Genomic DNA, 48,373 nt, shown 5'->3' on the forward strand with positions numbered 1-48,373 from the left:
TGCGAGGCGCGGCCGATGCCGCCGCCGGTGCGCCAGGGAGGCGGGGGCGGCGGCGGTTACGCGCGGCCTCAAGGCGGCGGAAACGGTGGCGGTAACCACGGCGGCGGAGGCGGCGGGGGCGGTGGCGGCCCCGAGGAATTCCGTCATTGACGTCGCCGGCGCCGCGGATCTCCCCGTGCGCCGGACGAAAAAAAGCCGCTCCGGAGAGCGGCTTTCGATTCGGGCTTGCGGTCGGTTGCGTGGCCGGCAACCGATCGCCGGCATGCGCCCTTTGCGTCAGTCGTCGAGCAGCGACAGGTCGCGCACGGCGCCCTTGTCGGCCGACATGACCAGTTTCGCGTACGCCTTCAGTGCGGCGGACACCTTGCGCGGACGCGGCTGCGCCGGCTTCCAGCCCTTCGCGTTCTGCTCCTCGCGGCGGCGCGCCAGTTCCTCGTCCGACACCAGCACGTTGATCGTGCGGTTCGGGATGTCGATGCGGATCTTGTCGCCGTCGCGCACGAGGCCGATCGCGCCGCCTGCTGCCGCTTCCGGCGAGCAGTGACCGATCGACAGGCCCGACGTACCGCCCGAGAAGCGGCCGTCCGTCAGCAGCGCGCAGGCCTTGCCGAGGCCCTTCGACTTGATGTAGCTGGTCGGGTAGAGCATTTCCTGCATGCCGGGGCCGCCCTTCGGGCCTTCGTAGCGCACGATCACCACGTCGCCGGCCTTGACCTTGTCGTTCAGGATGTTTTCGACTGCCTCATCCTGCGATTCGGTCACATGCGCCGTGCCTTCGAACACGAGGATGCTCTCGTCGACGCCGGCCGTCTTCACCACGCAGCCGTCGAGTGCGATGTTGCCCGTCAATACGGCGAGGCCGCCTTCCTTCGAGAACGCATGCTCGTACGAGCGGATGCAGCCTTCGGCCCGATCGAGGTCGAGGCTCGGCCAGCGCGTGTTCTGGCTGAACGCGACCTGCGTCGGGATGCCGGCCGGGCCGGCCTGGTAGAACGTGCGGACCGCTTCGTCCTGCGTGCGGACGATGTCCCACTGGTCGAGCGCGTCCTTCAGCGTCGGCGCGTGGATGGTCGGCACGTCGGTGTGCAGCTTGCCGGCGCGGTCGAGCTCGCCGAGGATCGCCATGATGCCGCCGGCGCGATGCACGTCCTCGATGTGGTACTTGTTCGTGTTCGGCGCGACCTTGCACAGCTGCGGCACGACGCGCGACAGGCGGTCGATGTCCTTCATCGTGAAGTCGATGCCGGCTTCCTGCGCGATCGCCAGCAGGTGCAGGATCGTGTTGGTCGAGCCGCCCATCGCGATGTCGAGCGTCATCGCGTTTTCGAACGCCTTGAAGCCGACCGAGCGCGGCAGCACGCGTTCGTCGTCCTGCTCGTAGTGCTGGCGCGTCAGTTCGACGATGCGGCGGCCGGCACGCTTGAACAGCTGTTCGCGATCGGCGTGCGTGGCCACCACGGTGCCGTTGCCGGGCAGCGACAGGCCGAGCGCTTCGGTCAGGCAGTTCATCGAGTTCGCGGTGAACATGCCCGAGCACGAACCGCAGGTCGGGCAGGCCGAGCGTTCGACTTCGGCGACTTCGGCGTCGGAATACGACGGATCGACCGCGATCACCATCGCGTCGACGAGGTCGAGCTTCTTCACTTCGATGGCCTTGGTGACCGGGTTCGCGAGACGCGTCTTGCCGGCTTCCATCGGGCCGCCCGACACGAAGATCACCGGAATGTTCAGGCGCATCGCGGCCATCAGCATCCCCGGGGTGATCTTGTCGCAGTTCGAGATGCACACCATCGCGTCCGCGCAGTGCGCGTTCACCATGTACTCGACCGAGTCGGCGATGATGTCGCGGCTCGGCAGCGAATACAGCATGCCGTCGTGGCCCATCGCGATGCCGTCGTCGACCGCGATCGTGTTGAATTCCTTCGCGACGCCGCCGGCGGCTTCGATCTCGCGCGCGACGAGCTGGCCGAGATCCTTCAGGTGCACGTGCCCGGGCACGAACTGCGTGAACGAGTTGACGACCGCGATGATCGGCTTCGAGAAATCGTCGTCTTTCATGCCGGTGGCGCGCCACAGCGAGCGCGCACCTGCCATGTTGCGGCCGGCGGTGGAGGTTTTGGAACGGTAAGTGGGCATTGTGGTTGCTGAAGAAAGATCGCGGGAAAAGGGTGGAGGCACGGGAATAAAGGCCTCTCTCGCGCCCGTGCGAACAACCTCTTGAGCTGCGCCCTGGGCAAACCCGTCAATTATCCCACAGCCGCCGCGGGCGTGGCGGCCATGGGCCGGCGACGGGCCGGTGCCGCGCGACGGGCGGGGCGGCGGCGTGCTGCCCGCCTGGCCGGTTCGGGAAGCGGCGCAGACGCCTGCGCGTCGACGACGAATGCGCGCCGCCCCCGCGCCCGGGCGTCAGTCGAGCAGCGTCAGGATCTCGTCGTACAGTGCCTTCGGAACCCGCACGCCGTTCGCGATGCTGCGCGCGCGGGCGTCGAAGCGCCGCTGCGACGGCAGCCGCGCACCCTGCGCGACGATCGACTCGAACATCCGTTCGCCGCGTGCGAGCCCCGCGTCGAGATCGTCGCCGAGGAACACCTTCGGGTCGAACGCGATCACGAGCTCGCCGTGGCACGGCGTCGCGCCGACGCCTTCGTCGAAATCCATCGATTCGCGGCTCGTCATGTCGCCGATCAGCGCGCCGCCGAGCAATTCGACCATCGCCGCGAGCGCCGAGCCCTTGTGGCCGCCGAAGGTGCGCATCGCGCCCTGCAGCGCGGCCTTCGGGTCGGTGGTCGGCCGGCCGTCGGCGTCGATCGCCCAGTGCGACGGAATCGCCTTGCCCTGCTTGGCGTGCAGCTCGATGTCGCCGCGCGCGATCGCGCTCGTCGCGAAATCGAACACGAACGGCTCGCCGCCCGGGCGCGGCCACGCGAACGCGATCGGATTGGTGCCGAACACGGGTTCGCGGCCGCCTTCCGGTGCGACCCAGCTATGGCTCGGGTTCATCGCGATGCCGACCAGCCCTTCGGCCGCGATCGCCTCGACTTCGGGCCACAGCGCCGAGAAGTGGTAGCAGTGGTTGATCGTCATCGCGGCGATCCCGTGCTGCTTCGCCATCTCGACGAGCACCGGCAGCCCGGTTTCGAAGCTCAGCAGCGAGAAGCCGCGATGCGCGTCGACGGAGACGATCGACGACGACAGCTTGCGCAGCGTCGGCACGGCTTGCGGATCGACCTTGCCCTTTTTCAGCGAGCGCACGCAGACGAGCAGCCGGTACACGCCGTGCGAATGGCACTCGTCGCGCTGGCCTTGCGTGATCACGCTGGCGATGGCCCGCGCATGCGCGTCGGACATCCCGTGATGCGTCAGCACGCGCAGCGCGAGCGCATGGACTTCAGCGAGCGACAGGACGACTTCGGCGGTTTGCTCAGTCATGATTCACCTCGCGCGGCGCGGGCACGCCGTCGATGCGCTGCGGCACGTGCAGCGGATTGCCGTCGCGCAGCGCGTCCGGCAGCAGCGCATCCGGCACGTCCTGGTACGACACCGGGCGCAGGAAGCGCTCGATCGCGCGTGCGCCGACGGACGTCGTGCGCGTGTCGGACGTCGCCGGGAACGGGCCGCCGTGCACCATCGCGTGGCCGACTTCGACGCCCGTGCCGAAGCCGTTGACGAGAATGCGGCCGGCCTTGCGTTCGAGCGTCGGGCGCAGCGCGGCGAACAGCGCCGCGTCGCCGTCGGCCAGGTGCGCGGCGATCGTCAATTGGCCTTCGAGCGACTTCAGTACGCGATGCAGCGTATCGGCATCCGCGCAGCGGACGATCAGCGATGCGGGACCGAACACTTCGTCGCGCAGTTCAGGGTGCGCGATGAACGCGTCGGCCGAGGTCGCGAACAGCGCCGCACGGGCCTGATGGCGGCCGCCTTCCACGCCTTCGGCCAGCAGCTCGACCGCATCGTGATGGCGTAGCGCCGCGACGCCTTGCGCATAGCTCGCATGAATGGGCGGCGTCAGCATCGTCTGTGCGGCCGCCGTGCGCACGGCATCGGCCGCCGCGGCTTCGAACGCGCGCAGCGCGGGGCCGTCGACGGCGAGCACCAGGCCGGGATTCGTGCAGAACTGGCCGGCGCCGAGCGTGAGCGATGCGACGAATTGCGGCGCGATCGTTTCGTGGCGCGCCTCGAGCGCGGCGGGGCACAGCAGCACGGGATTGATCGAGCTCATTTCCGCATAGACCGGAATCGGCTCGGGGCGCGCGGCCGCGATATGCATCAGCGCGACGCCGCCGCGGCGCGAGCCGGTGAAGCCGACGGCCTTGATGCGCGGATCGGCGACGAGCGCCTGGCCGATCTCGCGCGATGCGTCGAACAGCAGCGAGAACACGCCGGCCGGCATCCCGCATTCGCGGGCGGCCTGCTGGATCGCGCGGCCAACGCGTTCCGACGTGCCCGGATGCGCGGAATGGGCCTTCACGATCACCGGGCAGCCGGCCGCGAGCGCCGACGCCGTATCCCCGCCGGCGACCGAGAACGCGAGCGGGAAGTTCGACGCGCCGAACACGGCAACGGGCCCCACCGCGACGTTGCGCAGCCTCAGGTCGACACGCGGCAGCGGCTTGCGCTCGGGGCGCGCCGGATCGATCCGCGCGTCGAGAAACCCGCCGTCGCGCACGAGCGACGCGAACAGCGCGAGCTGGCCGACCGTGCGGCCGCGTTCGCCTTCGACGCGTGCGCGCGGCAGCCCCGTCTCGATGACGCAACGCTCGATCAGGTCGTCGCCGAGCGCCATGATGTGGCGGCCGATCGCGTCGAGAAACGCGGCGCGGGCGTCGAGCGACGTTTCGCGATAGATGTCGAACGCGTCGTCGGCGAGTGCGCAGGCCGTCTCCAGGTCGTGCAGGCTCGCGCCGCCGAAAGCCGGTTCGAGCGGTTCGCCGGTGGCGGCGGCGATCGCGTGGAGGGTGCCGTTCTGTCCGGTGACGGCGGACTGGCCGATCAGCAGTTGACCTGTGAGTTGCATGGTTTTCCTCGGAAAAAAGCAGGGGCCGGGCGTGGTGCGCCCGGCCGCGGGGAGCATGGAAAAGGGCGCGGGCGCGTCAGTCCTCGTCGTCGTCGAGCCGCAGCTTGTCGGCACGCACGCCGGTGCGGGCGCCCCAGTAGTAGATGACGAGCGCGACGGCCGCGACGACGGCCGTGTCGTACGGATGCGCGAGGCGGCCCGTGCCGCCGAAGCCGCCGAGATACGACAGCACGATCATCGCGGCATAGAACGCGATCAGCCACGCCGACGAGCGCACTTGCTCGGCGAGGCTCAGGTGCGCGGTCGGCACCCAGCGGCGGCACGCGAGATAGATGACGAACATCGCGATCTGCAGGCCCAGCAGCCAGGACACGGTGCTCCAGCCCGACCAGTAGACGATCAGCGCGGCGATCACGAACGAAGCGGGGCCGGTGAGGCCGAATGCGCTCGCACGGAACGGCGGCGGCAGGTCGGGCGCGGTGCGGCGCAGCGCGGCGACCGAGACCGGCGCGACCGCATAGCTCAGCACGAGCGCGGCCGATACGATGTTGATCAGCGCTTCCCACGACGGAAACGGCAGCGTCCAGAAGATCGCGAGGCCGAAGGTGAGCCAGAGGCCCGCACGCGGGATGCCCGACGCTTCGTCGACGCGCGTGAACACCTTGAAGAACGTGCCCGTCTTCGCCCAGCCGTAGACGACACGCGGCGTCGCGTTCATGTAGATGTTGCCGCAGCCGCTCGGCGAGATCATCGCGTCGGCGACGACCATCACCGCGAGCCAGCCGACGCCGAGCGCGAGCGCGATGTCGCGGTACGGCAGCGAGAACGCCTTGCTTACGTCGTGCCAGCCGGCGGCGAGCATCGCCGTGGGAATGCTGCCGATGAACGCGAGCTGCAGCAGCACGTAGATCAGTGTCGACAGCAGGATCGACAGGATCAGCGCGATCGGGATCGTGCGCTGCGGATTGCGCACCTCGCTCGCGACCGACACGATCGGCGTGAGCCCGAGGTACGCGAAGATGATGCCGCCGGCGGACACGGCCATCTCGATGCCCGGCATGCCGAACGGCGCGAAGCCTTGCACGGTCAGGTTCGCGGGCTTGAAGAACGTGAACAGCACGCCGATCACCGCGAGCGGCACGATGAACTTGAAGATGCTGATGATGTTGTTCGCCTTCGCGAACGTCTTCACGCTCGAATAGTTCAGGTAAAAGAAGAAGCAGAGCAGCGCGGCCTGCACGAGCCAGCCGAGCGTCGTCGGGTCGCTCGAGCCTTCGGCCGTCAGGCCCGGAAACCACGCGGCCGCGTACTGGCGCGCGGCGACGACTTCGATCGCGATCAGGCTCGAAAAGGCGATCAGCGTGATGAAGCCCATCAGGTAGCCGAGCAGCGGGCCGTGCGAGAACACCGGATAACGCACGACGCCGCCGGCGCGCGGCAGCGCGGCGCCGAGTTCGCAGTAGACGATGCCGAGCAGCAGCACCGCGAAGCCGCCGAGCAGCCACGAGAAGATGCCGGCCGGGCCCGCGATCGTCGACACGTGACTCGCGGCGAACAGCCACCCCGAACCGAAAATGGCGCCGAGACCGATGAACGTGAGATCGGTCAGCGACAGCTGTTTCTTGAATTTGCCGTGACCCGCGTCGGGGGCCGCGGAACGGGAAAGCGGGACGGACGGGTGAGCGTTGCCTTGGCCTGGCATGGGCTTGTCTCCTGGGGGGAAGGGCGGTGCCGGCGCGAGCTGCGCGCGCTCCGACGGAGCAGCGCGCACGCCGGCCGGCCGGCGTCGCCCGGTTCGAACGACCGGGGCGGGCCGCGGGCCGTTCATGTGCGGCGCGGGCGGGCGCCGGCGCAAACGGGCCCGCGGGCCAATGCCGGACCGGAGGCGGCGGCGTGCGGCCTGGGAAGCCTGCGTGCCGCCGCGGGGGCGTCGATCAGAGACCGACGTCGGGCAGTGCCGGGCGCGTGTCGAGCGCCTTCGCGACGATCGCCTTCACTTCGGCGAGCGTGTCGCCCTGCAGCGCGAGGCGCGGCGGACGCGTGATCGCGCTGCCGCGGCCGACCAGTTCTTCGCACAGCTTGATGCACTGCACGAGGTCGGGGCGGGCATCGAGGTGCAGCAGCGGCATGAACCAGCGGTACAGCGCGAGCGCTTCGTCGAAACGCTTTTGCTTCGCGAGGCGGAACAGCGTCTCGCCTTCCTTCGGGAACGCGTTCGACATGCCCGACACCCAGCCTTCGGCGCCGACCGCGATGCTCTCGACCACGACGTCGTCGAGGCCCGCGAACAGCACGAAGCGATCGCCGACCGCGTTGCGCAGGTCGATGAAGCGGCGCGTATCGCCCGACGAATCCTTGAAGCAGACGATGTTCTCGCAATCCTGCAGCGCGATCAGCACGTCGGGCGTCACGTCGTTCTTGTAGATCGGCGGGTTGTTGTAGACCATCACCGGCAGGTCGGTGCTCGTCGCGACCGCGCGGAAGTGCGCGGCGGTTTCGTGCGGCTTCGCCGAGTACACGAGCGCGGGCATCACCATCACGCCGTCGACGCCGACGCGCTGCGCTTCGCGCACCGTGTTGCGCGCGAATTCGGTGGTGAATTCGGCGATGCCGGCGATCACCGGGATCTTGCCGCCGGCCGCGTCGCGCGCGGCCTCGATCACCTGGAGCTTCTCGCTCGTCGACAGCGACGTGTTTTCGCCGACCGTGCCGCAGACCACGAGGCCCGACACGCCGTCGTTCACCAGGTTCTTGACCACGCGGTGCGTGGCGTCGATGTCGAGGGAAAAGTCCGGCTTGAACTGGGTGCTGACGGCCGGGAAAACCCCGGTCCACTGAATGGCTTTGCGGCTCACTGAAATCTCCTACGTTCGTATCGGTCGGCCGACAGGGGTGTCGGTGTGGCAACCAGTATCGCCGCGCAAACGCCCATCACGCTTGAGTCGTATCGCGGAGCAAAATGACGAAATCGGCACAGCGGCCGGCAGGGGCGCGAGGGGCGCGCCGCACTATGCCGATTTCGTCGTCGTCCTCATCGAAAAGCCACAAGCGGACGGACGCGCGACGGAGGAAGCTATGCTCCTTTCCCCACTTCGGACGGCTCATGATGAAGCGCATCCAGATCATCGATTCGCACACGGGCGGCGAACCCACTCGGCTCGTCGTGTCCGGTTTCCCGTCGCTCGGCAGCGGCACGATGGCCGAGCGCCGCGACGTGCTCGCGCGCGAGCACGACCGTTACCGCACCGCGTGCATCCTCGAGCCGCGCGGCAGCGACGTGCTGGTCGGCGCGCTGCTGTGCGAACCCGTGTCGCCGGATGCGGCGGCCGGCGTGATCTTCTTCAACAATAGCGGCTATCTCGGGATGTGCGGGCACGGCACGATCGGCGTCGTGCGCACGCTGCATCACATGGGCCGCATCGCACCCGGCGTGCACCGGATCGAGACGCCCGTCGGCACCGTCGAGGCGACGCTGCACGACGACCTGTCGGTCAGCGTGCGCAACGTACCCGCGTATCGCCATGCGCAGGGCGTCGCGCTCGACGTGCCGGGATATGGCCCCGTGAAGGGCGACATCGCGTGGGGCGGCAACTGGTTCTTCCTGATCAGCGACCACGGGCAGCGCGTCGCCGGCGACAACGTCGCGGCGCTCACCGCGTACGCGTCGGCCGTGCGCGAAGGGCTCGAACGCGCGGGCATCACCGGCGCGAACGGCGGCGAGATCGACCACATCGAGCTGTTCGCCGACGATCCCGAGCACGACAGCCGCAGCTTCGTGCTGTGCCCGGGCCTCGCGTACGACCGTTCGCCGTGCGGCACCGGCACCAGCGCGAAGCTCGCGTGCCTCGCGGCCGACGGCAAGCTCGCGCCGGGCGTCGTGTGGCGGCAGGCGAGCGTGATCGGCAGCGTGTTCCACGCCAGCTACGAGCAGGCCGACGGCGGCGTCGTGCCGACGATTCGCGGCAGCGCGCACCTGAGCGCCGAAGCGACGCTGCTGATCGAGGAAGACGATCCGTTCGGCTGGGGCATCGGGTCGTGAGCGACACGAAGACCGACGTCGTCGTGATCGGCGCCGGCATCGTCGGCGCGGCGTGCGCGCACGAACTCGCGCAGCGCGGGCTGCGCGTGCTGGTCGTCGACGATGCGAGCGGCGGCGCGACCGGCGCGGGCATGGGCCACCTCGTCGCGATGGACGACAACGCGGCCGAGCTTGCGCTGAGCCATTACTCGATCGAACTGTGGCGGGCGTTGAGCGGCGAGATGCCCGAAGGCTGCGCGTACCGTGATTGCGGCACGCTGTGGCTCGCGGCCGATGCGCACGAGATGGATCTGGCACGCGCGAAGCAGGCGACGCTTGCCGCGCACGGCGTGGCCGGCGAGCTGATCGACGCGGCGACGCTCGCGCGACTGGAGCCGATGCTGCGCACGGGGCTCGGCGGTGCGCTGAAGGTTCCGGGCGACGCGATTCTCTACGCGCCGGTGACCGCGACCTGGCTGTTGCAGCGCGCACCGCGCATCACGTTGCGCCGCGACCGGGCCGTCGCCGTCGACGGGCCGAGCGTGACGCTCGCGAGCGGCGACACGCTGCGCGCGGAGCGAGTGGTGGTCGCGAACGGCGTTGCGGCGCGCACGCTGCTGCCCGAGTTGCCGCTGCGCCCGAAAAAGGGCCATCTGCTGATTACCGATCGCTATCCGGGCCACGTGTCGCACCAGCTCGTCGAGCTCGGTTATGCGGCAAGCGCGCATGCGAGCGACGGCACGTCGGTCGCGTTCAACGTGCAGCCGCGGCCGACCGGCCAGTTGCTGATCGGCTCGTCGCGCCAGTTCGACACCGAGGATGCGCGTGTCGAGCCGCCCGTGCTGGCGCGGATGCTGCGCCGCGCGGTGGGCTACCTGCCCGGTCTGGCCGACCTGAACGGCATCCGATCGTGGACGGGCTTCCGTTCCGCGAGCCCCGACGGCCTGCCGTTGCTCGGCGAGCACCCGGCGCGCCCGGGTGTGTGGCTCGCGGTCGGGCACGAAGGGCTCGGCGTGACGACCGCGCCGGGCAGCGCGCGGCTCGTCGCCGCGCTGATGGCCGGCGAGCGGCCGCCGATCGATGTCGAACCGTATTTGCCGGGACGTTTCCTGACGACGTCCCCCGTAGCCGGAGCGCTTTCATGATCATTCACCTGGACGGCCGCGCGCTGACGGTGGCCGACGGCGCGACCGTCGCGGCCGCCGTCGCGGCGAGCGGCGACGACACGACCCGCGTGTCGTGCACGGGCGCGGCGCGTGCGCCGTTTTGCGGGATGGGCATCTGCCAGGAATGCCGGATGACGATCGACGGCCGGCGCCGGCTGGCTTGCCAGACGCTGTGCCGCGACGGGATGCAGGTGGAGCGTACGCGATGAAACAGGAACGACTGAGCGTCGACGTCGCGATCGTCGGCGCGGGCCCGGCCGGGTTGTCGGCCGCACGGGCCGCCGCGCAAGGCGGCGCGACGGTCGCGATCGTCGACGACAATCCGCGGGCGGGCGGGCAGATCTGGCGGCAAGGGGCGGCGGCCGCGCCGGTGCCGGCCGCCGCCGAACGGCTCGCCGTGCTGCGGCAACCGAACGTCACGCATCTCGCGGCGACGCGCATCGTCGCCGAAACGCAGCCGGGCACGCTGCTGCTCGAGGACGACGAACGCGGGCTGCTGCTCGATTTCCGGACGCTGATTCTTTGCTGCGGCGCGCGTGAGCTGCTGCTGCCGTTTCCGGGCTGGACGCTGCCGGGCGTCACCGGTGCGGGCGGTTTGCAGGCGCTGATCAAGTACGGCCTCGACGTGCGCGGGCAGCGCACGGTCGTCGCAGGCAGCGGGCCGCTGCTGCTGGCGAGCGCGGCGACGGCCCGCCAGGCCGGCGCGCGCGTGTCGCACGTGCTCGAACAGGCCGCATGGGGCGACGTGGCCGGTTTCGGCGCGGGATTGTGGCGCTGGCCGTCGAAGCTCGCGCAGGCCGCGAAGCTCGTCACGGCCGTGTACCGGCCCGATGCGCACGTCGTCGAGGCGTTCGGCGACACGCGGCTCGAACGTGTACGGATCCGTCAGGGCGATCGCGCGTTCGACGTCGACTGCGACCGGCTCGCGTGCGGTTTCGGCCTCGTGCCGAATACGGTGCTGCCGAGCCATCTCGGCTGCCGGATCGAGAACGGCGCGGTGGCGGTCGATGCGCACCAGCGGACGAGCCGCGACGGCTGCTTCGCGGCCGGCGAGTGCACGGGCGTCGGCGGCAGCGAACTCGCGATGGTCGAAGGCGAGATCGCCGGGCTGGCGGCGACGGGGCAGACGGCGCAACTGGCCGCGCGCGTCGCACGGCGCGCGCACTGGCAGGCTTTTGCGGATGCCGTGCGCGAGCGCTTTGCGATCCGCGAGCCGGTTCGCCGGCTCGCGCGGCCCGAGACGCTGCTGTGCCGTTGCGAGGATGTGCGTTTCGGCGCCGTCGCGCAGGCGCCCGGCTGGACGGCTGCGAAGCTGCAGTCGCGTTGCGGGATGGGGGCGTGCCAGGGCCGCGTATGCGGCGCGGCCGCGCAAGCGCTGTTCGGCTGGACGCCGCCGGTGCCGCGCACGCCGCTCGTGCCCGCGCGGGTCGGCACGCTGATGCTCGACGGCACGGCGTCCTGCGACGGCGCGTGACGCTGCGCGTCGGGGTGGCCCGGTTCGCGCCGGGCCGCCCCGATTACTCGGCCTTCACTTTCTCCCATCCGCCGACTTGCGGCGCCGCACGGGCGCGCAGGCACTCGATCGTGGTTCCGTGCTTTCTGATCGTTGCGATCGACGGGTTCGATACCGGTAAAGGTGTATGGCGAGGGTGTTAGCAGGCACGCGGTAGGTGTCAATAGTATATAGATTGATATAATATTGACTCTTTAATTGATGTCCTGCCTCGATGAACGACGCGCTTCCCGCCGGGCTGCCCGAGCCCGATCAGATGCGCGCCGCCGCGGAATCGGCGTGCGCGCTCCTCAAGGTGCTGTCGAATCCCGACCGGCTGCTGCTGCTGTGCGAACTGTCGCAGGGCGAGCGCTGCGTCGGCGATCTCGAAACGCGGCTGGACATCCGCCAGCCGACGCTGTCCCAGCAACTCGGCGTGTTGCGGGACAACGCGCTGGTCCGGACGCGCCGCGACGGCAAGAACATTCACTATTCGCTCGACAGCGCGGCCGCGATCGCGGTGATGGGCGTGCTGTACGAGCAGTTCTGCGGTGCGGCCGCGAAGGAGAAGCGCGATGCAGCTTGATGCGCTTCATTTCACGCCATGGCTGTCGCTGGCCGGCGGCGCGCTGATCGGGCTCGCGGCCGCGTGGCTCGTCGCGTTCAACGGCCGGATCGCCGGCATCAGCGGCATCGTCGGCGGCCTGTTGACGGCGGGTTCGCGGGAGCGCGGCTGGCGTATCGCGTTCGTCGGTGGATTGATCGTCGCGCCAGTCGTGATGCACGTCGTCGGCGCCGGGCTGACGCCGCAGGTCGACGCCGGCTGGCCCGAACTGCTGGCGGCCGGCCTGCTGGTCGGAATCGGCACGCGGTATGCGGGCGGCTGCACGAGCGGCCACGGTGTGTGCGGGATGTCGCGCGGCGCGCTGCGGTCGGTGGTCGCGACGGCGACCTTCATGGCCGCGGGTTTCGCGACCGTCTTCGTGCGGCTGCACGTGCTGGGAGGCTGACATGCAGGCAGCATTCGCGTTTCTGGCCGGCCTGCTGTTCGGCGTCGGCCTCATCGTGTCGGGCATGGCCAATCCGCAGAAGGTGCTCGGTTTTCTCGACCTGGCGGGCCGCTGGGATCCGTCGCTCGCGTTCGTGATGGCCGGCGCGACGGGCGTGGCCGTGTTCGCGTTCGCGTGGGCGAAGCGCCGGACACGGTCGTGGCTCGGCCTGCCGATCCGGTTGCCGGCGCTGCGCGCGATCACCGTGCGCCTGGTCGCAGGCAGCGCGGTGTTCGGTATCGGCTGGGGGATGGCGGGGTTCTGTCCGGGGCCCGCGATCGTGTCGATCGGCTTCGGGTCGGTCAAGGGGATCGCGTTCGTCGTCGCGATGCTGGCCGGGATGGCGATGTTCGAATGGGTCGAGCGCCGCCGGAACGGCCATTGATGTGGCCGCCGCCGCATGCCGGGCAGGTTGCGGCGGTCGCAAGGCGGCATGGAGCCGAACGCGTCCTTCGGTCGGCTGCGATGATGGGGGATCTGCCAACCGCGTATCGAGGCGGGGCAGGTTCCGATATCAGGAATGCTCGCGCACGTGACGGCCACCACGCACTCGCCCGGACAGCCGGCGCAGGAGCCCGCGCCACGCCGCGCGCAAACCTCGCGGGCTCGAGGGCGCCACGACCGTCGTACTGACCGAGCCGGCCCCGCCGGCCGACAACGCCACGTGGCCGGCCGTGTCGAACGTCAGACACTCGCCTTCGTCGAGCACGCGACGGATGTATTGCGGCGCGTCGGGCAGCCACTCGAGCCCGTCGTGACGCAACGTGACCGCGAGCGCGCCGTCCAGCACGATCACCTGGCTGCCCTTGTCGAACCACGCAAAGTGGCTTTGTCCTGCGTCGAGCCGGATGTGTTGCGTCCGCATGGCGATTCCTTTTTCCCGGTTGCGCGGCCTCGCGATGGCGAAGCGATTGCGTGCAGTCAGGTTAGGGAAACGGGCGCGGGCGCGACAGATTCAGGGGACGGGAATCTGTTGCGGTGCAAGCGTCGATTTCGTACGGCTGTATCGGCGGTTTTTTCGCGGATCTGTATCTGGCGCGCGCTGGGCCGCGCGGGCACGATCGTTTGATGACGCCTTTCAGCGACACTTCCCGTACGCCATTACCGCTGGGCGGCGAGCCGCTTTACGAACGGCTCGCCGAGCATTACCGGCGCATCATCGCGGCCGGCACGCTGTCGCCCGGCGACCGGATGCCGTCGGTGCGTGCGTTCATGGCGCAGCACGGCGTGAGCCTGTCGACCGCCACGCAGACGTATCGGCGGCTCGAGGATACGGGCTGGTGCGAGGCGAGGCCGCGGTCGGGCTACTTTGTGCGGCGCCGCGCGGCGGCCACGCTCGCCATGCTGCCGGAAAGCGACGGGCCGCCGTTGCGCGTCGAGCCGCCGTTCGCGGGCCTGCACGAACGCGTGTCGCGCGTGATCGATCGCGCGAACACGGTGCCCGACGCGTTGAATTTCGGCGGCGCATCTGCGCTCGCCACGTTGTATCCGGCCGAGCGCCTGCAGGCTCTGGCCATCCGGCTGCTGCGGCGCAAACCCACGTTGCTCACCGACGCGGGGCCTGTCGGCGGTTCGCCCGAATTCCGGCAGACGATGGCCAAACGCGCGCTGTCGTATGGCGTGACGGTGACGCCGGACGACGTGATGTCGACGAGCGGTGGCGTCGATGCCGTGAATCTCGCGTTGCGCGCGGTGGCGCGCCCCGGCGACACGATCGCGATCGAATCGCCGGCCTTTTTCGGTCTGATCCAGCTGCTCGAAAGCCTTGGCCTGCGTGCGCTGGAAATCCCGGCGAGCCCGACGACCGGGTTATCGATCGAGGCGCTCGAAGTGGCGCTGACCGTCTATCCGGATATTCGGGCCGTGGTCGTCGTGCCGAACCTGCAGAACCCGCTCGGTTGCGTGATGCCCGACGACCGCAAGGCCGCGCTCGTCGCGCTGTGCTCGCGCCAAGGCGTGGCCGTGATCGAGGACGAGCCGTATCGCGAGCTCGTCGAAGCGCCCTGGCCGGTCAAGCCGGTCAAGGCATGGGACCGCGACGGCACGGTGATCTACTGCCCGTCGCTCAACAAGGTGCTGGCTCCCGGGATGCGGCTCGGCTGGATGAGTGCGGGACGCTGGCATGCGCGCGTGAGGATGCTGAAGTTCGCGCATAGTCGGCACAACGCCGCGCTGTTGCAGGCCGTGGCGGCCGAATTCGTCGGCTCGGGTGCGTTCGACCGCCATCTGCATCGCTTTCGTGAGCAATTGCGTGTGCAGCGCGACGTGACGATCGACGCGATCGCACGACATTTCCCGGCCGGCACACGGATGAACCAGCCGCTGGGCGGGATGCTGCTGTGGATCGCCTTGCCGGACGGCGTGCGCTCCGAGGCGCTGTTCGATGCCGCGCTGGCGCGCGGGATCAGGATCGCGCCCGGGTCGATCTTCTCGAATTCCGACCGCTTCGACGGCTATATCCGGCTGGCCTGCACGCGCGTGTTCGATGCGGCGCACGAAGCGGCGTTCGAAACGCTCGGCCGCCTCGTCCGGGAAGCCACGGCGGCAGCATAGGCGTGGCGGCAACCGGCCGGACTGGCGAATACGCGAGCCCTCCGGCTTGCCGAGACGCCGCAGTGGCAAGCCGCCGCCATTTCATCGGCTGGCCGAATGTGTGGCGAGGTGCTGGCGGATCAGCGACAGGTAGCGATCGCCGACCGAGAAATCGCGTGCGGCGCGCGGCCGGTCGGCCTGACGCAGCGTGGCCGGCGCGCTCATGCCCAGATACCGGCACACGGCGGACGGAAAGGGCTTGCGCGTATGCCCGAGCTGGCGAGCCGCGCGCTCGACGCGGGCATCGCCGACCTGGGCGCGAAGCCATGCCAGCACTTGGCGATCGGCTTCGTTGACGATACGGACCAGATGTTCCATCTCGCACCTCACTGTTCATAAATACAGTACTGTAAATATAACCAGTGTTTGCGGTGACCGCAAGCGGGTGCGCGTGCGATTGGCCGTCCGGCCAGGGTCAATGCGCTGGCGCGGCGGTACGCGTCATCCGGGCAGCGGGCGCCTGGGCGGCCGCGACCGCCGTGTAGCGCGCGTCGGTCAGCGCGCCGAGGAACGCGACGATGTCGTCGATTTCCGCATCGGTCAGCGCGGGCGGCGTGCCGGGCCGGCGGTTCATCGGCGTCGAGTTGACGTTGATGTTGCCGCGATAGGCGGCCGGCACGTCGTCGAACGTGTTGGCGCCGTGATACCAGAAGCCGGGATCGGTCGAGCGCGTGTTGTAGAACGCGACCGCGTCGCGCAGTGTCGTGAACACGCCGTTGTGCATGAACGTCTGCTTGACCGCGACGTTGCGCAGCCCCGGCGTGCGCAGGTAGCCGCACCACTGCGTCGGCTCGGGCCAGCGCAGCCGACGGGCGGTGTCGCACAGCCCGTTGTCGAAATGGCGCGGGTCGCGGTTCGCCGGCAGCGCGCGGTTACGCGGCACCGCGATTGCGTCGTAGCCGAAATCGGTGAACAGCGAGCGTTCCGGGCGGCTCGACGTATCCGACAGCGTATGGCAAGTCATGCAATTGCCCTTGTCCGGATTCCGGAACAGCGCGAGGCCGCGCATCTCGGCTGGCGCCAGCGGCGTGCGCGTGCGCAGGAACGCGTCGAAGCGCGACGTGAACGGCGCCATCTCGTCGCTCTGCAGATAGGCCTCGACGGCCGAACCCAGCGCGCGCACCAGTTGCCCGGGATCGCGCCGCACCGGCGCGCCGAAGCGCGCGGCGAGATCGGCCGCGAGTTCCGTCGCGTTGACCTTGCGCAGCAGCGCGGCCGGCGACCGGTTGTTCATCTCGTTCGGATCGAACAGCGGCCCGCGAATCTGCTCGGCGAGCGTATCCGCGCGGCCGTCACCGAACAGGCCGCCGAACGGCGACGGCGCGGGCGCATCGTCGTCCTGGTAGAAGTGGCGGCGCGGCACGTAGCGCACGTAGAGCAGGGACGGCGCGTTGCGCTGGCTGAAGCGCCCGGGCCGGCTGCCTTCCGGCACGCCGGGCCCGGCGTGCGACGCGGCCGACAGCGTCGGCGCGAATGCGCGGCCCGGATCGTGGCAGCCCGCGCACGACAGGCCGCGCGGCTCGGACAGCCGCGGGTCGAAGAAGATCCGCCGGCCGAGCGCGACGAGCGTCGGGTCGGGCGCGAAGCGCGCGGCGGCCGTATCGATCTTGCCGGTCACCTGCGGCGTGCCGGTGCCGATCGTGTCGACGACGCGCGACGGCGGCGCACCCGGGAGCAGTACCGTTTCGGCCGGCGCGGCATGGGCCGCGAGCGTCAGGCCGGCGAGCACGGCGACGGAAAGCGTGTGCAGCGCCTGCCGGCCGCGCACCACGCGGCCGTTACGTCGGACGGCTTCACTCACGGCGCAATGAACCCCGTTTTGTCGCAGGCGAGCGTCGTGCCGGACTGGTCGCACGACGCGAGCAGCTTGCCCGCCGCCGAATACGCATGGAACACCCAGCCCGTCGCGGGCGCCGCGCGGCGCTCCATGATCAGGAAGCCGAAGCTGTTGTTGTGCGACAGCCGCTCGATCACGGCGCCCGGTGCGGGCGTCAGGCCGGCCGGGAACGGATCGGGCAGTGCGACGTCGAGGTTGTCGCCGCCGTTGCCGGACACGATCGTCGCCGGGTGTCCGGACGAGAAGTTGATCGCCTGGAAGTCGTGCACGTGGCCGTGCAGCGCGACATGCACGCCCGGCGGATAGTACGCCTGCGCGTTGAGGCTCGACATGACCGACTGCAGGGCGAGGTTGCCCGGCGCGGGCGTGCTGCCGGCGATCGGCGCGAACGCGAGGATCGGATGATGGTTCGTGAAGATCGTCGTCGTCATGCCGGCCTTCGACGCGAGCGATGCGACCGTCTGGAACTGCTTCTGGTAAATGCCGAATTGCGCGTCGGTCGTCTTGAGCGGCGTGCGGCCGACCTTCGCGGTATCGAACACGATCACCTGCGAGCCGCCGCCGAGCGATACCGCGTAGGGTTCCGAATAGTTCGCGTTGTTGTCGTTGGCCGGATCGTCGCACGAGCGGGCCGCCGCATACGGACGCGGATCGAGGAAGCGGAACCAGCCCTGGCCCGCGCGCGCGCATTCCTCGTGGTTGCCCCGCACGACGACCCACGGCGCCTTCGCGAGCAGCGGCGCGGCCGGGCGGAACAGGTCGGCCTGCCACGTATCCCAGCCGTAGCCCCACGGGCTGTCCTTGCAGCCGGCGATGTCCGGCGGGCACGCGTTCTCGCGATAGTGGTAGTCGCCGATGTGCAGGACGAGATCGGGCGACAGCTTCGCGACGCTGGCCGCGATCGTGTTCAGCGGCCAGACCGTCGCGTCGTTGCACGCCTGCCATGCGTTGTCGGCCTTTTTCATCCGGCAGCCGGTGTCCGCGATGATCGCGATGCGCTGCGGCTGCGCTTTCGGCAGCGGCAGCGTGCGGCCTGCGACGCTCGCCGCCTGCGCGCCGGCCGGCAGCGTCGTTTCGCAGACGGAGACCGGGAAGCTCGACGGCTTCGAATCGGCCGGATCGCTGGCGGTCGGCCGCTGGGCCGGCGTTGCGGCGCCCGCGCGCAGCGCCATGCGCGACAGCTTGCCGTCGACGGTCAGTTGCGGGCACAGGGGCTCGCTGGCCGACGCGGGCGTGTAGTTCGTGATGACGCGCGCGATCGCCTGGTTCGCCTCGCCGATCTCGACCCAGGCGGCCTGGACGTTGGCCGAGGCGCTGGCCGGATCGTCCGGCGTATCGATGTGATTCGAGCACGCGGCAAGCGCGGCGAGGGCAACAACGGGAGCGCAGCGCACGAGCAGGGTGCGCGTGAGGAATCGTCGCATGAGAGGCACCGTAGGAAAGCCGTCAACGATACGCAGCGCGAATGTAAGAAATGTGAAAAGCAGGATGCGGCGGCGTGCGCATACCGGCGGGCCTTGACTTCAAGCCGGCTTGAAGCAGCACAGTCCGGTTCATCATTCACGAACCAGAAGGGAGTCGACGATGGAAACCAGCCGGCCCAACGAAGCGCAGTCCGCCCTGTGGAACGGCCCGTCGGGGCGCGCGTGGGTCGACGTGCAGGAAACGATCGACCGGATGTTCGCGCCGCTCGAGACGTTGCTTGCGGATGCGGAGGCCGTGTCATCCGGCAGCAATGTGCTCGACGTCGGCTGCGGCACCGGCGCCGTCACGCTCGCGATCGCGCGGCGGCTCGGCGCGAATGCGCACTGCACGGGCATCGATATCTCGGCGCGGATGATCGACGCCGCGCGGGCGCGTGCCGAACGCAGCGGCGTGCATGCGCGATTCGTGCGCGCGGACGTGCAGACGCATGCATTCGAGCCCGCGAGCGTCGACCTGATCGTGTCGCGCCTCGGCGTGATGTTCTTCGACGACCCGGTCCGGGCGTTCGCGAACCTGCGGCAGGCGGCGCGGCCGGACGCGCGGATGCGGTTCGTCGCGTGGCGCGGTGCGGCCGACAACCCGTTCATGACGACGGCCGAGCGGGCCGCCGCGCCGCTGCTGCCGAACTTGCCCGCACGGCAGCCCGGCGCGCCGGGCCAGTTCGCGTTCGGCGACCGGCAGCGGATCGTGTCGGTGCTGGCGGACAGCGGCTGGGCCGACGTGGAGATCGAGCCGGTCGACAGAGTATGCGTGCTGCCCGCGGCCGCGCTGGACGAGTACATCGCCCGGCTGGGTCCGGTCGGCCTTGCCCTGCTGGAGGCGGACGAAGCTACCCGGCGGCGCGTGGTCGACACGGTGCGTGCCGCGTTCGAGCATTATGTGCGCGGCGCCGAGGTGCGCTTCGATGCGGCGTGCTGGCTCGTGACGGCGCGCGCGCCGTCCGCGTAGCGTGATGGCGATAAAACGGAGCAACGCGCATCGGTGCCGGCATGGCCCGCTTGCGCGGCGCCGTTCACGCCTGAGGAAACCGCGCTGCGCGGTGCATGTCAGGGTTTCCTCGCGCGCAGCATCAGCCACGCGCAACCGCCGGCCACCAGCGCGAGGCCGAGCAGGACCGCCTCGACGCCAAGCGCGAAACCGGGCGGCATTTCACCGGTGTCGGGCACGGGCGACAGGTTGCCGCCCATTGCGACGGCGCCGCCGGTCAGCAGTGCCATGCAGACGATCCAGTAGATCTTGCCGCGTGCTGCGGCCGCGCGGATTCGCCACAGCGCGATGCAGGCGCCGCCGAGATACAGCAGCGCGAGCGTGCCGAGCGCGACGAGGTCGGCGGAGCGGCTTTGCAGGAGCGCATTCATCGCGACGCTCCGTCGGGCGTGGCCGACCGGTACGGCGAAACGATGCGAGCCGCGTGCGTGCTCATTCGGCCTCCGTCGCATGTCCCGGCGCGCGGCTCAGCAGATGCGTGCGCTTGTCGGCGGCGAGCGACACGTAGCGTTCGTACTGGCGCAGCACGTCGGCGATCACCTCGTCGCCGCGCAGGTATTCGACGTCGTAGCCGAGCCGGCCGTCCTCGAAGAACGTGACGATCCCGTACACGTGCTCGCGTGCCGCATCGGGCTCGGCCGCCTCGCGCACGAGAAACGCCGCCGCGGATTTCGCCGTCACGCGCACGCCGTACACGAAGTCGCGATGCTCGGCGGTCGGCACGGTAAGCCGCACCGCATCGTCGCTGTCGCGCTGCACGTGCGCATCGACGCCGCTCGCGCGCAATTCGGCGGCAACCTTGCGCAGCGCCGGCTCGACCGTTTCCGCGACGAACTGGCGCGCTTCGGCCTCGGTCGTCTGCCGCAGGATGTGCGTCAACCGATGGCGCCAGTGCTGGCCGGTCCAGAAGCTCGTTGCCGGCGCCACGTCCTGCGAATAGTGCGCACGATCGGCCGCGAGCCCGCGCCACAGCCCGTAGCACAGCGCGAGCATGATGATCGCGACCGGAAGCGCGGCGATCAGCGTCATCGCCTGCAGCGCGCCGAGCCCGCCCGCGACGAGCAGCACCGCCGCCGTCACGCCGAGCAGCACGGCCCAGAACAGCCGCTGCCACACGGGCGAGTGTGCGTTGCCGCGGGTCGCGATCTGGTCGATCACGAAGGCGCCCGAATCGGCGGACGTGACGAAGAACACGGCGATCAGCACGATCGCGGCGATCGACAGCAGTTGCGTCAACGGCAGGAAATCGAAGAAGCGGAACAGCAGCGCGTCGACGTTGGTGGCCGTTTGCGCAAGCGCGCCGGCCGCGCCGTGCGTATCGAGCCAGATCGCGCTGTTGCCGAACACGGTCATCCACACGAGGTTGAACGCGGTCGGCACGAGCAGCACGCCGATCACGAACTGGCGGATCGTGCGGCCGCGCGAAATGCGCGCGATGAACATCCCGACGAACGGCGACCACGACACCCACCACGCCCAGTAGAGGATCGTCCAGCCGCCGAACCAGCCTTCCTCGCGCGGCGACGCATACGCGTAAGTGCGGAACGACAGGTCGACGAGGCTCGACAGGTACTGGCCGACGTTGTCGACGAGCGCGCGGAACAGGAACAGCGTCGGGCCGGCGACGGCCACGAAGGCGAGCAGCAGGAACGCGAGCAGCAGGTTCAGTTCGGACAGCCGCCGCACACCCTTGTCGAGACCGGTCGCGGCCGACACGCCCGCGAGGATCACGACGACCGCGACGAGCCCGATGCGGAATACGTTGCTGCCGGTGTCCCAGCCGCCGACCGTATGCAGGCCCGCGCTCAGCTGCATCACGCCGTAGCCGAGCGTCGTCGCGATGCCGGCGACCGTGCCGACCAGCGCGAATGCGTCGACGGTGTGACCGATCCAGCCGTCGATGCGCTCGCGCAGCACCGGATACAGCCCCGAGCGCAGCGTCAGCGGCAAGTTGTAGCGAAAGCCGAAGTACGCGAGCACGAGCCCCATCAGCCCGTAGATCGCCCACGCATGGAAGCCCCAGTGGAAGAACGTCATCAGCATCGCTTCGCGCGCGGCGGCGGGCGTGCCGGGATCGACGGTCGGCGGTTTCAGGAAATGCTGCATCGGCTCGCCGACGCCGAAATACATCAGGCCGATGCCCATGCCGGCCGCGAACAGCATGGCCGTCCACGATACGAAGCTGAATTCGGGTTCGGCATCGTCGGGACCGAGGCGGATGTTGCCGAAGCCGCTGGCGGCGATCAGCACGAGAAACACGAGGAAGCCGGTGACGGCGAGCACGTAGAACCAGTCGAAGCGTGCGATGACCCACTGCTGGCCGGCGGAGAACAATGCGCCGGCTTCGCTCGGGTGCAGCGCGCACACGACGAGCAGCGCGCCGATCACGGCGAGCGCGGGCAGGACGACTTGCGGCTTGAACGTCGTGCGGGGCGAGGGACGGGAATCCGGCATGGCGGGCATCCAGTTGTGGGTGCAACGAGGCGCAACGCCGCCCGGCGCGCGTGTCGCGCGTCGGACCCTGATACGGCGTGCGTCGAGTGTACCGCGGTGTCAGGACTGCAAGAAGGGGCATGCAGAAGGGATTAATCTGACGAATTGTAAGGTATCGGCGCGATCCGGCAAACCTGCGCGGTGGCGCGGCAGGCGGACGGGACGGGGAACACGGCGCGGCGGCCGGACATCGGGCGCCCGGACGGCGCATGCGGAATGCGCATCGTCCGGGGCGTCGGCAGCGCGCTGGAGGCGCTGCCGGCAGGTTCAGAACGTGACGGCGATGCCGGCCATGCCGACGAACTGGCCGTGCGTGGTCGACGGCGTGAGCTGCTGCGAATCGCCCACGATCGGCGCCGCGTCGACGATGTGGCCGGCGCCTTGCGCGCCGAGCGTCTGTCCGCTCGAATGCGTGTACGCCTGCAGCGCATAGAGCGTCGTGCGTTTCGACAGGCTGTACGACTCCTTCAGCGAGTACTGCTGGTAGCGGGCCGCGCTCGCGACGCCGTTCGCTTTCGACGCGAGCGTGTAAGCGAACGCGCCGGCCACCGAGAACGCCGGCGTGAAGCGGTACGCGGCAAGCGCGCCGTAGGTATTGAACACGGCCGTGTCGGTGAATGCCGAGCCGTTGCCGGGCAGGTATTTCACGTTCGAATAGTTGAGGCCCATCGTCAGGTCGCCGAGCGTGTAGTTGCCGGCCGCCGCGACCTGCTCGACGGCCTTCGCGGTCAGGTAGCCCTGGTTCAGCACGGACACCGCGAAGCTGCCCGACGCCGCGGTGGCCGGGTTCAGGAAGCCGGCCGACGAGCCCGAGCTGTTGATCCGGAGGTAGCCGGCCGCGATCCCGACCGGCCCGTTCGCGTAGCGCAGCGCGGCGCTGAACGTGTTGCCCTTGCCGGTCGCGCCGGCGATGCCGCCGAATGCGTACATCGCGCTCGCGGACAGCCCCGAGAAAGTCGGCGACGTATAGGTGACCGAGTTGTTCACGCGGATCGTCGTGTCGAGGCCGTCGATGTCGCCCGGATGCGCGCCCGTCGCGCCGGTCAGCCAGCTGCTCGATGCGTACGGGCCGACGAACAGGAAGTAGGGCGTGTACTGGCGGCCGGCCGTCAGCGTGCCATAGTGATCGTTGCGCAGGCCGACGAACGCCTGGCGGTTGAACAGCGTGCCGGCGGCGGCCTGCGCGCCCGTGTTCAGGTTGAAGCCGGACTGCAGGTCGAAGATCGCGTGCGTGCCGCCGCCGAGATCCTCGTCGCCGCGCAGGCCGAACTTCGACGCATACAGGTTGCCGTCGCGCATGTAGATGTTCGAATGGCCCTGCTGGTTGTTCACGTACGCGATCGAATCGTCGACGACGCCGTACAGCGTCACGCTGCTCTGCGCGTGGGCGGCGGTCGTGCCGAGCGAGGCGGCCGATAAAATCAGGATTGCATAACGGTTGACGGGTGCTTTCATTGTCGATCTCCAGGTCTCTTCATCTTTCCAGCGGGGCGGGAGGCTGGGGTGCCTCCTCTGTGGCGGACGGCGGGCCGCGCGAACGGCCCGCCTGATCGGGCTTGCGTCAGTCGTCGAACGCGACGACGATGCGGCGCCATGCGCCGTCCTGCGCATCCTGCTCGACGCGCGCGCCGCGCACGGCGACGGGACCTTGCAGCGACGCCGGCAGCAGGATCTCGACGCGCTCGGCCGGGCGGGCCGGGCGGCCGTCCCAGCGCACCGACACGCCGAGCGCGCCGGATGCCTCGCGGCCGGTTTCGATCCGCCACAGTCCGTATTCGCCGTCGCGCCAGGCTTCCGTTTCGCCGTCGTCCTCGACGCATTCGCCGGACGCGACGCCGTCCTCGATGCGTGGCGCGACGAGGAAGCCGCGCGTGTCGCCGCGCGCGCCGAAGTGCTGGGTCGCAACGTTCAGCGGCAGCACGCGGCCTTCGCGCAGCAGCATCACGGGCGTGTCGAGCGGGGCGGGCAGCGTCACGCTTGCGCCGCCGTCGAACGCCTGCGCGCTCGCGCAGCACATCCAGCGCGCGCCGGACGGCAGGTAAACCGTGCGCGCCGTCTGGCCGGGATCGACGACCGGCGCAACGAGCAGCGCGTCGCCGAGCATCATGTCGTCGCAGGCGTCGTAGCAGCGCGCATCGCCGGGGAAATCGGCGAGGGTCGGTCGCAGCACGGGCTCGTAGCGCGTCGTCGACAGCCACAGCAGGTGGTAGAGGTAGGGCAGCAGCCGGTAGCGCTGCTTGATCAGCGCCGCGATCTGCGCGGTGATCTCCGGATACATCCACGGCTCGTTGACGGTGCCGTCGTCGTTCCACGAATGGATGCTGAAGCGCGGCATGAAGATGCCGAACTGCACCCAGCGCAGCAGCAGCTCGGGCGACGGCGCGGGGCCGGAGAAGCCGCCGATGTCGTGGCCGATGTTCGACACGCCCGACAGCGCGAGCCCGAGACCCATCTTCAGGTTGTAGCGCAGCGTTTCCCACGACGTGTAGTTGTCGCCGGACCAGGTCTGCACGTAGCGCTGCATGCCTGCGCCGCCGGCGCGCGACACGAGGAACGGCCGCCGCGCCGGCGCATGCGCGCGCTGCGCGTCGCGCGACGCGCGCATCATCAGCATCGTCTGCAGCACCTTCGCCTCGCGCGCCGGGAACGGCTGGCCGAAGCCGTGCGCGATCGCGTCGGGCGACCAGATCTCGTATTCGTTGTTGTCGTTCCAGGTCGATTCGATTCCATAGTCGAGCAGCGCCGAGGTGACCTGCTCGCGCCACCAGCGGTACGCATCCGGCCGCGTGAAGTCGATATAGGCGCCGACCTCGTCCCAGAACTGCACCCATGCGGGCTCGCCGGACGCCGAGCGGATCAGCAGCCCGCGCTTCGCGGCATCGTCGAACGCGGGATGGTCGCGCAGCAGGCACGGCTTAATGTTCGCGCACAGGCGGATGCCGTGGTCGCGGTAATGCTGCACGAAACCCTTCGCGTCGGGGAACTTGTCGCGATTCCAGTTGAACACGTAGCGCTTCGCGCCGATCGACGTGTAGCCCGACGACAGGTGGAACGAATCGCACAGGATGTCGTGCGTGTCGCACTGCTCGACGAACTGGTTCATCTGCTGCTGCGCGTCCGGCGCGTCGGTGTAGCTCATCGTCGAGCCCGAATAGCCGAGCCCCCATTTCGGCGTGCGCGCGGGGCGCCCGGTGAGCCACGTGAAGCGCCGCGCGGCCGCGAGCGGCGTGTCGGGCGAGGCGATGAAGTAGTAGTCGAGATCGCCGTGCTCGGCGACGAAATAGCGGTACGGGCCGTGATAGTTGTCGAGTTCGCGGCCCATGTCGAACGTGCAGTCCGACAGCGTGTCGTAGAACAGCCCGAAGCCCTGGCACGCGTCGGGCGACCACGTGATGTAGAACGGGATGTGCTTGTACAGCGGGTCCGTATGCTTCGCGCTGTAGCCCATCGCGTCGATGTTGCGCATCTCGAAGCGCGCGCCCGCGCGGTCGAGTTCGCCCGCGCGTTCGCCGAGGCCGAAGACCTTGTCGCCGCGTTCGCGCGCGACGTAGTGATACGCGCGATCGTCCCACCAGCCGAAGTTGTACGCCTGCGTCGCACGGTCGGCGAGCGCGACGCGCCAGGCGCCGTCCGCCCCGCGTATCGACCACGTGCAATGGCCGCCTTGCCGGCGCACCGCGAGCCGGATCTGCGCGGTTTCGACCAACAGGACGTCGTCGTCCTCGGCGAGGGAAAAGGCGGGCAGCGTGAAGCCGTCGAGGTCGAGGCGGTCGCGCCCGTCGAGCGGCACGTCGTCGAGGCCCGGCGCGATCGTCCACGTGCGCGGGTTGCGCGCGGTCGCGTCGGGCAGCACGCGCACCCGCACGATGTCGTCCTCGAGCACGAAGATCTCGACGGTGGCGCCCGTTTCGGACGCGAGCAGCACGCGGTTCGCGTGCGTGGCGGCGACGCGGAACACGGGCGGATGAAGAAGCGAAGTCATGGATGCGATTCCTGGTGAGAGCGAATGTCAGGCGTGCTGCGCGAGCAGGCGTTCCTGCTTCGACTGCCCGCGGATCAGCACCGCGAGCAGCGTCACGCCGATGATGTCGAACAGGCCGAGGCACGCGAACAGCGGCGCGTAGCCGATCTTGTCGGCGAGCGCGCCGACCAGCAGCGAGAAACCGAGCCCGCCGATCCACGCGGCCATTCCCGCGAAGCCGCTCGCGGTGCCGACTTCCTCGGAATCGAACACGTCGGCCGACAGCGTGTTGACAAGCGCGGAGATCATCTGGTGCGCGAAACCGCCGACGCAGAACAGCGCGATGGCCGTGTACGGCGACGACACGAGGCCGATCATCGCGGGCCCGAGCATCAGCACCGCGCCGAGCGCGACGCCGGCGACGCGCGACCACACGAGCGGCAGCTTGAAGCGCTTCGCGAGATACGGCGACAGGTAGCCGCCCGCGATGCCGCCGGCGTCGGCCGCGAGGAACGGCATCCACGCGAAGATCGCGATCTGCGTGAGCGGCATGTGGCGCTCGGTCGCGAGGTACAGCGGAATCCAGAAGCTGAAGGTCTGCCAGGCGGGTTCGGCGAAGAAGCGCGGCAGCGCGATGGCCCAGAAGCGCCGCGCGGTGACGACGTCGCGGATACGGCGCTTCGACACGGGCGGCATCGTCGCCTGGCCGTCGCGGATCAGCGTGCGTTCCTGCGGCGAGATGCGCGGATGCTCGGCGGGCGACCGGTACTGCGTGTACCAGAGCGCGGCCCATGCGAACCCGAGCGCGCCGGTGGCCATGAACGCGGCCTGCCAGCCGAACCGCATCGACAGGAACACGACGAGCGGCGGGGCGATCGCGGCGCCGAGCGACGTGCCTGCATTGAAGTAGCCGACCGCGACGGACTTCTCGCGATCGGGAAACCATTCGGCGACAGCCTTCATCCCCGACGGAATCGCGGCGGCTTCGAACAGCCCCAGGAAACCGCGCAGGATGCCGAGCGACAACCAGCCCGACGCGAAACCATGCGCGACGCCGACCACCGACCACAGCATCGCGAACAGCGCGAACCCGAGCCGCAGCCCGATCAGGTCGACGATGAATCCGCATACCGGCTGCATGATCGTGTAGCCGATCTGGAAGGCCCCGACGATGTACGAATACTGTTGCGTCGAGATCGCAAACACCTGCTTCAGCTCGGGCGCGAGCACCGCGAGGGAATTCCGTGCGAGGTAGTTGAGGATCGTGCCGAGACACACGAGCACGATGATCCACCAGCGCAATGCCTTGACTGTTTTCACTGCTGTCTCCTGTTGGGCAGGGCGGGCATGCGACACCTGCCTTGAACCATGCGAGCCGTCCGATCAGGACGGCTCTTTCACCTTATTTGTACGATGTCCGATCATCTTGAACACCGGTTTCCATCGGTTTATATCGAAATCAAGCGGTTCGAGCGAACATTTCGTGACCGTCTGACGTCTTTGTTATCTGACGACTGATCATTTTCGAGCATCCTATGTTCGAATTCGAATCCGGTCAACGTGAATTTGCATTCGAACGAACATGATCGGGGTTTTCCCGATAAGCGAACGGCAGCGGCGCACGAAGACGGCCGCGGCCGCGTGCCGAATGCCCGCGTGGCGGGGCTGTGCGACGGCTGGACGCGCGGCGCCCGTCGGATGGGGCGTGACAACCCTGATGAAAATTTATTTCTTTCCGGAATCTGGATTGTGTAAATTGATTTTCATCATCCTTGCAACGACCCTTCGCATGACGCCTCTCGTTCCGCCCGATGCCATTCACGACGAACCCGCGATCGCCGAGCGGATCGCGTCGGCGATGCCGTTGATGACGCCGATTCACCGGCGCATGGGCGAGTTCGTGCTCGCGAACCCGTTTCGCGCGGCGACGATGCGGATCGACGAGCTCGCGCAGGCCGTGAATGCGTCGATCGCGACCGCGAACCGCTTCGCGAAGGCGCTCGGTTTCGACGGCTATCCGGCGATGCGCGCGGCGCTCGTGCGCGGCTTCGAGGCGACGCTCGGGCCGGTCGAGCGGCTGCGTTCCGCGCAGGAGCAGGAGCCCGGCGTACGCGGCGCGGTATGGATCGACGCGGTATTCGACCAGGCCGTCGCGAACATCGGGAGCACGCGCGCGCAACTCGATGCGGCCGACGTCGAGGCCGCGGTCGAGGCGATCGTCGGCGCGCGGCGCGTGCTGATCCTCGGCGCCGGGTCGAGCGCGTTCCTGGCCGGGCTGATGGAGCACGGGCTGTCCGTGTGCCATGACAGCGTGCAGTCGCTCGCGCTGCTCGGCGGGCCTTCGCACGCGGCACGGCGCCTGTACACGGCCGATTCGCGCGACCTCGTGATCGCGCTCGCGTTTCCGCGCTACGTGAAGGACACGGTCGAGCTGGCCCGTCGTGCGGCGGCGCGCGGCGCGCGCGTGCTCGGCATCTCGGACGGTCCGCAATCGCCGCTGGCGCCGATCGCGTCGTTGAACCTGTACGTCAAGGCCGAACGGCGTTTCGCCGCCACGTCGGAAGCCGCCGTGCTCACGATGATCGAGGCGTTGATCGACGCGGTCGCGCTGCGTACGCACCGGTCCGCGAAATCCGCCGCCGAAATGACCGAATTCCTGCTGCCTTGGCTCGTGCAGCCGCAGGCGGCGTTGCCGGCCGTCAACCCTTCTTCCCCCGGTCCGAAAAAATCATGACTTCACCCGCGATCGTCGCGATTCACGGCGGCGCAGGCACGATCCTGCGCGAAGCGATGGATACCGACACCGAACGCCGATACCGTGGCGAACTGACCGCGATCCTGCAGGCCGCGCAGCAGGTGCTGGCCGACGGCGGCAGCGCGCTCGACGCCGTCACCGTCGCCGTGCGCATGCTCGAGGACTGCCCGCTGTTCAACGCCGGGCGCGGCGCCGTCTACACGGCCGAAGGCAAGCACGAACTCGACGCGGCGGTCATGGACGGCGCGACGCTCGGCGCCGGCGCGATCTGCTGCGCGACGCGTGTGCGCAATCCGGTGCTGGCCGCACGACGCGTGATGGAGGCGAGCGAGCACGTGCTGTTCGCCGGCGCGGGCGCCGATGCGTTCGCGGCCGCGCAGGGGCTCGAGCTTGCGGAACCCGGCTACTTCGACACCGAAGCGCGGCATGCGCAGTGGCTCAAGGCGCGTGCGACGGCCGGTGCGATGCTCGACCACGATGCGGCGACGTTCGCGTTCGGCAAGTCGCAGCCGGCCGAGCCGCTCGATCCGGACCGCAAGCACGGCACGGTCGGCGCGGTCGCGTGCGACCTGCACGGCCACATCGCGGCGGCGACGTCGACGGGCGGCATCACGAACAAGCAGCCGGGGCGGGTGGGCGATTCGCCGATCATCGGCGCGGGCTGTTATGCCGACGACGCGACTTGCGCGGTATCGTCGACGGGTACCGGCGAAATGTTCATCCGGCTCGCGACCGCGCACGACGTCGCCGCGCAGATGGCGTATCGCGGCGCGTCGCTCGCCGACGCGGCGCACGACGTCGTGATGAACAAGCTGCCGCGCCTGGCTGGCCGCGGCGGGATCATCGCGGTCGATGCTCAGGGCAACGTCGCGATGCCGTTCAACACCGAAGGGATGTACCGCGGTTACGCGCGCGTCGGGGAGGCGCCGGTCGTCGGCATCTACCGCGACGATGCGGCCTGATTCCGGATCGCACGAGGAGAACCCCGCATGACTTCGAGCCGAACCCCATCCGGCCTCGTGCTGCCCGAACAGCGCGTGGTGGCCGTCGACGACCTGTCGGTCACGTTCCGCCGCGAAGGCGCGACGTTCGACGCGGTGCGCAACGTGTCGTTTCACGTCGACCGCGGCGAGACGCTCGCGATCGTCGGCGAATCGGGCTCCGGCAAATCGGTCACGTCGCTCGCGCTGATGCGGCTCGTCGAGCACGGCGGCGGCGCGATCACGGGCGGCCGGATCGCGTTCCGGCGCCGCGGCGGCGCGCTCGTCGATCTGGCGCAGGCGAGCGCCGCGACGATGCGCGGCATTCGCGGCGCGGACATCGCGATGATCTTCCAGGAGCCGATGACGTCGCTGAACCCGGTGTTCACGGTCGGCGACCAGATCAGCGAGGCGATCGCGCTGCACCAGTCGAAGAGCGCGGCCGAAGCGCGCGCGGAAGCGCTGCGGCTGCTCGATCTCGTGCGCATTCCGGAAGCGCGCCGCGTGTTCGCGCGTTATCCCCACCAGCTGTCGGGCGGGATGCGGCAGCGCGTGATGATTGCGATGGCGCTGTCGTGCCGGCCCGCGCTGCTGATCGCCGACGAACCGACGACCGCGCTCGACGTGACGATCCAGGCGCAGATCCTGCAACTGGTGCGCGGGCTGCAGGACGAAATGAACATGGGCGTGATCTTCATCACGCACGACATGGGCGTGGTCGCCGAAGTGGCCGATCGCGTGCTCGTGATGTATCGCGGTGAGAAGGTCGAGGAGGGCGAGTCGGACCGCATCTTCGCGGCGCCGGCGCATCGCTACACGCGGGCGCTGCTCGCGGCCGTGCCGCGGCTCGGCTCGATGCAGGGCACCGACGTGCCCGAGAAATTCCCGTTGCTGAAGGTGGACGCGAGCACGACGGCACCGGCGCCGGCCACGGCGCCCGCCGCGAACGACGATGCGCAGCCGCCCGTCGATCGCGCCGCGCCGCCGATCCTGCGCGTGCGCGATCTCGTCACGCGCTTTCCGGTGAGAAGCGGCGTGTTCGGCCGCGTGTCGCAGTACGTGCATGCGGTCGAGCGCGTGAGTTTCGAGCTGCGCGCGGGCGAGACGCTTGCGCTCGTCGGCGAATCGGGCTGCGGCAAGTCGACCACCGGCCGCTCGCTGCTGCGCCTCGTCGAATCGCAGAGCGGTTCGATCGAATTCGACGGCCGCGACATCAGCGCGATGAAGGGCGCGGACCTGCAGGCGCTGCGCCGGAACATCCAGTTCATCTTCCAGGATCCGTTCGCGTCGCTGAACCCGCGCCTGACGGTCGGCTTCTCGATCATGGAGCCGCTGCTCGTGCACGGCGTCGCGAGCGGCAGCGAGGCGCAGGCGCGCGTCGACTGGCTGCTCGACAAGGTCGGCCTGCCGCCCGAGGCCGCGCGCCGCTATCCGCACGAATTCTCGGGCGGCCAGCGCCAGCGGATCGCGATCGCGCGTGCGCTCGCGCTGAACCCGAAGGTCGTGATCGCCGACGAGTCGGTGTCGGCGCTCGACGTGTCGGTGCAGGCGCAGATCGTCAACCTGATGCTCGACCTGCAGCGCGAGCTCGGCGTCGCGTACCTGTTCATCTCGCACGACATGGCGGTGGTCGAGCGCATCAGCCATCGCGTCGCGGTGATGTATCTCGGCCAGATCGTCGAGATCGGCCCGCGCCGCGCGGTGTTCGAGGCGCCGCAGCATCCGTACACGAAGAAGCTGATGAGCGCGGTGCCGGTGGCCGACCCCGCGCGCCGGCATGCGCCGCGCCAGCTCGCGGCGGACGAAATCCCGAGCCCGATCCGCGCGATCGGCGACGACCCCGTCGTCGCGCCGCTCGTCGCGGTCGGCCCCGATCATTACGTCGCGACGCATCGCGTCGGCGGCGCGTATTGAGCGCGCGGCAGGTTGCATATGGACCGCAGCTGCGCACGAGCGAGACAACGGCGTCTTTATCCCGAGCGGGTGCAGTCACGCCGCGATTTCCACCACGCGTTACCGAATCATCCACAGGAGCCCAGCAAGATGAACAAGCCGTATTCGTTCCCGATGTTCCGTCCGCGCGCGCTGTTCGCGGCGGGGGCCGGCGCGCTCGCGCTGTCGGTCGCGGTGCCCGCGTTCGCGCAGCAGAATGTCGTGGTCGCCGTGTACTCGACGTTCACGACGATGGACCCGTACGACGCGAACGATACCGTGTCGCAGGCCGTCGTCAAGTCGTTCTACGAGGGGCTGTTCGGTTTCGACCGAAACATGAAGCTCGTCAACGTCCTGGCGACCAGCTACACGGCGTCGCCGGACGCGAAGGTGTACACGGTCAAGCTGCGCGAGGGCGTGAAATTCCACGACGGCACCGACTTCAACGCGGCCGCGGTAAAGGCGAACTTCGATCGCGTGACCGACCCGGCGAACAAGCTGAAGCGTTACGGCCTGTTCCGCGTGATCGAAAAGACCGAGGTGGTCGATCCGACCACGGTGCGGTTCACGTTGCGCGAGCCGTTCTCGGCGTTCATCAATACGCTCGCGCACCCGTCGGCGGTGATGATCTCGCCGGCCGCGCTGAAGAAGTGGGGGCGCGACGTGTCGCTGCATCCGGTCGGCACCGGGCCGTTCGAATTCGTCGAATGGAAGCAGACCGACGACATGAAGGTGAAGAAATTCGCCGGCTACTGGAAGAAGGGTTATCCGAAGGTCGACACCATCGACTGGAAACCGGTGGTCGACAACAACACGCGCGCCGCACTGATCAAGACGGGCGAGGCGGATTTCGCGTTCACGATTCCGTTCGAGCAGGCGAGCGACCTCAAGAGCAACCCGAAGATCGAGCTGATCGAGTCGCCGTCGATTATCCAGCGCTACATCTCGCTGAACACGCAGCAGAAGCCGTTCGACAACCCGAAGGTGCGTGAAGCGCTGAACTACGCGGTCAACAAGGAAGCGCTCGCGAAGGTCGTGTTCGCCGGCTACGCGACGCCTCAGACCGGCGTGGTGCCGATGGGCGTCGAATATGGGACGAAGCTCGGGCCCTGGCCGTACGACCCGGCGAAGGCGCGTGCGTTGCTGAAGGAAGCCGGTTATCCGGACGGATTCGAATCGACGCTCTGGTCCGCGTACAACCATTCGACGGCGCAGAAGCTGATCCAGTTCGTCCAGCAGCAGCTTGCGCAGGTCGGCGTGAAGGTGCGCGTGCAGGCACTCGAGGCCGGCGAGCGGGTCGCGAAGGTCGAGAGCGCGCAGGATCCGGCAGCCGCGCCGGTGCGGATGTACTACAGCGGCTGGTCGGCATCGACGGGCGAAGCGAACTGGGCACTGACGCCGCTGCTCGCGTCGGCATCGGCGCCGCCGAAGCTCTACAACACCGCGTACTACAAGAGCAGCGCCGTCGACGACGATCTCGCGAAGGCGCTGGAGACGACCGACCGTGCGAAGAAGGCCGCGCTTTACGCCGACGCGCAGAAGCAGGTGTGGACCGACGCGCCGTGGATTTTCCTGGTGCAGGAGAAGATCGTCTATGCGCGCAACAAGCGATTGCACGGCATGTACGTGATGCCGGACGGTTCGTTCAACTTCGACGAAATCTCGGTGAAATGACGGCGGCTTGCCCGCCACGCGGTGCCGGCGGCGCAAGCCGCCGGTGCGCTGATTCGATCGGTGCCCCATGCTGAATTTCCTCGTCAAACGCCTGTTCGGCCTGCTGCCCACGCTCGCGATCGTCGCGGTGCTGGTGTTCCTGTTCGTGCACCTGCTGCCGGGCGACCCGGCGCGGCTCGCGGCTGGCCCCGAAGCCGACGACGCGACGGTCGCGCTCGTGCGTGCCGATCTCGGGCTCGACCGGCCGCTGCCCGCGCAATTCGTGAATTTCTTCGCGAAGATCGCGCACGGCGATTTCGGCACGTCGACGCGCAGCAAGCGGCCGGTCTCGACCGAGATCGGCGAACGTTTCATGCCGACGCTGATGCTGACGCTCGTCAGCATGGTGTGGTCGACGCTGTTCGGGATGGCGATCGGGATTGCGTCGGCGGTCTGGCGCAATCGCTGGCCCGACCGTCTCGGCATGACGATCGCGGTGTCGGGTATCTCGTTTCCGGCGTTCGCACTCGGCATGCTGCTGATGGAAGTCTTCTCGGTGAAGCTCGGCTGGCTGCCGGTCGTGCCGGACGGCTCGTGGAAGAGCTACGTGCTGCCGTCGCTGACGCTCGGCGCGGCGGTCGCGGCCGTGATGGCGCGCTTCACGCGCGCGTCGTTCGTCGAGGTGCTGAACGAGGACTTCGTGCGCACCGCGCGAGCGAAGGGTGTGCACGAGCCGATGGTCGTGCTCAAGCACTGCCTGCGCAACGCGATGATCCCGGTCGTCACGATGATGGGGCTGCAGTTCGGCTTCCTGCTCGGCGGCTCGATCGTCGTCGAGGTCGTGTTCAACTGGCCGGGCCTCGGCCGCCTGCTCGTCGATGCGGTGACGATGCGCGACTACCCGGTGATCCAGGCGATCGTGCTGCTGTTCTCGCTCGAATTCATCCTGATCAACCTGACCGTCGACGTGCTGTACGCGGTCATCAACCCGACCATCCGGTTCAAGTGAGGCGCGCATGAACGCGACTGTCCAGACCGCGGCGCCGGCCGCATCGAGCGCGATCCGCACGCCGTGGCGCGAATTCTGGCGCAAGTTCCGCAAGCAGACCGTCGCGCTCGTCGCGGGCGGCTTCGTGCTCGCGCTCGTCGTGCTGGCGTTCGTCGGCCCGCACATCGTGCCGTTCGACCCGGAGAACTATTTCGACTACGACGCGCTGAACGCGGGGCCGTCGGCCGTGCACTGGTTCGGCGTCGATTCGCTCGGCCGCGACATCTTCAGCCGGATCGTCACGGGCACCCGCATCTCGCTCGCGGCCGGCTTCTTCTCCGTTGCGCTCGGCGCGGTGATCGGCACGTTCTTCGGGCTGCTCGCCGGCTACTACGAAGGCTGGTGGGACCGCATCACGATGCGTATCGCCGACGTGCTGTTCGCGTTCCCGGGCATCCTGCTCGCGATCGGCGTGGTGGCGATCCTCGGCAACGGGATGGTCAACGTGATCTGCGCGGTCGCGATCTTCAGCATCCCGGCGTTCGCGCGGCTCGTGCGCGGCAACACGCTGATGCTCAAGCACATGACCTACGTCGAGGCCGCGCGCAGCATCGGCGCGTCGGACTGGACGATCATCGTGCGGCACATCCTGCCGGGCACCGTGTCGTCGGTCGTCGTCTACTTCACGATGCGGATCGGCACGTCGATCATCACGGCCGCGAGCCTGTCGTTCCTCGGGCTCGGCGCGCAGCCGCCGACGCCGGAGTGGGGCGCGATGCTCAACGAGGCGCGCGCGGACATGGTGACGGCGCCGCACATCGCCATTTTTCCGAGTCTCGCGATCTTCCTGACCGTCCTTGCGTTCAACCTGCTCGGCGACGGGCTGCGCGACGCGCTCGATCCGAAGCTGGAGCGCCGCTGATGCGGGTGGCGCCGATGTGGAGTGCCACGTTGCCGGCCGGGCCGCGCGGCACGATCGCCGACGTGCCGGGCGTGACGGTCGGCCATTGCACGCTCGATGCCGGGGACGTGCAGACGGGCGTGACCGTCGTGAAGCCGCATCCGGGCGACGTGTACCGCAGCAAGGTGCCGGCGGGGGCCGCCGTGATCAACGGATTCGGCAAGAGCGTCGGGCTCGTGCAGGTCGGCGAACTCGGCACGCTCGAGACGCCGATCGCGCTGACCAATACGTTCGGCGTCGGCGCGGTGGCCCAGGCGCAGATCCGTGCGGCGATCGCCGCGAATCCGCGGATCGGCCGCGACTGGTCGACCGTCAATCCGCTCGTGTTCGAGTGCAACGACGGTTACCTGAACGATATCCAGGCATTCGCGGTCACGGCCGCGCATTACGACGACGCGTGCCGCACGGCCTCCCGCGACGTCGCACGCGGTGCGGTGGGGGCCGGGCGCGGGATGTCGTGTTTCGACCTGAAGGGCGGGATCGGCTCCGCATCACGCGTGGCGTTCGCGGCTGGCCGGCCCTACACGGTCGGTGCGCTCGTGCTCGCGAATTTCGGCCGACTGCCGATGCTGACGCTCGGCGGCGTGCCGCTCGGGCGCGTCGTCGCGCAACGGCGTGCGGCCGAAGCCGCGCATGCGGCGCCGCCCGAGCAGGGCTCGATCATCCTGTTGCTGGCCACCGATGCGCCGCTCGACGCGCGGCAGTTGTCGCGCCTCGCGCGCCGCGCAGGCGCGGGGCTGGCGCGTACCGGTTCCGTCTACGGGCACGGCAGCGGCGATATCGCGCTTGCGTTCTCGACGGCCGGCACGATCGCGCACGACGCAACGACGATCGCGTTGCCGGCCCTCGTGGCCGATGCGGCGCTCGATCCGCTGTTCATGGCCGCGGCCGAAAGCGTCGAGCACGCGATCGCCGACGCGTTGCTGCAGGCCGTGACGGTCGCCGGGCGCGACGGGCACGTGCGGCAATCGCTGCGTGACGCAGTGCCCGATCTCGACCGCTGGTTCAACGAAAATAACGAAGGGCATCCGATCCAGTCATGAAGATCCTGATTTCGACCGACATCGAGGGTGTCGCCGGCGTATTCGCCGTCGAGCAGACGCGCGCGGGTAATCCGGAGTACGAACGCGCGCGCCGCTGGATGACCGCCGAGGCGAACGCGGCGATCGAAGGCGCGTTCGCGGGCGGCGCGCAGGCCGTGTGGGTCAACGATTCGCACGGCGGCTATCGCAACCTGCTGCCCGACGGGCTCGATGCGCGCGCCCGCGTCGTGCTTGGCAAGCCGCGCATGCTCGGGATGATGGCGGGCCTGGAACAGCAGCCCGACCTCGTGTTCATGATCGGCTATCACGCGAAATCGCAGACGCGCGGCGTGCTTGCGCACACGATCAACAGCTTCGCGTTCACGCAGGTGTGGCTGAACGGCGTCGAGCTCGGCGAAGCCGGGCTGTACGGCGCGCTGGCGCACGAATATGGCGCGCGCGTCGCGCTCGCCACGGGCGACGACGTGTTCGCCGGGGAAACGCAGCCGCTGTTTCCGGACGCCCGTTTCGAGACGGTCAAGACGGCCGGCGGCGCATCGAGCGGCGATACGCTCACGCCCTCCGCGTCGTGTGCGCGGATCGCGGCCGCCGCGCGCGAGACGGTCGCGCACGCGCTGTCGGCCGGGTGGCGCGCGGGTGCGCATCGGCCCGCGCCGGCTGCTTGCACGCTGCGCGTGCAGACGGCCGCGCAGGCCGACCTGTTCGGCGTGCTGCCGTCGCTCGAGCGCGTCGATGCGGTGACGCTGCGCTTCGACGGGCCGTCGGTCGAGCACGTGGTGCGCACGCTGAACAGCCTGTCGGCCATGTCGTTCATGCTGCGGTGATGCGCGCAGCCACGATGCCGCGTGCGTGCGGCCGGTCAGTCGACGACGGCGGGGCGGGCCGTCGCGGCGAGCAGGAACGCTTCCATCGCCGCGACCAGCGCGAGCGGCGTCTCGTTCATCGGATAGTGGCCCGCGTTGCGCAGCACGTCGACGGTCGCGAGCGGATAGCGCCGCAGGTAGGTGCGGGCCATCAGCGCCGCGTCGAACGCCGGATCGTGTTCGCCGATCAGCACTTTGACCGGATGCGTACCGGCGATCTCGCTGCTGAAATCCGTATCGGCCCACGCGCGGAAGTACGCGCCGAAAGCCTGCGCCGACGAACAGGCTGCCGAATACGCGGCTTTCCACTCGACCCAGGCGGCGGGCAGGCGGCCGCCGGTGCTGCGGTCGATGATGGTTCGGCGATCGGCGACGTGGTCGGCGGCGCGCTCGAATAACGCGCGTCGTGCGGTGTCGAACGGCAGGCCGCCGCACGGCACGGGCGCGATCGGCACCAGCGCGCGCACCCGGTCGGGCGCGATGGCGGCGATCTTCTCGATCGCCATGCCGCCCATCGAATGGCCGACGAGGCTGAAGGTCGGGAAGCCGAGCGCGTCGGCGAGCGCGAGCGTGTCGGCGGCGATTTCGTCGATCGTATAGTCGCCGCGTGCGTCGCGCATGCGGCCGTAGCCTCGGTAGTCCATGAAGACATAACTGAAATGCTCGCGCGACAGCCACGCTTCGACGGGGTCGAATGCGCGGGCGTCGCCGAACCAGCCGTGCAGCACGAGAACAGGGTGGGGGCCGTCCCCCACGCGATGAAACGTATTCGGCATGTCCGCTCCGATGAGGTTGCAATCTGGCCGATCAGGCCGACGGGTCTTGCGGCCGAGAGGTCGCGCAACGGTGGAGCGGATCGTAGATCGATCGAAGGCGACCCGCCTTCGATATCGGGTCATTGATGATGGAATTCGGGCCGTGAGAAATACGCTGCTAGATCCCTACGAACACCTTCCGCGGAGCGTGGTCGTGACCGCCAACGACTATGCGGCCGGCACGACGTTTCCGGAGCACGCGCATGGGCGCGGGCAATTCGCGTTCGCGTCGCGCGGCACGATCAGCGTGTCGACGCCGCACGGGCGCTGGCTGGTACCGCCGCAGCGCGCGTGCTGGGTGCCGGCCGGCGTGCGGCACGAAATGACGATGACCGGGCCGGTCACGATGCTCAACACGTTCGTGTCCGCCGATGCCGCGCAGGCGGCCGGTTTGCCCGGGCAGTGCGGCGTCTATGGCGTGTCGCCGCTGCTGCGGCAACTGATCGACGACGCGATCGATCTGCCGGCCCTGTACGACGTCGACGGGCGTGCCGGCAAGCTGATGGACCTGCTGGTCGCGGAAATCGCGACGATGCCGCGCCTGTCGCTGCATGCGCCGCTGCCGTCCGATGCAAGGCTCGCGAAAGTGTGCCGGCACCTGTTCGCGTCGCCGTCGATCGCGGCCGATCTCGACCAGGTCGCGGCCGACGCGGGCGTGAGCCGGCGGACGTTCACGCGGCAGTTCCGCGCGCAGACGGGCGTGAGTTTTGCCGCGTGGCGCCAGCAGGTGTGCATGCTCGCGGCGATTGCCCGCCTGACCGACGGGCAGCCGGTGACGCGCGTCGCGCTCGATCTCGGGTATGCGAGCGCAAGCGCGTTCACGTCGGCGTTCCGCCGCATCCTCGGCGATACGCCGAGCCGGTATCTGGAGATTCGGCGCTAGCCGGCCGCAACCGCAAAAAAATACGCGCCCGCCAAATTCGGTCGGACGCGTTTAAAGGCACTCGGTCAGAAAAAAATGCGCGAACAACCCGTTGGGCCGTTTCGCGCATTACCTGTGTAATTGTTGCCTCTTCAGATTTAATCCTTGTTGCTCGTTGCAGATAACGAAGGATACGCCGCATAACGCGCAAACGATATCCCGTTGGTTCGACGATCCATGTGCGGTCGCAGCATGCGTTTCGATCACGCGTTTGAAGTCGGGGCAAGACGCCACGGCCAACAGGCATTCGCGGCCGCCACGCGCCACGATGCGACGCATCATCGAATGATGGCGACGGCGCATGAAAAACGCCGCGTGATGCGATGCCTGTCGGTATCGCGCCACGCGGCGGGCGGTTGCGTGCGACGCCGGCCTGTGCCGGCGCAAGCGTCAAACGTCGAAGAACACCGTTTCGTCGGGCCCCTGCATGCGGATGTCGAAGCGGTAGACGACCGGACGGCCCGGTTGCGCGTCGCGTTTCGCGACGAGCGTCGCGCGGCGCTCGGCCGGCACCGCGTTCAGCACGGGGTCGGTGGCGTTCGCCGCGGCTTCGTCGTCGAAGTACACGCGCGTGAACGCATGGGTGAGGATCCCGCGCATCATCACGGTCACGTTGATGTGCGGTGCCTCGTCGGCGGCGATGCGGCCCGGCTTCACCGTCTCGACGACGAAGCGTTGTTGCGCGTCGGTGCCCGTGCCGACCCGCGCGAAACCCGTGAAGCCGGAGGCCGCGATGTCGGCGCGCGAGGCCGGGTAGCGGCCCGCGCTGTCCACCTGCGTGAATTCGAGCACCGCGTCGCCGACGACGTTGCCGTCGCCGTCGAACACCTGGCCGACCAGCAGCACGTGCTCGCCTTCGGCGTGCGCCGCGGCGATCGTCGGCGTGAACAGGCTCTTCAGGTCATAGTCGTATTGCTGCGGGCACAGGCCGTACGCGAAGTACGGGCCGACCGTCTGCGAAGGGGTTTGCTTCAGCGTCGTCATGGTTCAGCGCTCCATCGGGGTGGCGTCGCGGCCGCGCAGCACGATGTCGAATTCGTAGCCGAGCGCATAGCCTTCTTCGGTGATGTCCATCGAGAAGCGCGAGATCAGGCGATCGCGCGCGGCCTCGGGCGTGCCCTGGAAGATCGGGTCGTACGCGAGCAGCGGATCGCCGGGGAAGTACATCTGCGTGACGAGACGCGAGCCGAAGTAATCGCCGAACAGCGAGAAGTGGATGTGATTCGGGCGCCACGCATTCGGATGGTTGCCCCACGGATACGCGCCGGGCTTGATCGTCAGGAAGCGGTAGCGGCCTTCGTCGTCGGTCAGGCAGCGGCCGGCGCCGAGGAAGTTCGGGTCGAGCGGCGCGTCGTGCTGGTCGACCTTGTGCACGTAGCGGCCGGCCGCGTTCGCCTGCCACACCTCGACGAGCGTGTTGCGCACGGGCTTGCCGCCTTCATCGAGCACGCGGCCCGTGACGACCATGCGCTCGCCGAGCGGCTCGCCGTTCTTCACGGCGTTCTTCGTCAGGTCGTGGTCGAGCGCGCCGAGATCCTCGGCGCCGTAGACGGGCGCGTACTGGTCGCGCAGCTTCTCTTTCAGCGGGATCAGCGGGCGGGTCGGGCCGCGCTTCACCGACGAGCGGTACTCGGGGTGGACATAGGCCGGATGCGACGGCCAGTCGCGCGGCGTGAGGATCGTGGGGGAATCCATCGGGCGTCTCCTGTTAGGTTTTTCGCAAAGTGGATGGCATGACTTTAGCCAATCCGGAAAGTTATGCAAAATGACCTTTTTTCGTCGGACGCATAACCATTCGTTATGGACGACACGCCCATGAAAAATCCGCCGGACAGGATGCCTGTCCGGCGGATGAAAGCGATCGGGCTTCGCGTCGTCGATGACGACCCCGTGCACGGCCCTCCAGCCAGCCCGTCGCTATTTTTTGTCGTTTGTTCTTGTCGTTATGCGGTCTCCCTGAGCGCGCCCGTTGTCAGCGGCGGGCGGGATCGAACACGATCCCGTCGAATTCGAGCGACAGCGCGTCGCTGCGCAACAGCGCGGCCGGCGTCGCGGTCCGCTCGGCACCCAGCACGTCGAATACGTATTGCGCGCAGAATCCGCGCCGCACCCGCGGGTTGAAGCGATGGCCGAGCAGTGCGTCGATGCGCTGTTCGGCCATCGCGTGCGTCTGGCGCTGAGCGTCGGCCGACGGCGCCGCGATACGGCGCGCCAGCGCGATGCGCCCGCCTTCGGTATGGGCGACGAAGCGCGACAGCGGCGTGAGCTTCGTCCACGCCAATGCAGCGGATTCGGCGATCACCGGTTCGTCGCCCGACGTATCGACGACGATGCCGAAGCGGTTGGTCCACGCACCCGCCGAAGCCGTCGTGCCTGCCGCGTCGCTCGGCGCCCTTGCCGGCACGCGGATGAATACGAGATCGCCGACATGCGCGCCGGCGGCCAGCGTGCGGACGGTCGCAAGCGGCAACGTGCGATCGGTGTCGCGTGCCTCGCGCGGGGCTGTGTCATGCGGTGGGTACGCGGCGGTTTCGGTTCGGGTGGTCATTTCGGCTTCGTCGTCGAGTGACAGGACGGAGCGGATTATGCAGACAAGTAACGATAAGTGTTAATTTGCCTGTGCGAGTAGCCTAATATTCGACCTGGAGCATCATTTTCCGATACCAAAATGACCGAAACCGCCCAACTCATCGACACGCTGAAGCGCCAGTTGAAGGCGCAGGGCATGACCTACCGCGACGTCGCGCGGGCGCTCGACGTCTCCGAGACGAGCGTGAAACGGCTGTTCGCCAGCGGCCGATTCACGCTGGAGCGTCTGGCGGAGATCGCGCAACTGCTCGGCTATACGCTGGCCGAGCTCGTGCAGGAGGCGTCGGTATCGGCGCCGCGGCTGCACGTGCTGACCGAACAGCAGGAGGCGCTGCTCGTGTCGGACGAGAAACTGCTGCTCGTGGCCGTCTGCGCGATCAACTACTGGACCGTGCAGGACATCGTGTCGGCCTATCAGGTGACGAAGGCCGAGTGCGTGAAATACCTGCTGATGCTCGACCGGATGAACGTCGTCGCGCTGCTGCCGGGCGACCGGATTCGCGTGCGCGTCGCGCGCGACTTCGACTGGCTGCCGGGCGGGCCGATCCGCCGGTACTTCCATGCGCATGCGCTCGGCGATTTTCTCGACAGCCGCTTCGACGGCGCCGGCGAGACGATGACGTTCTCGCAAGGGATGCTGACCGAGGCCGCCGCCGCGGAGCTCGAACTGGAGTTGCGCCGGCTGCGCAACAAGGCGGCCGCGCTGCATGCGGAATCGTCGTCCGCGCCGCTCGGGCAGAAGCATGGCACGGGTCTGCTGATCGCGAAGCGGATCTGGGAGCCGGCGGGGTTCCACGCGCTGCGACGCGGCACGTGATATCGCGCCGAGTGCTTGGGACTATCCGAAAAGTTATGCAAAATGGCATTTCATCGTCATCTGCATAACCGACCGTTATGAATAATCGTATCGCCGACGGCCGCGTCAAGTTCCGGCACCTGCAGTGTTTTCTCGCGGTCGCGCAGTTGGGCGGCGTGCAGAAGGCCGCCGAAAGCCTGTCGATCACGCAGCCGGCCGTGTCGAAGACGATCGCCGAACTGGAGGCGATCCTCGGCGTGAAGCTGTTCGAACGCGGCCGGCAGGGTGCACAGCCGACCCGCGAAGCGCGGTTGTTCATGCCGCACGCGAACGCCTGCGTGCTGGCATTGCGGCAAGGCGTCGGGCTGCTCGCGCGCGAGGGCGGGGCCGCCGCGGCGACGCTCGAAATCGGCATGCTGCCGACCGTCGCGGCCTCGCTCGCGCCCGCGCTGATGAAGGCGCTGGCCGCACGCTGGCCGCGCGTCGTCGTGCGGATCGCGACGGCCGCGAACGCCGATCTGCTCGAGCGCCTGAAATCCGGCGCGATCGAGTGCGCGATCGGGCGCCTGTCGGAGCCGGAGCGGATGATCGGGCTCGCGTTCGAGCAGTTGTACAACGAGCCGCTCGTCGCGGTGGTGCGGGCCGGGCATCCGCTGCTCGCGAGCGCGGCGCCCGCTGCCGAACTCGCACGCTATCCGGTCGTGCTGCCGCCGTTCGGCACGCTGATCCGGCAGTCGGCCGAGCAACTGCTCGGCGCATGCGGCGCACCGCCGCTGGATTCGTTCATCGAGGTGCTGTCGGTATCGGTCGCCCGCGCGCTGGCGCTCGAGAACGACGCAGTCTGGTTCGTGCCGCTCTATGCAGCCGAATACGACCTGTCGGCCGGTGCGCTGGCGCGCCTGCCGCTGCCGTCCGCGGGCACCGACGAGCCGGTCGGGCTCGTGCTGCGTACCGATGCGCAGCCGTCGCCGGTTGCGCGAACGCTGATCGACGCGGTGCGCGACATCGCGCGGTCGCGGTTCGGCGAGGCGGGCGCGCACCGCGCGCCCCGTCCCGCGCGCAAGCCAGCCCGCAACGGCGATTGATCCGTCGGGCTGCACGGGCCGAGCGATGCGATCCGTTTTCCCGCGGCCGGATCGGCCATTCGGCCAGTAGCGATCCACATGGTGCTTGGCATATCGTACCGTTTTTGGTACGATCGGTGACAAGACGATGGCGAGACAGCAGATCCAGGTCACGCTCGGCGTGCGGTTCTTCCGCACGGCCCGTGGCAACGAGCCGGTGCGCGAATGGCTCAACGCGCTCGGGCAAGCGGAGCGAAGGGCGATCGGCGAGGAGATCAAGACCGTGCAGCTCGGCTGGCCGCTCGGCATGCCGCTGGTCCGGAAGATGGCGAAGGATCTGTGGGAGATCCGGGTGATGCTGCCGGGGCGGAGTGCCCGCGTGCTGTTCACGGTCTCCGGCGGCACGATGGTCCTGTTGCACGGCTTCTTCAAGCAGTCGCGGGCCACGCCGCCGGACGATCTTGCCGTCACCGTCGCGCGCCTGAAAGCGCTGGCGCACGCCACCTGAATTCCCCGGTTGCGCCGGAATGCCTCGCCCCGACGGTCGGGCAGCCGGCAACGCCCTGCACTGGAGTACGACATGACGACCACGAACAACCCGTATATCGGCAGCGATTTCGACGCCTTCCTCGAGGCGGAAGGCAATCTCGAGGCGGCCACCGCGACCGCGATCAAGCGCGTGATCGCGTGGCAGATCGGCGAGGAAATGAAGGCGCAGCACATCACGAAAACCGCGATGGCGGCGCGGATGAAAACCAGTCGCGCCGCGCTCAACCGGCTGCTCGACGAATCCGACACGAGCCTCACGCTGGCGACGCTCGCGAGCGCGGCCGCCGCACTCGGCAAGCGGCTCAGTTTCGCGCTGGTGCCGGCCTGACCGGCGTGAAGTCGTCGCGCCCGGCGTTCGGGACGGCGCCCTTCACAGGCGGCTGGCCACAAGCGGGCACGCGTCGGCCCGCTTGCCCCGGGTCATTTGCGTGACGCGGTCACCTGCAGATAAAGCAGCGCAGCGCCCGCGAGCAGCAGCGGGCACAGGAAATACCATCCGGTCGTGAGGAACAACCCGGCGACCGCGACCAGCGAAACCCACGCGCAGCGGTACGCGATCCCGCCGCGCGGCAACAACTTCAACGCGGCCGCGGCGCCAAGCCCGTACACCATCACGAAACATCCGGACGTGACGAGCACGAGCGGCTTGGGGCCGACGTCGGAGAGCGTCGTCGCGGCCAGCGCGACGGCTGCAAGCAAGGCGATCACGCCGAGGCTGCGGCGCGGCACGCCGCCGACCTGGCTGCCCTGCGCGAGCCAAGCGGGCAATGCGCCGTCGCGTCCGAGCGCCGCGCCGAGCTTGGCCGCGCCCGCGAAATACGCGTTCATCGTGCCGAGCGTGAGCAGCAGCGCGGCGGCCGCCGCCAGCACCTGCGCATGGCCGCCGATACCGCCCGCGATCAGCTCGGCGAGCGGCGCCCCTGATGCGCCGGCCGACGGCCCGAGCACCATCACGCTCGCGGCGGCGACCGACAGGTACAGGAACCCGACGACCACGACCGCGATACCGGCCGAGCGCGGCATGTCGTGCGCGGGCCGGCGGAATTCGGCCGCGAGATGCGTGATCGCTTCCCAGCCGGCGAAGCTCCATACCAGCAGCGCGGCGGCCTGGCCGACCGCGAGCCAGCCGTGCGGGGCGAACGGCTGCAGGTTCGCGGAGCGCGCATGCGGCGCGGATGCCAGCACCGCGGCGAGCAGCAGCGTGACGAGCAGCGCCGACAGCACGAGTTGCATGCGGCCCGATACGGTGACGCCGAAGGCGTTCGCGGCCGACACGGTCGCGATCAGCGCCGCGGCCGTGACGATGATCGTCGTGTGCCCGCCGCCCGTGACGGCCGCGACGTAGGCGCCGCCGAACATCGCGGCGGCCGGTGCGCCGGCCGGCACCGCGAAATAGAAGCACCAGCCGACGATGGCCGCGGCTTTCGGGCCGAATGCGCGCCGTGCGTAGGTCGAGACACCGCCGGAATCGGGATAACGTGCGCCGAGCGCGGCGAAGGTGGCCGCAAGCGGCCCCGACAGCACGACGAGTGCGGCCCATGCAAGCAGCGAGGCCGGGCCCGCGACCTCCGCGGCAAGCGCGGGCAGCGCGATCACGCCCGTGCCGAGCACGGCGCCGATATACAGCGCGGCGCCCTGGAAAATGGTCAATGAGCCCGCGTGACGAGCGGCGGGCGAATCGGCATGCGACGACATGAGCGGCAGTCTCCGGAAGGCTTGTTGTGTGCGGGTGATCGCGCGCAAAGCCCGCGCGGTCAGTCGCTCGATGCTACCGGAACGATCGCGGCAATGCGGCGTGGCGATCAGTAGTCCGTGTGACGTGCGTGTCAGCCGATGTCAGCAGTGGCGCGCGAGCCGCAGGCGCGCGTCCTCGCGCGCGGCGGGCGACAGGTCGGGCGCATAGTGGAACGTGCCCGACACGAGCGACGCGATGGGCACGCCGTCGCGGAACAGCACGCGATTGCCGGCCAGCGCCGGCACCTTGTCGCCGGGCAGCAGCGTGCCGGCGAGGTTCAGCGGGTCGGCGCCCGTCACGCACACGTATTGCCCGTCGCCCGGTTGCCGCCTGAGTTCGCGCAGGATCGGGATGGCCTCGGGCAGCGCGAACTGCTCGCCGGCGAGTCCGGCCACGAAACGTCCGCCGCGAATCTCGCCGCGCGCTTCGAGCCGTTGCAGCACGCGCACGAGTTCGCGCCAGCTCGGCAGCCAGTCGGCCTCGCGTTCGAGCAGCCGCCAGAACACGACGCCGTAACGGCGCAGCAGCGTCCAGACGATGTGTTCGAGTGCGTCGGGATCGGTCGTGGCCGGCCCGCGTTTCGCCGTGGGGCCGTCGACCGGCGGCGCGTGACGCTGCACGAGTGCCCAGCGGCCCGCGTCGTCCATCCCGCCGATCAGCGCGCCGCCGCGTCGCGTGCGCGGTGCATAGGTCGCGCCGCGCTTCACGGCCGGTTTCAGCAACGCGCGCAGGCCGGCGTAGCTGTCCGCGTTCACGAGGCCGGCCGACACGAGTTCGCCGAGCGCCTGCTCGAGCTCGACGGGCAGCATGTGCAGGTCGTCGAGCAAGGCATCGAAGAACATCGCGCCGTGCGCGGCGAGTGCCTCGCGTACCTGCGTGGCGCGTGCCGACAGCGCCGGTTGCGCATCGGGATCGCGCAGCGCTTGCCAGGCGGAAAGATGGCGGCGCGGCAGCAGCACGATCGGCGTCGTTTTCACGGGCGTGCCGGCCGCCCGTGCGGGTGCGCCGATGCGTGTCCAGACCAGCTTGCCCGAGCGGCACAGCTCGTCGAGGCCGCAGGCCATGTAGTCGGTCAGCCGCGCGGGCAGCAGCGCGTCTTCCCACGCGCTCGCCGCGGCCTCGTAGCCTTCGAGCTGTTCGACCACGGCCGCGAGTGCGTCGCGGCCCGTACCGCGCGTGTCGGGCGTCAGGTGCTGCCAGTGGAACAGGAAGCGCATGAAATCGGCGCGTTCGACCGGTTCGATCTCGCGGCGCAGCCGCTTTACCGTATAGCGATGAATGCGCGCAAGCAGATGACGTTCGCACCATTCGTCGGTCGTCGCGCCGGGCGTGAAGCGGCCGCGCATCACGTAGCCTTCGCGCTCCAGCGCAGCGAGTGCCGTCGCGATCGCCGAAGCCGGCAGGCCGAGCGGTGCGGCGATCGCGTCGAGCGCGAGCGGCCCGAAGCCCGTGAGCCGTGCACGGATCACGTCGACGAGGGCCGCATCCGCGTCCCATGGCTGTGCGCAGGCGGCCGGTACCTTGAGCGCCGGCGTCGGGCGCGCATCGGGATGCAGCGCGCGCACGCACACGAGCCGCTCGACCGGTACCCACAGCACGGCGCCGCCCGGCGTAATGAGCTTCGTCGCGCGGCGGCGTTCGGCGAGCGCCGCGAGCAGGTCGGGCCAGCCTGCGTGTGCGTGCGCTTCGCCGTCGGTGATGCACGCGAGCGTGAGCAGCGCATCGTGCATTTCATCGGCGTCGCGCACGAGCGGCCAGGCTTCGTCGCGCACCGCGTCGATCGCGTCGGCGTCGAGCGCGCCGAGATCGTCGGCCGATTCGGGGTCGCTCCAGCGGCGCGACTGCACGGCCTGCGTGCGGCGCTCCTCGAGCGGCGCGTCGTCGAGGAACGCGTAGGGCTTCGCGTTCAGGATTTCGGCCGCGAGCGGCGACGGCGCGGGCAGGTCGCGCGCGACGAGCTCGATCGCGCCGCTTTCGATCCGGCGCAGCAGCGCGAGCCAGCCGTCGGTGTCCATTGCATCGTGCAGGCAGTCGTCGAGTGTCTGGTCGACGAGCGGGTGGTGCGGAATCTCGCGTTCGCCGACGATGTTCTCGAGGCACGCGACCTGATCGGGGAACACGGTCGCGAGCAAGTCCTCGCTCTTCATCCGCTGCAGTTGCGGCGCGGTGCGCCGGCCGCCGGTGAAGCGCGGGAGCGCAAGCGCGGTCGTCGCATTCCAGCGCCAGCGCACGCCGAACATCGGCGCGTCGAGCAGCGCCTGGACCAGCACGTGCTCGGCGCTGGCCGAACGCAGGTAGCGCCACACGTCGTCGAGCGCGAAGCTGTGCGCGAGCGACAGCGACAGGATGATCGCGTCGTCGGTCGCGGCGGCCTGCAGCTCGAAGTTGAAGCTGCGGCAGAAGCGCTTGCGCAGCGCGAGCCCCCAGGCGCGATTGATGCGGCTGCCGAACGGCGAGTGGATCACGAGCTGTGTGCCGCCCGATTCGTCGAAGAAACGCTCCATCACGAGCGTGTCCTGCGTGGGCAGCGCACCGAGCGCGGCGCGGGCACGGGCGAGGTAGTCGACGATCTGGCGCGCGGCGTCCGGCGACAGGCCGAGCGCGTCGACGAGCCAGCGCAAGGCGGGCGCGAGG

The 48,373-nt window shown here is 69.1% G+C and carries 41 protein-coding genes and 1 pseudogene; 22 read left to right on the forward strand and 20 right to left on the reverse strand.

Going from position 1 to position 48,373, the window contains the following annotated elements; translation table 11 throughout:
• Positions 1–276: 276 nt before the first annotated feature.
• The 5 genes from ilvD to G3N62_RS16515 all read right to left on the reverse strand — a co-directional run bounded on the left by ilvD (position 277) and on the right by G3N62_RS16515 (position 7,869).
• Entirely contained in the window at positions 277–2,136 is a 1,860-nt protein-coding gene (gene ilvD, locus G3N62_RS16495; RefSeq protein WP_034191615.1) for a dihydroxy-acid dehydratase, read from the reverse strand.
• Between the two features lie 270 nt (positions 2,137–2,406).
• Positions 2,407–3,429 (reverse strand): Ldh family oxidoreductase, encoded by a 1,023-nt coding sequence (locus G3N62_RS16500; protein ID WP_034191614.1) that lies wholly within the window; start codon positions 3,427–3,429, stop codon positions 2,407–2,409.
• The gene (locus G3N62_RS16505; RefSeq protein WP_069705279.1) at positions 3,422–5,014 is read right to left on the reverse strand and encodes an aldehyde dehydrogenase (NADP(+)); all 1,593 of its coding nucleotides are present in this window, start codon (positions 5,012–5,014) and stop codon (positions 3,422–3,424) included. Before G3N62_RS16505 ends, G3N62_RS16500 begins: the two co-directional genes overlap by 8 nt.
• Before the next feature lie 76 nt (positions 5,015–5,090).
• Positions 5,091–6,716, reverse strand: coding sequence for an APC family permease (locus G3N62_RS16510; RefSeq protein WP_124669403.1), 1,626 nt, complete (start codon positions 6,714–6,716; stop codon positions 5,091–5,093).
• Between the two features lie 232 nt (positions 6,717–6,948).
• On the reverse strand, positions 6,949–7,869 hold the full coding sequence (locus G3N62_RS16515) for a dihydrodipicolinate synthase family protein (protein WP_034191611.1): 921 nt from the start codon (positions 7,867–7,869) through the stop codon (positions 6,949–6,951).
• A 251-nt stretch (positions 7,870–8,120) separates the two neighbouring features.
• Between G3N62_RS16515 and G3N62_RS16520 the strand changes: the two genes are divergently transcribed.
• The 7 genes from G3N62_RS16520 to G3N62_RS16550 all read left to right on the forward strand — a co-directional run bounded on the left by G3N62_RS16520 (position 8,121) and on the right by G3N62_RS16550 (position 13,124).
• Complete coding sequence (locus G3N62_RS16520; RefSeq protein WP_124669426.1) at positions 8,121–9,053, forward strand: 4-hydroxyproline epimerase; 933 nt, start codon at positions 8,121–8,123, stop codon at positions 9,051–9,053.
• Entirely contained in the window at positions 9,050–10,177 is a 1,128-nt protein-coding gene (locus tag G3N62_RS16525) for an FAD-dependent oxidoreductase (protein ID WP_034191610.1), read from the forward strand. The genes G3N62_RS16520 and G3N62_RS16525 overlap by 4 nt, the downstream gene beginning before the upstream one ends.
• Positions 10,174–10,407, forward strand: a complete 234-nt coding sequence (locus G3N62_RS16530) for a 2Fe-2S iron-sulfur cluster-binding protein (protein WP_012338331.1) — start codon at positions 10,174–10,176, stop codon at positions 10,405–10,407. The genes G3N62_RS16525 and G3N62_RS16530 overlap by 4 nt, the downstream gene beginning before the upstream one ends.
• Positions 10,404–11,672, forward strand: coding sequence for an FAD/NAD(P)-binding oxidoreductase (locus tag G3N62_RS16535; RefSeq protein WP_034191609.1), 1,269 nt, complete (start codon positions 10,404–10,406; stop codon positions 11,670–11,672). Before G3N62_RS16530 ends, G3N62_RS16535 begins: the two co-directional genes overlap by 4 nt.
• A 253-nt stretch (positions 11,673–11,925) precedes the next feature.
• Complete coding sequence (locus G3N62_RS16540; RefSeq protein WP_034191608.1) at positions 11,926–12,276, forward strand: metalloregulator ArsR/SmtB family transcription factor; 351 nt, start codon at positions 11,926–11,928, stop codon at positions 12,274–12,276.
• The gene (locus G3N62_RS16545) at positions 12,266–12,700 is read left to right on the forward strand and encodes a YeeE/YedE family protein (protein WP_124669402.1); all 435 of its coding nucleotides are present in this window, start codon (positions 12,266–12,268) and stop codon (positions 12,698–12,700) included. Before G3N62_RS16540 ends, G3N62_RS16545 begins: the two co-directional genes overlap by 11 nt.
• 1 nt (position 12,701) lies before the next feature.
• Positions 12,702–13,124 (forward strand): DUF6691 family protein, encoded by a 423-nt coding sequence (locus G3N62_RS16550; protein WP_034191606.1) that lies wholly within the window; start codon positions 12,702–12,704, stop codon positions 13,122–13,124.
• A gap of 129 nt (positions 13,125–13,253) precedes the next feature.
• On the opposite strand, the gene G3N62_RS16555 is transcribed toward G3N62_RS16550, so the two are convergent.
• Positions 13,254–13,604 carry a hypothetical protein gene (locus G3N62_RS16555; RefSeq protein WP_069705283.1) on the reverse strand — a complete coding sequence of 117 codons (351 nt, stop codon included), beginning with the start codon at positions 13,602–13,604 and terminating at the stop codon, positions 13,254–13,256.
• 203 nt (positions 13,605–13,807) lie between these two features.
• On the opposite strand from G3N62_RS16555, the gene G3N62_RS16560 reads away from it, so the two are divergent.
• Positions 13,808–15,292 (forward strand): PLP-dependent aminotransferase family protein, encoded by a 1,485-nt coding sequence (locus tag G3N62_RS16560; RefSeq protein ID WP_124669401.1) that lies wholly within the window; start codon positions 13,808–13,810, stop codon positions 15,290–15,292.
• 81 nt (positions 15,293–15,373) lie between these two features.
• Here G3N62_RS16560 and G3N62_RS16565 read toward each other — a convergent pair whose 3' ends face one another.
• The 3 genes from G3N62_RS16565 to G3N62_RS16575 all read right to left on the reverse strand — a co-directional run bounded on the left by G3N62_RS16565 (position 15,374) and on the right by G3N62_RS16575 (position 18,592).
• Positions 15,374–15,649 carry a hypothetical protein gene (locus G3N62_RS16565; protein WP_034191604.1) on the reverse strand — a complete coding sequence of 92 codons (276 nt, stop codon included), beginning with the start codon at positions 15,647–15,649 and terminating at the stop codon, positions 15,374–15,376.
• 97 nt (positions 15,650–15,746) lie between these two features.
• On the reverse strand, positions 15,747–17,132 hold the full coding sequence (locus G3N62_RS16570; RefSeq protein ID WP_185733048.1) for a cytochrome c peroxidase: 1,386 nt from the start codon (positions 17,130–17,132) through the stop codon (positions 15,747–15,749).
• Positions 17,129–18,592 carry a metallophosphoesterase gene (locus G3N62_RS16575; RefSeq protein WP_034191602.1) on the reverse strand — a complete coding sequence of 488 codons (1,464 nt, stop codon included), beginning with the start codon at positions 18,590–18,592 and terminating at the stop codon, positions 17,129–17,131. The genes G3N62_RS16570 and G3N62_RS16575 overlap by 4 nt, the downstream gene beginning before the upstream one ends.
• A 160-nt stretch (positions 18,593–18,752) precedes the next feature.
• Here G3N62_RS16575 and G3N62_RS16580 point away from each other — a divergent pair, with 160 nt between their 5' ends.
• Complete coding sequence (locus tag G3N62_RS16580) at positions 18,753–19,601, forward strand: class I SAM-dependent methyltransferase (protein ID WP_059556426.1); 849 nt, start codon at positions 18,753–18,755, stop codon at positions 19,599–19,601.
• Positions 19,602–19,699: 98 nt separating this feature from the next.
• On the opposite strand, the gene G3N62_RS16585 is transcribed toward G3N62_RS16580, so the two are convergent.
• The 5 genes from G3N62_RS16585 to G3N62_RS16605 all read right to left on the reverse strand — a co-directional run bounded on the left by G3N62_RS16585 (position 19,700) and on the right by G3N62_RS16605 (position 27,414).
• A complete protein-coding gene (locus G3N62_RS16585) occupies positions 19,700–20,011 on the reverse strand; it encodes a hypothetical protein (protein WP_034191600.1) in 312 nt (103 codons plus the stop codon).
• Positions 20,012–20,072: 61 nt separating this feature from the next.
• Positions 20,073–22,094, reverse strand: a complete 2,022-nt coding sequence (locus tag G3N62_RS16590; protein ID WP_034191599.1) for a BCCT family transporter — start codon at positions 22,092–22,094, stop codon at positions 20,073–20,075.
• Between the two features lie 306 nt (positions 22,095–22,400).
• Positions 22,401–23,588 (reverse strand): porin, encoded by a 1,188-nt coding sequence (locus G3N62_RS16595; protein ID WP_034191598.1) that lies wholly within the window; start codon positions 23,586–23,588, stop codon positions 22,401–22,403.
• A gap of 106 nt (positions 23,589–23,694) precedes the next feature.
• Entirely contained in the window at positions 23,695–26,115 is a 2,421-nt protein-coding gene (locus G3N62_RS16600) for a glycoside hydrolase family 31 protein (protein ID WP_124669400.1), read from the reverse strand.
• A 27-nt stretch (positions 26,116–26,142) separates the two neighbouring features.
• Positions 26,143–27,414, reverse strand: a complete 1,272-nt coding sequence (locus G3N62_RS16605; protein ID WP_069705287.1) for an MFS transporter — start codon at positions 27,412–27,414, stop codon at positions 26,143–26,145.
• 469 nt (positions 27,415–27,883) lie between these two features.
• Between G3N62_RS16605 and G3N62_RS16610 the strand changes: the two genes are divergently transcribed.
• The 8 genes from G3N62_RS16610 (at position 27,884) to G3N62_RS16645 (ending at position 37,230) form a co-directional block, all read left to right on the forward strand.
• Complete coding sequence (locus G3N62_RS16610; RefSeq protein ID WP_049030772.1) at positions 27,884–28,828, forward strand: MurR/RpiR family transcriptional regulator; 945 nt, start codon at positions 27,884–27,886, stop codon at positions 28,826–28,828.
• Entirely contained in the window at positions 28,825–29,811 is a 987-nt protein-coding gene (locus tag G3N62_RS16615) for an isoaspartyl peptidase/L-asparaginase (protein ID WP_049030774.1), read from the forward strand. Before G3N62_RS16610 ends, G3N62_RS16615 begins: the two co-directional genes overlap by 4 nt.
• Positions 29,812–29,838: 27 nt before the next feature.
• Positions 29,839–31,743: a dipeptide ABC transporter ATP-binding protein gene (locus tag G3N62_RS16620; protein WP_124669399.1), complete on the forward strand. Its 1,905-nt coding sequence runs from the start codon at positions 29,839–29,841 to the stop codon at positions 31,741–31,743.
• 129 nt (positions 31,744–31,872) lie between these two features.
• On the forward strand, positions 31,873–33,435 hold the full coding sequence (gene gsiB / locus G3N62_RS16625; protein WP_034191592.1) for a glutathione ABC transporter substrate-binding protein GsiB: 1,563 nt from the start codon (positions 31,873–31,875) through the stop codon (positions 33,433–33,435).
• Positions 33,436–33,502: 67 nt separating this feature from the next.
• Positions 33,503–34,423 carry a glutathione ABC transporter permease GsiC gene (gene gsiC, locus G3N62_RS16630; protein WP_034191591.1) on the forward strand — a complete coding sequence of 307 codons (921 nt, stop codon included), beginning with the start codon at positions 33,503–33,505 and terminating at the stop codon, positions 34,421–34,423.
• A gap of 7 nt (positions 34,424–34,430) precedes the next feature.
• A complete protein-coding gene (gene gsiD, locus G3N62_RS16635; protein WP_034191590.1) occupies positions 34,431–35,324 on the forward strand; it encodes a glutathione ABC transporter permease GsiD in 894 nt (297 codons plus the stop codon).
• Positions 35,324–36,406 carry a P1 family peptidase gene (locus tag G3N62_RS16640; protein WP_124669398.1) on the forward strand — a complete coding sequence of 361 codons (1,083 nt, stop codon included), beginning with the start codon at positions 35,324–35,326 and terminating at the stop codon, positions 36,404–36,406. Before gsiD ends, G3N62_RS16640 begins: the two co-directional genes overlap by 1 nt.
• A complete protein-coding gene (locus G3N62_RS16645) occupies positions 36,403–37,230 on the forward strand; it encodes a M55 family metallopeptidase (protein ID WP_124669397.1) in 828 nt (275 codons plus the stop codon). The genes G3N62_RS16640 and G3N62_RS16645 overlap by 4 nt, the downstream gene beginning before the upstream one ends.
• A gap of 35 nt (positions 37,231–37,265) precedes the next feature.
• On the opposite strand, the gene G3N62_RS16650 is transcribed toward G3N62_RS16645, so the two are convergent.
• On the reverse strand, positions 37,266–38,045 hold the full coding sequence (locus G3N62_RS16650) for an alpha/beta hydrolase (protein WP_069705292.1): 780 nt from the start codon (positions 38,043–38,045) through the stop codon (positions 37,266–37,268).
• A 142-nt stretch (positions 38,046–38,187) separates the two neighbouring features.
• On the opposite strand from G3N62_RS16650, the gene G3N62_RS16655 reads away from it, so the two are divergent.
• Positions 38,188–38,967 (forward strand): helix-turn-helix transcriptional regulator, encoded by a 780-nt coding sequence (locus G3N62_RS16655; RefSeq protein WP_034191586.1) that lies wholly within the window; start codon positions 38,188–38,190, stop codon positions 38,965–38,967.
• A gap of 429 nt (positions 38,968–39,396) precedes the next feature.
• Here the strand turns inward: G3N62_RS16655 and pcaG are convergent, their stop codons facing one another.
• The 3 genes from pcaG to G3N62_RS16670 form a co-directional block, all read right to left on the reverse strand.
• Positions 39,397–39,990 (reverse strand): protocatechuate 3,4-dioxygenase subunit alpha, encoded by a 594-nt coding sequence (gene pcaG, locus G3N62_RS16660; RefSeq protein WP_034191585.1) that lies wholly within the window; start codon positions 39,988–39,990, stop codon positions 39,397–39,399.
• A 3-nt stretch (positions 39,991–39,993) separates the two neighbouring features.
• Positions 39,994–40,701, reverse strand: coding sequence for a protocatechuate 3,4-dioxygenase subunit beta (gene pcaH / locus G3N62_RS16665; RefSeq protein WP_006489685.1), 708 nt, complete (start codon positions 40,699–40,701; stop codon positions 39,994–39,996).
• Positions 40,702–40,978: 277 nt separating this feature from the next.
• Positions 40,979–41,554, reverse strand: a complete 576-nt coding sequence (locus tag G3N62_RS16670) for a YiiX/YebB-like N1pC/P60 family cysteine hydrolase (protein WP_034191584.1) — start codon at positions 41,552–41,554, stop codon at positions 40,979–40,981.
• A gap of 120 nt (positions 41,555–41,674) precedes the next feature.
• Between G3N62_RS16670 and G3N62_RS16675 the strand changes: the two genes are divergently transcribed.
• The 4 genes from G3N62_RS16675 to G3N62_RS16690 all read left to right on the forward strand — a co-directional run bounded on the left by G3N62_RS16675 (position 41,675) and on the right by G3N62_RS16690 (position 44,332).
• Complete coding sequence (locus G3N62_RS16675) at positions 41,675–42,412, forward strand: helix-turn-helix domain-containing protein (RefSeq protein WP_034191583.1); 738 nt, start codon at positions 41,675–41,677, stop codon at positions 42,410–42,412.
• 77 nt (positions 42,413–42,489) lie between these two features.
• Positions 42,490–43,476, forward strand: a complete 987-nt coding sequence (pcaQ, locus tag G3N62_RS16680; protein WP_034191582.1) for a pca operon transcription factor PcaQ — start codon at positions 42,490–42,492, stop codon at positions 43,474–43,476.
• A 127-nt stretch (positions 43,477–43,603) separates the two neighbouring features.
• The gene (locus G3N62_RS16685) at positions 43,604–43,963 is read left to right on the forward strand and encodes a type II toxin-antitoxin system RelE/ParE family toxin (protein WP_124669396.1); all 360 of its coding nucleotides are present in this window, start codon (positions 43,604–43,606) and stop codon (positions 43,961–43,963) included.
• A 72-nt stretch (positions 43,964–44,035) separates the two neighbouring features.
• Entirely contained in the window at positions 44,036–44,332 is a 297-nt protein-coding gene (locus G3N62_RS16690) for an XRE family transcriptional regulator (RefSeq protein WP_034191581.1), read from the forward strand.
• 92 nt (positions 44,333–44,424) lie between these two features.
• Here the strand turns inward: G3N62_RS16690 and G3N62_RS16695 are convergent, their stop codons facing one another.
• Together G3N62_RS16695 and G3N62_RS16700 are read right to left on the reverse strand one after the other, a co-directional pair.
• Complete coding sequence (locus G3N62_RS16695) at positions 44,425–45,699, reverse strand: amino acid permease (RefSeq protein WP_034191580.1); 1,275 nt, start codon at positions 45,697–45,699, stop codon at positions 44,425–44,427.
• 141 nt (positions 45,700–45,840) lie between these two features.
• Positions 45,841–48,373: pseudogene (locus G3N62_RS16700) on the reverse strand (ATP-dependent DNA helicase); the annotation flags it as partial.

Source organism: Burkholderia sp. Tr-20355, from assembly GCF_017104685.1.
Taxonomy (GTDB): domain Bacteria; phylum Pseudomonadota; class Gammaproteobacteria; order Burkholderiales; family Burkholderiaceae; genus Burkholderia; species Burkholderia seminalis.

What these genes read in the sequence shown, in the direction of transcription:
- ilvD (WP_034191615.1), bottom strand. Translation starts at nt 2,136, where the DNA reads ATGCCCACTTACCGTTCCAAAACCTCCACCGCCGGCCGCAACATGGCA.
- G3N62_RS16500 (WP_034191614.1), bottom strand. Translation starts at nt 3,429, where the DNA reads ATGACTGAGCAAACCGCCGAAGTCGTCCTGTCGCTCGCTGAAGTCCAT.
- G3N62_RS16505 (WP_069705279.1), bottom strand. Translation starts at nt 5,014, where the DNA reads ATGCAACTCACAGGTCAACTGCTGATCGGCCAGTCCGCCGTCACCGGA.
- G3N62_RS16510 (WP_124669403.1), bottom strand. Translation starts at nt 6,716, where the DNA reads ATGCCAGGCCAAGGCAACGCTCACCCGTCCGTCCCGCTTTCCCGTTCC.
- G3N62_RS16520 (WP_124669426.1), top strand. Translation starts at nt 8,121, where the DNA reads ATGAAGCGCATCCAGATCATCGATTCGCACACGGGCGGCGAACCCACT.
- G3N62_RS16530 (WP_012338331.1), top strand. Translation starts at nt 10,174, where the DNA reads ATGATCATTCACCTGGACGGCCGCGCGCTGACGGTGGCCGACGGCGCG.
- G3N62_RS16535 (WP_034191609.1), top strand. Translation starts at nt 10,404, where the DNA reads ATGAAACAGGAACGACTGAGCGTCGACGTCGCGATCGTCGGCGCGGGC.
- G3N62_RS16540 (WP_034191608.1), top strand. Translation starts at nt 11,926, where the DNA reads ATGAACGACGCGCTTCCCGCCGGGCTGCCCGAGCCCGATCAGATGCGC.
- G3N62_RS16545 (WP_124669402.1), top strand. Translation starts at nt 12,266, where the DNA reads ATGCAGCTTGATGCGCTTCATTTCACGCCATGGCTGTCGCTGGCCGGC.
- G3N62_RS16550 (WP_034191606.1), top strand. Translation starts at nt 12,702, where the DNA reads ATGCAGGCAGCATTCGCGTTTCTGGCCGGCCTGCTGTTCGGCGTCGGC.
- G3N62_RS16555 (WP_069705283.1), bottom strand. Translation starts at nt 13,604, where the DNA reads ATGCGGACGCAACACATCCGGCTCGACGCAGGACAAAGCCACTTTGCG.
- G3N62_RS16560 (WP_124669401.1), top strand. Translation starts at nt 13,808, where the DNA reads ATGACGCCTTTCAGCGACACTTCCCGTACGCCATTACCGCTGGGCGGC.
- G3N62_RS16565 (WP_034191604.1), bottom strand. Translation starts at nt 15,649, where the DNA reads ATGGAACATCTGGTCCGTATCGTCAACGAAGCCGATCGCCAAGTGCTG.
- G3N62_RS16575 (WP_034191602.1), bottom strand. Translation starts at nt 18,592, where the DNA reads ATGCGACGATTCCTCACGCGCACCCTGCTCGTGCGCTGCGCTCCCGTT.
- G3N62_RS16580 (WP_059556426.1), top strand. Translation starts at nt 18,753, where the DNA reads ATGGAAACCAGCCGGCCCAACGAAGCGCAGTCCGCCCTGTGGAACGGC.
- G3N62_RS16585 (WP_034191600.1), bottom strand. Translation starts at nt 20,011, where the DNA reads ATGAATGCGCTCCTGCAAAGCCGCTCCGCCGACCTCGTCGCGCTCGGC.
- G3N62_RS16590 (WP_034191599.1), bottom strand. Translation starts at nt 22,094, where the DNA reads ATGCCGGATTCCCGTCCCTCGCCCCGCACGACGTTCAAGCCGCAAGTC.
- G3N62_RS16595 (WP_034191598.1), bottom strand. Translation starts at nt 23,588, where the DNA reads ATGAAAGCACCCGTCAACCGTTATGCAATCCTGATTTTATCGGCCGCC.
- G3N62_RS16600 (WP_124669400.1), bottom strand. Translation starts at nt 26,115, where the DNA reads ATGACTTCGCTTCTTCATCCGCCCGTGTTCCGCGTCGCCGCCACGCAC.
- G3N62_RS16610 (WP_049030772.1), top strand. Translation starts at nt 27,884, where the DNA reads ATGACGCCTCTCGTTCCGCCCGATGCCATTCACGACGAACCCGCGATC.
- G3N62_RS16615 (WP_049030774.1), top strand. Translation starts at nt 28,825, where the DNA reads ATGACTTCACCCGCGATCGTCGCGATTCACGGCGGCGCAGGCACGATC.
- G3N62_RS16620 (WP_124669399.1), top strand. Translation starts at nt 29,839, where the DNA reads ATGACTTCGAGCCGAACCCCATCCGGCCTCGTGCTGCCCGAACAGCGC.
- gsiB (WP_034191592.1), top strand. Translation starts at nt 31,873, where the DNA reads ATGAACAAGCCGTATTCGTTCCCGATGTTCCGTCCGCGCGCGCTGTTC.
- gsiC (WP_034191591.1), top strand. Translation starts at nt 33,503, where the DNA reads ATGCTGAATTTCCTCGTCAAACGCCTGTTCGGCCTGCTGCCCACGCTC.
- gsiD (WP_034191590.1), top strand. Translation starts at nt 34,431, where the DNA reads ATGAACGCGACTGTCCAGACCGCGGCGCCGGCCGCATCGAGCGCGATC.
- G3N62_RS16640 (WP_124669398.1), top strand. Translation starts at nt 35,324, where the DNA reads ATGCGGGTGGCGCCGATGTGGAGTGCCACGTTGCCGGCCGGGCCGCGC.
- G3N62_RS16645 (WP_124669397.1), top strand. Translation starts at nt 36,403, where the DNA reads ATGAAGATCCTGATTTCGACCGACATCGAGGGTGTCGCCGGCGTATTC.
- G3N62_RS16650 (WP_069705292.1), bottom strand. Translation starts at nt 38,045, where the DNA reads ATGCCGAATACGTTTCATCGCGTGGGGGACGGCCCCCACCCTGTTCTC.
- pcaG (WP_034191585.1), bottom strand. Translation starts at nt 39,990, where the DNA reads ATGACGACGCTGAAGCAAACCCCTTCGCAGACGGTCGGCCCGTACTTC.
- pcaH (WP_006489685.1), bottom strand. Translation starts at nt 40,701, where the DNA reads ATGGATTCCCCCACGATCCTCACGCCGCGCGACTGGCCGTCGCATCCG.
- G3N62_RS16670 (WP_034191584.1), bottom strand. Translation starts at nt 41,554, where the DNA reads ATGACCACCCGAACCGAAACCGCCGCGTACCCACCGCATGACACAGCC.
- G3N62_RS16675 (WP_034191583.1), top strand. Translation starts at nt 41,675, where the DNA reads ATGACCGAAACCGCCCAACTCATCGACACGCTGAAGCGCCAGTTGAAG.
- pcaQ (WP_034191582.1), top strand. Translation starts at nt 42,490, where the DNA reads ATGAATAATCGTATCGCCGACGGCCGCGTCAAGTTCCGGCACCTGCAG.
- G3N62_RS16685 (WP_124669396.1), top strand. Translation starts at nt 43,604, where the DNA reads ATGGCGAGACAGCAGATCCAGGTCACGCTCGGCGTGCGGTTCTTCCGC.
- G3N62_RS16690 (WP_034191581.1), top strand. Translation starts at nt 44,036, where the DNA reads ATGACGACCACGAACAACCCGTATATCGGCAGCGATTTCGACGCCTTC.
- G3N62_RS16695 (WP_034191580.1), bottom strand. Translation starts at nt 45,699, where the DNA reads ATGTCGTCGCATGCCGATTCGCCCGCCGCTCGTCACGCGGGCTCATTG.